Here is a 57,671-nt window from a genome sequence, read left to right on the forward strand (position 1 = left end):
GCAGTCGGTAAAATAACGTCCGAGAACAGGCAGGTGCTCGACATTCTGAAGTCGAGAGTCACCACTAAGTCAACTTTCCCTTCTGCCGCTTTATCTTGCCATTCCACTTCTTCTGGTTTGACGCCGCCTTGTTGACCTAAGTCTTTGCCTTGAATACCATTTTCAGTTCCTAATAAGTATTTCAGTAAGTATTCATGGCCTTTCCCTGCGGAACCCAATAAATTTGAACGCCAAATAAACAGATTTCGTGGGAAATTTTGAGGGTCATCAGGTTGCTCTGAAGCAAAGCGAATATTCCCTTCTTTCAACTGCTTAACAGTATAGTCAGTGGGTGACATCCCTTCACTTTGAGCATTCTTCGCAATATTTAATGGGTTGACATTTAATTGTGGTGCTGACGGCAGCCACCCCATGCGTTCTGCACGTACATTCATATCAACCAAACTGCCGCTAAAGGCTTGCTTATCGGCTAGAGGCGATAACAACTCTTCTGTTGCGACTGTTTCATAACGCCATTGGCTTGAATGGTTATAAAAGAAAGATGTGCTATTCATATGGCGAGGTGGGCGCTGCCAGTCCAAACCAAAGGCTAAAGGTAACCAACCCGTTTGTGGCCGCAATTTCTCTTGCCCAACATAATGAGACCAGCCGCCGCCGCTTTGCCCAACGCAACCACAGAAAATCAACATATTGATAATCGCACGATAGGTCATATCCATGTGATACCAGTGGTTAATCCCTGCGCCAACAATCACCATAGAACGGCCATGGGTTTTCTCTGCGGTATCGGCAAACTCACGCGCTATGCGAATAATATTTTGGCGGCTAACCCCAGTGACTTTTTCCGCCCACGCAGGTGAATACGCTTTCATATCATCGTAATCAACCGCACAGTTTTCATCACCAAAACCACGGTCAATACCGTAGTTCGCTAGCATTAAATCATAAACACTAGTAACCAATGATTCGCTACCATCAGCTAACTGAATACGTTTAGCGGGCAGTTTATGTAATAAAACATCTTTAAGTTCAACATGCTGGAAGTGCTCACTTTCTAAGCCACCAAAGTAAGGAAAACCAACATCGACAAATTCATCATGGCTGTCTGCCAAGCTGAGTTTCATTTTAATGTTATGTGCATCTTGTCCAGCACGCGGTTCTAAATTCCATTTTTGGCCGCCATCCCAACGGAATCCCATTGAACCTTGTGGAGCACATAATTCGCCTGTCTCTTCATCAATCGCAATAGTTTTCCATTCGGCATTTTTTTCTTCGCCTAATGAATTATGTAAATCAGATGCCCGTAGCATGCGGCCTGCGGCATAAGAACCATCTTCACGCTTATCTAGCATGACAAGCATCGGCATATCGGTATAAGTGCGCACATATTCACGGAAGTATTCCGCTTCACGTTTTACATGGAATTCATTGAGGATCACATGCCCCATCGCCATTGCCATGGCGCTATCCGTTCCTTGTTTCGGGTTCAACCAATGGTCACATAATTTGGCAATTTCCGCGTAGTCTGGCGTCACCGCGACCGTTTTCGTCCCTTTATAACGCACTTCTGCAAAAAAGTGTGCGTCTGGCGTACGCGTTTGCGGTACGTTAGAACCCCAAGCAATAATATAAGACGAGTTGTACCAATCCGCTGATTCAGGTACGTCAGTTTGTTCGCCCCACGTCATGGGTGACGCAGGTGGCAAGTCACAATACCAGTCATAAAAACTTAAGCATGAGCCACCAATTAACGATAAATAGCGAGCACCCGAGGCGTAGGAAACCATCGACATCGCGGGAATTGGTGAAAAGCCAACAATGCGGTCAGGACCAAATTCTTTAATCGTCGCGACGTTCGCTGCCGCAATCAGTTCATTCACCTCCTGCCAGCTTGAGCGAACAAAACCGCCACGACCACGAGCTTGTTTATAGCTTTGTGCCTTCTGTGGGTCATTGATAATAGATAGCCACGCTGCAACAGGGTCTTGCTGCTCCGCTTTTGCTTCACGCCATAGTTTAAGTAAGCGCTTACGCATCATTGGGTATTTAACACGGTTTGCGCTATATAAATACCAAGAGTAACTCGCACCACGAGGGCATCCTCTCGGCTCATGATCAGGTAAATCTGGGCGAGTTCGTGGGTAATCCGTCTGTTGAGTTTCCCAAGTCACTAACCCATTTTTGACATAAATCTTCCAGCTACAAGAGCCCGTACAATTGACACCATGGGTGGAACGCACGACTTTGTCATGCTGCCAGCGGCTACGATAACCATCTTCCCAATCACGGTTTACATTTAACTCTTGCCCGTGATCACCTGAAAAGGTTTCGCCCAACTGCTTAAAATACCGAAATCTATCTAAAAACTTGCTCATCGGATTGCCTCCAAAGAGACGGCGACCGGCGCCGTACATTGCTAAAATTGATTTTTATGACTTGTTATTATTTGTGTTTACGGCCATATACCAGCCACGTGATAAACACACAGGAAAGATAAAATATAAAAAACACTTTCATTGCATCTGCCGGTGAACCCGTCAGTGTTAATGATGTACCGAACGCTTTTGGAATAAAGAAGCCACCTATTGCACCAATAGCAGAGATAAACCCTAAAGCTGCAGCACTTTCTGTTACCGCCTCTTTTTGGGCTTCTTGCTCTGAAGCTCCTCTTAAGATGGCTTTGTCCATGGTTAATTTACGAAAAACAACAGCAATCATTTGGAAGGTTGAGCCACTGCCTAGCCCTGCCGTTAAAAACAGCACCATAAATACGCCATAAAACGCCCCGAAAGAGCCTCCTTGACCGTTTTCTGGTAACGTAAAAAACAGCAAGCCGGAGAAAACAGCCATGACCACAAAGTTCAGTAATGTGACTTTCACACCACCAAAACGGTCAGATAACATGCCACCGACTGGGCGAGCTAACGCACCGAGGAAAGGGCCAAAAAAGGCAAACTTCAAGATAATGACGTCTGGAAACTGGGTTTTCGATAACATCGCGAAACCAGCAGAAAAACCGATAAACGAGCCGAATGTCGCCAGATATAACAGGCTTAATACCCATAGATGGCCACGTTTCAAAACAGGTAATTGTGCTTTAAGAGATGCCTTATTAGCCGCTAAGTCATTCATGCCAAACCAAGCCATCACCGTAAAAAGCAGTAGAAATGGCACCCAAATCCAAGCGGCATTTTCTAACCACAACGTTAAGCCATCAGGCTGAGCCGCTCCAGTCCCACCAACGAAAGTAAATACACCAACACCAACGATAAAAGGCGCCACCAATTGCATGACACTGACCCCTAAATTTCCTAGCCCACCATTCAGGCCAAGTGCACCGCCTTGGCGAGCTTTAGGGAAAAAGAAGCTGATATTGGCCATGCTGGATGCAAAGTTAGCGCCGGCAAAACCACAAAGTAGGGAAATAATGACAAAGACTTGATAAGGCGTGGCAGGGTTTTGAATCGCATAACCTAGCCAAATACATGGGATCACTAAAAACAGCGTACTAATAGCAGTCCAACGGCGCCCACCAAAAATAGGAATAACGAATGAATAAGGGACTCTTAATAAAGCACCTGAAACGGAAGGTAATGCGGTTAATAAAAATAATTGGTCTGTCGTAAAATTAAAACCCACTTTATTTAAATTAACCGCAACTGCACTAAATAACATCCATACGCAAAATGCGAGCAATAAACATGGAATAGAAATCCATAAATTACGATTGGCAATACGCTGCCCTGTTTGCTGCCAAAACCGAGTATCTTCAGGACGCCAATCCTGTATAACACCATTATTTGACTGTGCAGCTACACTATTAACATTATCTCGTTGAGACATAAATCACCCCGATAAATACAATTTCTGCTCGCAGTGTGTGGCGAATAGACCACCGTGAAGCTGATCTAAATCAAGAGAGATTTAAATGAAATATGCGTGATTTTTCTCGTTAACCACCAGAGGAGTATTAGGAGTACAAAACAATAATTGATTGAATTAAAACAAAAAAAATCATTGCCCGGTAATTTTATTTGTTGAAATTTAAAGCGAATAATTCAATGGGATATTAAGGAGTAATACCGAAGTGGCATATTCAATTTTATATAATAGAGAAACAATATCTACGTTATCAAAAATAATAAATAAACGTATAGAGTAGAAAGGATCATTTATGTCTATTGCTTATCACCGATTTTCAATCATTAACCAAGTTATTGGTTTAATGCTATTGATTGCCGTACTCGGTATTATTGGCATGACAATTTCAAATAGTATGATTATTAGTGTGCAAGGAAATGCACATGCAATAAATAAATCAGGCTCATTGCGGATGCAAAGTTATCATTTACTTTCATTAGTACCACTCAACCAATATTCTGACGTATATATTAGTGAGCTTGAAAAAAATTTATTAAGCAATGAACTAACACAAGTTGTCGATATAGAAGATTTAAATCCGCAATTTGCTGAGCTTTATCAATATTGGGTTACAGAATTAAAACCTGCTCTTAACCATGCAGTTTCTCCTAATGATGCACGTCTCGCGGTCGTTACCTTTGTTAATAAACTCGATGCATTAGTTCGTAATATTGATGAAAAAACAGAACGAAAAATAACCTATGTAGCAATCACTCAAATGGTATTTATTGGCCTCGTTTCATTGCTACTTATTTTTGCTATCTGCCATTTTAGAAAGAAAATTTATACACCTTGGCTTAAGTTACTTCATATGGTGAACGCGATTAGTCACCAAGACTTTAGTCAGCGCTTTCCTGTAGGCAAAAAACAAGATGAGCTAAATTCACTGGGCCATACGTTAAATCAAATGTCGGATGAGCTCGCACAGAGTTACCATCAATTAGAATCTCGAGTTATCGAAAAAACCGCCGATCTGCAAAAGAAAAATAAAGTATTACTCTATTTATACCAATCTAATCGAACCCTACATGCCATTGGGCCACTATCAATCAGGTTAGAAAAAGTGTTATTTGAGCTTAAAAGCTTAATCCCACTGCAAAATATTAGATTGAGGCTATATGAAGAAAACAATGATGCCTGCTTTCATGAAATTCATTGTCCTGAAAACAAGGATCAATATCTCAATTCACCCAAGATGGCTGAACACCTTAAAGTAATATCATGGGAGATTTCTGATAATTTACAGCGTTATGGCATGATTTTAGCTGAAATGGATATAAACCAGCCATTATCTGAAGAACAAAATAATTTAGTGCTGATGCTAGTTAAACAAATCGCTGGAATGCTAGCGATGGAGCACCAATTAGAGCAACAACAGCAGTTACTGATTATGGATGAACGATCGGCGATTGCGAGAGAATTGCATGATTCCATCGCACAATCATTATCTTGCCTCAAAATGCAAATTAGTTATCTACAAATGCAACCTAAAACATTGCCAACTAAGCACCAAGAACTATTAAACGAAATGCGCAATGAAATAAATTCCGCTTATAGTCAATTACGTGAGCTTTTAACAACCTTCAGACTAAAATTAACTGAACCAGGCCTATTCCCTGCCTTAGAAAGCACAATCCAAGAATTCAGTCAGCGCCTTGGTTTTCAAATTGGATTAAATTACCAAATTCCAGCCAAAAGCCTCTCTCCACATCAATCTATTCATATTATCCAGATAATCCGAGAAGCTTTAAGCAATATTCTCAAACATGCTAATGCGAACTGGTCACAAGTCTCATTAATCGAAAATAACGGATTAATCACCATGACAATAGAAGATAATGGGGAAGGTATTCAGCCTCAGACAACAAAAAATAACCATTATGGATTGATTATTATGAGAGAAAGAGCGCTAAGCCTAAATGGGAAATATCAAATTTCGCCAAGAGTTCAGGGTGGCACTATTGTTAATGTCGTATTTCCACTGACTTTGGCTTAATTAAATTGGAGTAACTCATTAATGAAAAATGAAAATAAACTGACTGGGCAATCTACCATTTTACTGATTGATGACCACCCGATGCTACGTAATGGTGTTAAACAATTAATTAGTTTAGAACCCACATTAAAGGTAATTGGTGAAGCAGACGATGGAATAACGGGTATTAAAATTGCGGAAGAACAAGACCCAGATTTAATCCTATTAGATCTCAATATGCCTAGTATGAATGGCTTTGAAGTACTCGATAATTTACGTAACCGCGAACTTTCAGGCCGTATTATCTTATTTACGGTGTCCAATTATGGCGAAGACTTAATTAATGCGTTAAAACGAGGTGCTGATGGCTATTTACTCAAAGACATGGAGCCTGAAAAATTAATTATTGCATTAAAAGAAGCCGCAAGTGGTAAAATGGTCGTTAGCCCAACGCTCGCTTCCATTTTAGCTGAATCTTTAAGAGATAACCGAGCCCCTACAGAGCATAATCTATCAGCACTAACCCCAAGAGAAACCCATATCTTAGATTTAATCTCACAGGGGCTATCAAATAAGATGATTGCGAATAAATTACAAATCACAGAGAGCACCGTCAAAGTCCATGTCAAACACTTACTAAAGAAACTTAATTTAAAATCGCGCGTTGAAGCCGCTATTTGGGTTTTACAACAAAAGTAATGATACGGCTCCTTAACTTAATGCATCGAGCCATGGCTGTTGTTTTGGGTAACGTCGACGGTAGCCATGCATCGCAACAGATAACTGAATGAGATCCGTAAACCTTGTCGGGTCCAAACTGGTTTGCTTTTTAATTTGTTGTAACCGATAACTTAATGTATTTCTGTGAATGCCTAATTGCTGCGCGGTGCTACCTATTTCGCCATTTTGCGATAAAAACAGCTCAAGGGTTTCAAGCAAAATATCGCCCGAATCATGCAACAATATTTTATGGCAAATATCTAAAAAGAAATTAAATAGATAGCTATTTTCCAATTCATTAAAGAGGCATAAAGATGCCATTTCTTTAAATAAAAAGACTTGTTTATCGGGAACCGTTAGCCGTCCAACTTCAATAACTGAACGTGCAAAATGTACTGCATCCCTCACATGTTCTTGCGTATCTGCCTGAACACCAACACCAATATAATATTGGCTAAGTTGGCTATCTAGAATGAAATGAAGATTAGAAATAAACGATTCATTTTGATAATGCGTTGATGGGAATAGCATCAAAATTTCGCGGCTATTGAGTAATAACACATCACTTTTTTCCATAGCTGATAATTCAGTAATGATCGTATCGAGTATTTCTGGGCGGTACTGAATAGCTTCAATATTAATAATCACAGGAATAGTCGGTAAAGTGAACGCAAAACCGGAATTATGCAATTTTAGTAATGCACTGCGCCCCTGTGCTGGCGTTGTGCTTTCTATAAACTGGACAAATAGCATGTCACGCAAACGATGCTGCCAGTTAATACTACGCCGCTCAATTTCTTGTTGAATTAGCAGCTCAGCCGTCAGTATAGCGAGCTCGGCATAACGCTGGATCACAACAGGGTCACCACTCACGCCAATCACTAATTCCACTTTATCAGCCACAACAATCGGATGGTTTATCCCCGGTGCCACATTCGAATAAGCTCGTGCTTCATTTTCATTGTAGATGGTGATCCGTTTGCCGCAGCGGATCACTTCCACTGCGGCTTCATGGGTTTCACCAATACGCTTTTTTTCACCTGAAGCGATAATCACGCCCTGACTATTAATCACATTGACGTTGTGATGGATAATTCCCATTGCACGCGTGACAATATCATTGGCTAGTTTTTCAGTCAGTAGCATATTACCGCCTCACTTTAGGGTTTTATTTGCATATTCGGATTTGCGAGTACGGTACGCAGCAAATTTTCTGCTGTATCTGCCAAATAACGTTCACCATTTGTCATGGCTTGCTCAAGGGAAACTGGCCCCGGACAAAGCGACCACATTGCGGTAATGCCATGTTGGTATAGGATACGGCTATCTTCACTATACCCCCCACAAAGCGCAATGACAGGCACACCATAATGACTGGCCATACGAGCCACTCCCACAGGAGCCTTACCATTCGCACTTTGACTGTCAAGCCGCCCCTCTCCTACAATGACTAAATCCGCTTGTTGAATATAAGATTTTGCGCCAAGGAGCCCCAAAACGAGATCGATTCCTTTTTCGAGCTTTGCCGAAACAAACCAACGAAGCCCCGCACCTAATCCACCCGCTGCACCACTGCCAGCCTCCAGTGAAACATCTTTTCCCGTTATTGCTGACATTAATTTCGCATAGTGAGCCATCCCAATTTCAAGCTGGTCAAGTGTGGCTTGGTCGGCCCCCTTTTGGGGACCATAAACATAAGTCGCACCATTTTTGCCTAATAAAGGGTTTTCAACATCGCAAGAGACATTAAATTCAACCTTAGCGGCTCGCGAGTCAAATTTATCAAAATCAATCTTTGCAATATTAATGAGGTCTTTTCCGCAAATTGGCGTCTCAATAAGCTGAGAATTTTTATCGTAAAACTGAGCACCCAATGCTTGAGCAAACCCTGCACCACCATCATTAGTTGCACTTCCTCCTATCCCGATAACAATACGAGAACAACCCATATCGAGTGCATGCTTGACCATTTCACCCAAGCCATAAGTTGAGGCATTTTCAACTCGACGATGCTCACGTTGAACGAGTTCCAGCCCACAACATTGCGCCATTTCGATAAAAGCGGTTTTTCCCTCCAATACTAATAACCCTGCATCAACCTTACTACCATAAGGCCCAGTACAGCTAAAAATGTAAGGTGTTACACCAGAAAGCGCGGGGCTATTCTCTAGTGACTCCAACAAACCTTCTCCGCCATCAGATATGGGTAATAACGTCATATCTAACTCAGAGGATACACGCTTGAAACCCTCAGCAACGGCTTGGCATGCTAACCTTGCAGAACAACTTCCTTTAAAGGAATCAAGTGCGATAACAATTTTCATGCAGACTTTCCTATTGTAAATGGCGATGTTGAATTATTTGCTTTCCACTGAAGTCGATACTTGTAATGGCTCAGCTTCGCTCATACCGTTAGTATTCACTCGTGACGCAATAATCGTTCCGATAACTAGCAAACCGACACCAAACCATAATCCAGAAGTGGCTGTTCCTGTATAATCTTCAAAAAAGCCAAGAATGAACGGGCCAAGGAAGCCGCCAAACAGCCCTAAGCAGTTCAATAGTGCCAAACTTCCCGCTAACATGCTGCCACTCATATAAGTCGGAGGAAGCGAGAAAATAATCGATTGAACCACAAAAAACATAAATGCCGTTAAGCAAAAGCCAATTAAACCGACAACTGGGCCACCCAGTGCACCAATCACTAACCCTACGGCCATTACTGCATAACCTGAAATTAAAATACGTGATGAACGACGCGGTGTATTAGCTTTTCTCGCGACAAAAATGCCACCAATTGCGGCTGAAATCCATGGAATCGCTGTTAATAAGCCGATTTGAATAGGTGTTAATTTGCCATATTCACCGATAATAGTCGGTAAAAAATAACTTAAACCATAGACCGAGAACTGGTGAGTAAAATAGATAGCAACAATCATCATAAAGGCTTTATTCTTAAATGCCGCCTTGAGTGAGAATTTACTGTTACTCACACTAATACTGTTTTTGTCTTGATCATGTTTATATTTAATATAATTCCGATCATCTTCATCTAACCATTTTGCATCTTCTGGTTTATTCGGCAACACGAACCACACAACAAATGCTAGGATAACTGCTGGCAAGCCTTCAATAACAAACATCCATTGCCAACCATGGAAGCCTAATAAGCCATCCATACTCAGCAATAAACCACTCAGCGGCGCCCCAATAATATTTGCAAGACAAACCCCGAGTAAAAATAACCCTGTTGCTTTAGCCCGTTCTTCTTGGCTAAACCAATATGTCATATATAGAATAACCCCAGGATATAAGCCCGCTTCAGCCGCTCCCAGTAATAACCGCAAGATATAAAAAGAAGTCGGCCCTGTCACAAACGCCATTGCCGCAGATAATAACCCCCAAGTGATCATGATCCGCGTGATCCAAAAACGCGCGCCTACTTTCTCCATTATCAAATTACTTGGGATCTCAAGAATCGAGTAGGTTAAGAAAAAAAGCCCCGCACCAATACCAAACGCGGTTGCAGATAATCCTAAATCAATCGACATCGCATTTTTTGCCATGCCAATATTTGTTCGGTCAATAAAGCTAATAATGTACGCTAAAATCAACAACGGCATCAGGTTACGGTATATCTTTGCGTTGGTTTTTTTCCCCTGAGCCACATAATCTAACTTTGCATTTGTAGAAAACATAGATAAGATCCTCATGTTGTAGTGAAACAGGTACGGCTCTTGGCAATAAGTGACATACCTGTTGTTTTACTTCAGCAACAGCCCGACGCCCCACGTCGGGCTTTCTGCTTGCAGCTTTTCTTATTCTCTTTCGAACAACATTGATATCCCTTGACCACCACCGATACACATAGTCACTAACCCGGTAGTAACCTGACGGCGTTCCATTTCATACATTAACTTCACAGGTAAAATAGCCCCACTGGCACCCACTGGATGACCCAGAGCAATTGCCCCACCATTCACATTCACTTTAGTGCTATCAAGAGACAAATCATTCATAACTGCAATGGCTTGTGCAGCAAATGCTTCATTTAACTCAATTAAATCAATGTCTTTTACATCCATTTTGAGCTTTTCCATTAATCGACGGGTTGCTGGCGCGGGTCCAAAGCCCATAATGGCCGCTTCACAACCTGCTACAGCCCAATCGACCACTTTCATTCTTGGCTTCAGACCACGTTTTTCCGCTTCTTCACGACGCATCATCACTAATGCCGCAGCACCATCATTGATACCTGAAGAGTTTGCTGCCGTAATCACACCATCAGCTTTAAATGCAGGGCGCAATTTTGCTAATTTTTCACGTGGTGTATCACGCGGATGTTCATCGGTATCAAAAATACGTGTACCTTTACGGCCTTCAGGTATTTCTACTGGCAATATTTGGTCAGCAAAATAACCGGCTTGAATCGCTTTTAACGCTTTTTGCTGGCTATCCCATGCAAAATCATCCATTTCTTCACGGGTAATATTGAACTGCTCTGCAACATTTTCTGCCGTCATTCCGTTGTGGTAAGGGCCTTCTGGCCAAGTTAGGATGGACGTTAACCCATCTTCCAGTACATCATTTCCCATGCGGTAGCCATAGCGCGCTTTGCGTAAGTAGTACGGCAGCATTGTCATATTTTCAGTACCACACGCCACCACAACATCTGATTGGCCGGTCTGCAACAACATCATGCCATCGGCTAACGCTTGTAGCCCTGAACCACATTGGCGGTTAACAGAATAAGCGGTGGTTTCTTTTGGTAACCCTGCTCGCAGTTGGCAAATACGAGCGATAAAACCACTTTCTGCGATTTGCCCAACATTACCCACAATGACTTCATCAACATCTTCGGGAGCAATTCCAGCTCTTTTCACGGCTTCACGGATAACCGCGGCCCCGAGGTCATGTTGATGCGTATTTGCAAAACTTCCCCCCATCGTGCCAATTGCCGTTCTCACACCACTCACAATGACAATATCATTCGCTTGTTTCATTATTTCCCCCTATAACACCATTCCGCCGCCAACATTGATTACTTCGCCATTGATATAACGCGCTTTATCAGAGGCTAAAAATGCAACACATTGGCCAACATCGCGCGGATCTCCTGCAAAACCCGCAGGTATCTTGCTGATCATGATGTCCCACACTTTTTCAGGCACACCACGGGTCATATCCGTATCAATAAACCCTGGGCAAATCGCATTGACTGTGACCCCTTTACGGGCGAGTTCACGACAAGCCGTTTTAGTCAGGCCAATAACCCCAGCTTTGGATGCGGCATAGTTGGCTTGCCCAACATTCCCAAGCCAACTTGCCGAGGAAATATTGACAATTCGGCCATTTCCTTGTTCACGCATTAGCTTTGCCGCCTCTTGCATGCAGTTAAATGTCCCTTTCAGATTGATATCAATCACTTTGTCCCAATCATCTTCCGTTAATTTATGCAGCATGCCATCTCGGTTGATCCCCGCATTATTTACCAGTACATCAATCGCCCCAAAATGCGCTAATGCGTTAGAAAATAAGGCATTTACCTCTTCACGTTTGGCAATGTCACAAGGAATGAAAATGGCTTGATGGCCTTGCTCTTGTAGCTGTTTTGCACTTTCTTCACCTGATGACATGGCTAAATCAGAAATAACGACTTTTGCCCCTTCTTCCGCAAGTACCTGAGCAATCGCAAAACCAATACCTCTTGCAGAACCCGTCACAATGGCGACTTTATCTTTTACTAACATGGATAAATTCCTCTTTAATATTGAAACTACAAATACGAAACCAGTCCAAAAGGCGCTTCTTCGAATAGTGAAGAAGACATCACTTTCAAATCAGGAGAAATTTCAGGTACGAAGTCCATATGGGCAAGAATGTCACGCTCTAGGTCAATACCGGGGGCAATTTCAACCAGTACCGGGGTTTTTCCCCCTAAAGTGAACACCGCACGTTCCGTGACAAAATGCATGGTTTGGTTAATATTTCGCGCGACATCCGCATTCCATGAAATTTGCCGTACTTGGTTAACTAACTTTCTAATATCCCCTTCCCGCACAATATTTAATTGCCCATTTTCACAACGAATATCTAACCCTTTTGCTGTGAACGTTGAGCAAAACACCACGTGTCGAGCATTTTGGGTAATATCAATAAACCCACCTGCACCAGGGCAAATATTGCCTAACAACGTCGCATTGACATGGCCACTGGCATCCATTTCCCCTGCGCCCATATACGTGATATCAACGCCTGCACCGTTGTAGTACAACATTTGGTCTTGGTGACTAATCATCGCTGACAGGTTACGGCCTATGCCAAAATCAATACCGCCTGCTTGGACGCCCCCCCAAATCCCTGACTCCACGGTGATATCGACGCGCTTGGTTGCATTTTCTTCCTGAATAATTGAGCCAATAACATCGTTTGGAATACCGGTTCCTAAGTTAATCACGCAGTTTTCGTATAGATAACGACATGCAATTCGCCCAATCAATTTGCGAATATCTAAAGGTAATGGCGTAGTTCGTTGGATAGGCGTGCGAATATCACCGCATAGCGTTGGGTCAAAAAACCAGCTCGAAGACTGGCGATGGTCTTCTTCAGGGTTATCACACACGACAATATGATCAATAAAGCTCGCAGGAACAGTGACACGCTTGGGATGTAAAGTCCCTTCTTCAACGCAATATTTCACTTGTGCAATCACTTTGGCACCAAAGCGTTTAGCCGCCAGTACCGCATGCAAGACCTCTAGGGCCATGGCTTCTTCATCGGTGGTGAGGTTGCCTTTACTATCAGCGTGAGTTCCTCTGATCACCACCACATCTAAGGGAATTTCTGGGTACCATAACCATTCTTCCCCTTTGAAATTCACTTTTTCAACCAAAGGGGGAAGTACCAACGTTTTAGCGTTCATCCTACCGCCTTCAAGGTCAGGGTCGATAAATGTTCCTAACCCTACTTTGGATAAGCGCCCCGGTAAGCCTGCGGCCATTGCACCATATAAATGCACCATTTGCCCTTGAGGGAGGCAATATGCTTCAACTTGGTTATCGTTAATCATTTGCATCCATCGAGGTGCTAACCCCCAATGGGAACCAATGATCCGCTTCACCATCCCTTCATGGGCAAAGTGTTGATTCCCTCGAATACGGTTACATTGCCCAGCTGCGTGAACCAGTGTTAATTGATTTGGTGTACCCTCGGATAAAAAGCGTTGCTCAATTGCTGATAAAATAGATTCAGCAGCACTGGTTAATGTCATTCCCACAGTACAAATTGTATCGCCATTATTAATTAATTTAGCGGCATCTTGTTTAGAAATAAATTTATTATTCATGATAAAACCTACCTGAAGGCTAATATTTCATAGCCCCTTTTTGATTAATTAAAAACTAATTTATATTTTAGTTATTTAAAGAGTAATATCGTAATTTCAAATCTTTCTTGCTTATTTTCCCATTCCAAGTTCTAGGAAAGTTACGCGTAAACATAATTCTTACTGGAACTTTATACGTTGGCACCCTATCTTTTAACCACTCAATAATTTCTTTACTGGTTAAACACACTTGATTCTCAGGAATAATAAATGCAATGGGTTCTTCACCATAAATTGTGCTTTCAATTGGAATAACAGCGACCTCATTAACTCCTGGATAATTAGAAATTAAATCCTCGACTTCAATAGAATATATTTTTTCACCACCACGGTTAATCATATCTTTAATTCTATCTTGAATATAAAGAAAACCATCATTATCCATATAGCCAATATCCCCTGTGAAAAACCAACCATCATTAAATGATGTGGTATTCGCAGGACTATCCGGCCAATAACGTTGGATAACAACATCCCCCTTAACCCAAATATTACCTGTGCAGTTCGCGGGAAGATTTTCACCTTTATCATTACGTATGGTCACCTGTAACCCAGGGACTGGTGTACCAGAGCTAGACTTCTTATCGCTATAACGAATATCTTCACGAAATAAAGTTGCTGGTGAAGAGGTTTCAGTTAAACCATAAATAGAATGAATGGATGTTTTAGCAAATATATAAGAAAGCTCTTTAATCGTACCTTCATTTAAATGCCCTGCACCACAAGCAATCATTTTTAATGAATTAAATCTTTCTAGGTTAATGCTTTTATTTTCTTTTATTTTCTTAATTAACAATATAAATACTGTTGGAGAACCATGTAAAAATGTTATTTTTTCTTTTGCAATTGTTGAAATAATATCTTTTGCATTGAATTTTTTATGAAGATAAATCGTCCCACCAATATGGATAAATAACGCCAAAATAGCAGAGAGCCCCGTAATATGATAAATCGGTACTGCTAAAATTGTTTTATCGTGTTCAGATAACTTTAATGTTTCCTGATAGGCATATACTGCAGACAATATATTTTTATGCGTGATCACCGCACCTTTTGGCACCCCTGTTGTACCCGAGGTAAATATTATAACAGCAGGGTCTTCTTCATTAACTTGGTTAATAAAATTAATTTCATCAGTGAATATTACATTACGCCACTGAGAAAGACTCATCCCTTTTGCACTGAGCTGTGCTAACCATGGTTGATATGTATCATCCCAAAAAACAGCATCTGCATTAATACAAGACAAATGCTCTTTACCTTCAAACTCTTTCATTTTGGTACTCAAAGGAATTACCTGAATACCCAGACCTACCGCGGCATAAAATAATTGGCAAAACTCAATCGTATTCCCCCAGCCAAGTACAATCCGGTCACCTTTTTTCAGCTGTACTACAGTAGTTAGCCAATACATTGTTTTATTTACTTTTTCAAGTAATTGGTGATAACTCCAACTTTGCTCTTCAAATACAATCGCAACAGCGTCTGGCTGCACTTTTGCTCTCTGTAATAAGCTTTGGTAGATGTTTGAATTTGGCGCAAGCATGGACACACTCCGATACACCTGAATATGACTGATATGCTATCAATGTATAAAATACACTCCGATAAATTAGTGCCAATCTTCACAAATTATTCACACCCTTTTTTTATTTGAATTAGTGATCTGCACAATTCGTTTGTTAACAAATTTTTAACTTAAGTCTCATTTTAAGCTCTGGTTTTTATTGCAAATGAACATATTTACCTTTTGTTATTATCAAGCCATCCCAAAAAACATATAAATTCCTATGAATAGCTCGGTCATCATTGTGCGTATATACAATTACTCATAAACCCAAAAATAGTTTAGAACTAATAATTAACTCTTTCGTTTATCCCCTATGTGTTCTTGCACTCTGTGCTATTTATCCTACCCACCAAAGCAAATATGATAAAAACAGTGGAGAATTCACGACAGATTGCTACAGTGGGGGGCCTTTATAATTAAAGAATTGATGAGAAAATAATCGCCACCTTTGAAAATGGTTAAGGAGATAACTCATGGCAAACACCCCCTATATTCCCCCGAGAGTCTGGCAATGGGAGCAAGGTAATGGCGGAAAGTTCGCCAATATTAATCGCCCAATTTCTGGTGCAACTCACGAAAAATCTTTACCTATAGGTAAGCACCCACTACAGGTATATTCATTAGGAACTCCCAACGGACAAAAAGTCACTATCATGTTAGAGGAGCTATTAGCCCTTGGCATTAAAGAGGCTGAATACGACGCTTGGTTAATTAATATTGGTGAAGGCGACCAATTTAGTTCGGGTTTTGTTGAAATTAACCCTAACTCAAAAATACCTGCTTTAGTCGATAGAAGCAGTAAGGAGCCTATCCGAGTATTTGAATCGGGTTCTATTCTGACCTATTTAGCTGAAAAATTTTCTGCTTTTTTACCCACAACTCAACCAGAACGCGCTGAAACCTTATCATGGCTATTCTGGCAAATGGGTTCAGCACCTTTTGCAGGTGGCGGTTTTGGGCATTTTTATGCCTACGCCCCTGAAAAATTTGAATACCCTATTAACCGCTTTGCGATGGAAACTAAACGTCAATTAGATGTATTAGACAAGCGTTTAGCAGAACACAAATATGTCGCAGGCCAGAACTATAGTATTGCAGATATCGCTATCTGGCCATGGTATGGCGCTTTAGTGAAAGGTTGGCTTTATGATGCTGCAGAATTTTTATCTGTCCATGAATATAAAAATGTTATTCGTTGGGCTGATGAAATCTATGCACGCCCAGCGGTACAGCGCGGCCGCCGTGTTAATCGCCTACAAGGTGACCCCGCACAGCAAGTACGCGAACGCCACGATGCGAGTGATATAAGTTAAGTCATAAGTTTATTACCTTTATTAATACTGAGATTGATCGGTTTTAAGTCTCAGTATTCCCCTAAAATCAAACATCCTTGGTTAAGGTCACAACTGCTTAAATAAAATATCCCCATTAAAATTAAAATATCTAAATACAAAAGTAAAAAATCATATTTAGACCGTCTTATTTATACAATTAGCACTAATTCTATTAGTACACCACCAAAATAAACATTCCAAAATGGACAAAAATATCTTAATAAATACAAATTTCGCGACTACTTTAGTGAGAATAATCTTATATTGATATTTTATTTCAAATAAAATTATATTAACAATATGTTATAAAAATAACCATTCAATTAATAATGTTTCTTATTTTTATTTAAGATTCAAGCCATTAAACAAGTCATTATTAGAGTACTACTTATTTAGCTTGTAATTAGATACATATATTGTAATTAATCGATTTTATCGATTTAACATACTGATTATTTATATTTAGAAAATACCCCTATCAAGTGTAGCCTATACTCACAAATTAAACAGCTATCCAAAAATTGAAACTTAAATCGGTATCCTAATAAATGAAGGACTCTATTTTTACTTGCTTAACTGTTTTAGAAAACAAAAAAAACATTACAAACATAGTTGCCAAGAACATTGGTAAAAAAATTAAACTGCTAAGATCAGAATATCGCTTAAGTGGGTCTGATTTAGCCAGAATTATAGGTATATCTCAACAACAATTATCACGTTACGAAAATGGTCTTAGTGACATATCAACATCTAAAATCATGTTGATATCCGTATATTTTAAAGTAGATGTTTGTTATTTCTTTAAAAAAGATTAACTCATTATATTTTTATCTCTCATATTAAGGTAGTGCGAATGAATGATGAAGAAAATGTAAATATAAAATTAGGCTATTTAATAAAAAAATTAAGAAAGAAAAAAGGAATTAGTGGAGCTGAATTAGCAAAAAAACTAAATGTAAGTCAACAACAAGTATCAAGATATGAACGAGGAGCAACAAAACTAAGTTTTGAAAAATTAATCGAATTAACAATTTATCTTGATCTGGATTTATCTAAATTAAAATCAGAAATTGAAAAAAAAGAAGTTTATATATCAATGACTCAAGAGAATTATTTTAATCTTTAATGGCAGATAACACTGTTATTAATTAATAACAATTAACTCTGATTGTTATTAATTAATCTCACTATGAAATTAACATAATGAGATTAACAATAATCATATTTATATATTTAACCGTAAAGGAAAAGATTGATGAAAATTAAAAGTATTGCAATGGCAACTTTATTAGTTTTAGGTGGTGCTTCTGCTGCGAATGCCGCTGACCAAGGCCACGGTAAAGTCACGTTTAAAGGTGCTATTATTGAAGCACCATGTTCAATTGCACCAGAAAGTATTGACCAAACGATTGAATTAGGCCAAATCTCTAATATGGCTTTAGCCGATGGCGGAAAATCATCACCTAAAACATTTGATATCGCACTGCAAAACTGTAACGTTAGCAGCTTAACTAAAGGTGTTCAATTAACCTTTACTGGTGCATCCGCATCATTTGATGAAGATAGTAAAACCTTAGGTATCGTTGGTACAGGTAGTGGTGCTGGAGTTCAAATTACTAGTGGTAATGGCGAAATTGTTACTATTAACACAGCTACACCATTCCAACAAATTCAAGATGGTAGCAATACATTACAATTCTCTGCATATTTAAAAGGTAATGGTGGTGATGTCTCAACTATCACTGCGGGTGAATTCAGTTCTGTAGCAGATTTCACTTTATCATACGAGTAAAATTAGCAACCTTCTAATTTCAACCTAAAAACACACGGATAGGTTTTTAGGTTCATTAAATATAATAATAGAGCGAATATATGCTATATAAATTTTCATGGTTGACATTCATTCTATTATTAGAAACTAGTTTGTCATCATATTGTTCGGCTGAATCATTAATCACAATGAATGGAAGTATTATTGAAACTGCCTGTTCTATTGATATAAACAGCAAAGATCAAACCATTGAAATGGGAAGCTTATCTATATCTCAAATTACTCGAGATGGTCAAAGCAATGCAAGAACTTTTTCAATTAAATTAATTAACTGCGTACTTGAGAGACCTGAATCAAAAAAACCAAACTGGCAATATTTTACAATAACATTTGATGGAGTTCATAATGGTAGTTTGTTTACTACCAATGGGCAAGCTGAAGGGATTGGTATTGAAATTAGCAGTACTAGTGGTGAAGTAGTATATCCAGGAAAGGCAATGTCATCACAAGAATTAACTGATGGCACTCGTAATTTAAATTACAAACTACGAATAAAAAGAAATAATAAATCTTTAAAATCAGGCAATTATTTTGGTCTAATAAAATACAAATTAGATTATGAGTGATATAAAAAACAACTCTATCCACATGAACATTTTTCTAAATAGGAGATACTTTCTCTTATTATAAATGAGTTTGAATAAGGTCAAGTATTATGGCGCATCATAAAATCCATATTAAATTATCATCAGTTAGTCGATTATATATATTAGCTAGCATGATAACTATTATCTGTAATACCGGATTTGCCGCTGCTAACATAGAATTTAATACGGATATTTTAGATATAAATGATCGCGCTAATATTGATCTAAGCCGTTTCTCTAAAACTGGTTATTTCATGCCAGGGGAATACACTTTTAGCATTCATGTAAACAAAAATATATTATCTGAACAAAGTGTTTTTTATTATAACTCAGATGAAGATATTGATGACAGTAAAGTATGTTTAGATCCAAGCTTAGTTGAGAAATTTGGACTAAAGCCCAAAATAATATCATCGCTGGTCTGGTGGCATAATGACTCCTGTTTAGATTTAAACAGCTTATCTGGAGCAACTACAAAAGCCGATTTATCGACATCAACACTCTATATTAATATTCCTCAAGCCTATTTAGAATATACGGCAGATAATTGGGATCCGCCTACTCGTTGGGAAGATGGTATATCGGGTGCTCTATTTGACTACAATCTGAACGCGCAAGTAAATCAACAAATACGTAGCCACCAAAGTACGAGCTATACCACCAATGGTAACGGTGTGGTAGGAATGAATTTAGGTGCATGGAGATTCAGAGCTGATTGGCAATCACGATTTGAGAAGCACCCATCTTCCGAGTCAACCCATTCTTTTGATTGGAATCGTTTTTACATTTTTCGAGATATTAAATCATTAGGTGCCAAACTAACATTCGGTGAATCTTACTTAGCCTCCGATATTTTCGATAGCTTTAGATTCACAGGACTCAGTTTAATTACTGATATTAATATGTTACCACCCAATTTGAGGGGATATGCACCTGAAGTTACTGGGGTGGCAAATAGTAATGCAACCGTCATTATTAGTCAGCAAGGTCGTACTATTTACCAAACTCAAATCGCTGCTGGCCCTTTTCGCATTCAAGACCTTAATGATGCTTTATCGGGTGAATTAGATGTAAGGGTAGAGGAACAAAATGGTAAAACGCAAACTTTTACAGTGAACACCTCAAGTATTCCCTATCTTACTCGCCCAGGGCAAGTTCGTTATAAATTTGCAGCAGGACGGCCTAGTGATTCCAATCATCGTGTTAATGGTGATAGTTTCGCTAGTGGTGAATATTCATGGGGGATTAATAATGGTTGGTCCCTATATGGCGGTATGATTGCTTCACAAAAATATCTCTCAACGACTTTGGGAATTGGTCGCGATCTAATGCGATTTGGGGCTCTTTCATTTGATGTGACAAGAACACATGCAAAAATTAAAGAAATCACTTCAAATAATGAAACTAATTATAAAGGTAATTCTTATAGATTGAGCTATTCAAAACGTTTTGAAGATTATAATAGCCAAATTACCTTTGCTGGCTATCGTTTTTCAGAAAAAGATTTTATGAGTATGTCTGAATATCTCGATGCCAAAATAAGTGGCGTTCGACAATATAATAGCAAAGAAATGTATACCATTTCTTATAACCAGCAGTTTAGCGGCAGTGGACTAAGCACATATTTAAATTTTTACCATCAGACATATTGGAATCAACCTGACAATAATCGCTATAGTTTATCATTAGCAAAGTATTTAGATCTCGGAAAATTTAAAAACTTAAGTGTTAACTTAACCGCATTCCGTAATAACTATCGAAATATAAATGATGATGGGGTTTATATTGCGTTATCTATGCCTTGGGGTGAAACCTCTACAGTGAGCTTTAACAGTAACTGGGATAAAAGTAATACAACACAGAATGTAAATTATTATGACCGTATTAATGAGCGTAGCAACTACCAAATTAATACTGGGATCACACAGTCGGGAGCAATTCTTGGTGGGTACTATACACATCAAGGCGATATGGCTCAGTTTAATGCAAATGCAACATACCAACAGAATCGTTACCGTTCTGCCGGACTATCATTGCAAGGTGGATTGACGGCAACGCAACATGGGGTTGTACTCCATAGAAGTAACCAACTCGGCGCTTCGCGCGTTTTTGTTGATACCAATGGTGTAGCGAATATTCCTTTGCGTGGTAATGGAATTGTGACACGGTCAAATTATTTTGGTAAGGCTGTTGTTGCTGATGTTAATAGTTATTACCGTAGTAATATAAATGTGGATTTGAATCTTTTGCCTAGTAACGCAGAGGTTACCCATTCTGTAAAGCAAGGAACATTAACAGAGGGTGCTATTGGTTATCGCCAATTTGATGTTATAGCGGGTAGTAGTGCAATGGCAAATATCCGCTTATCGGATAATAATGCACCTCCATTTGGTGCCATTGTATTAAATACACGTAAACAGCAAGTTGGAATAATTAGTGATGAAGGCAGTGTTTATTTGTCAGGCTTAAATCCTAAAGAAAAATTGAGTGTTTTTTGGGATGATGAAATACAGTGCAATATAACATTGCCAGATAGCGTTTCATCAGAAATAAATCTAGCAAACACATTACTGCTACCATGTGTGAAATAACACTTTACTAATATTTTTAAAAAATTATTAATATTAATTATTTAAATCAAAAAAAATGATGAACATCATCAAGTTAAACTTAAAGAGATTATATCGTTTATGAATAAGTTAAATGTAAGTAAAAAGGATACCTATCCTACCCCAAAATTGGTTAATAGTTCTAAAATTATATTAGCAACAGTTTTTTTAATGAATATGTCAACAGCAAATGCAGCTATTTCATTAGATCGTACTCGAGCAATCATTAATGGCAATGATAAATCTATTAGCTTAAATATTAGTAATGAAAATAAAACATTACCTTATCTTGCTCAAGGCTGGATTGAAAATGTACAGGGTGAAAAAATTAATGAGCCATTCACCGTATTACCTCCGGTTCAACGTGTTGAACCTGGTGATAAAAGCCAAATAAGAATTCAACCATTAGCTAACGTAGCAAAATTACCACAAGATATTGAATCAGTATATTATTTTAATTTACGTGAGATTCCACCGAGAAGTGATAAAGCAAATACTTTACAACTTGCATTACAAACGCGAATAAAGCTTTTTTATAGACCAACATCTATCATTCCAACTAAGAATGATATCGATAATCCATGGCAAGAAAAATTAGTTTTAAAACAGCAAGGGGGTAAATATATTGCATTTAATCCAACGCCTTATTATATAACCATTATTGATGCGGCAACAAAAATTAAAGGGGATACGGTAAAAGGCTTCGAGCCGATTATGATCGCTCCTAAAAATAGCCAGCCATTAGGTGTCGATGTTGCTACATTAGGCAATACCCCAGTACTAACATATATCAATGACTATGGTGGCCGCCCTAATCTTAGTTTTAACTGCCAAGCAAATGAATGCAAGGTATCTCCAAGTAATAAATAATCTATTTATTAAATAGTAATAGAGGAAGGTATGAGTAAAAAAGTGAGTTATAGAGCTCCTTTAATAGGGATTATTTTCAGTACACTTGCCTTTCAGACATTAGCTACTGATATTGGCAAAGTTGATAATTGGGATATTGATGGTGCCAATGGTGTTTTACAGGTTAAGGGGATGCTTACCGAAAGTGCATGTAGGTTAGCCATGCAATCTGCATTCCAAACAGTAGATTTGGGCACAAATAGTTCTTCAGCATTTAAATTTCTAGGGCATAAAGGCACTCCTATTCCTTTCAATATTCAATTAGAAGATTGTTTAAGGAGTGAAAGCCGCAATCACGATCAACAAGGTAACATAACTTGGAGCTCTGACATGCCTGCCGTAAGAATTCGTTTTCTTGCTGTATCAGATAATACGGATAGCAAATTAATAATAGTAAATGGTGCTGAAGGCATTGCTCTTGAGTTAAATGATGAAAATTTTAAAAAAATTAAACCGGGTTTTTTTACGAGATCAAAACTATTATCAATGGGCAGTAATAAATTAACCTATTACATTACTCCGGTGAGAATCAATAGTCATTTTAATGCGGGTAGCTATCAAGCAAATATAAGATTCCAATTAGTCTATGACTAGGATTAAAATATGAAACCATCATATCAATACTTATTATTTAAATCGCAGGTTTTTATTAGCATTATTTCCATATTAATATGTTTTAATACAGCCAGTGCTTCAATGGCTTCTATTGGCCTAACGATTACGGTCATAGAACCCCCTAATTGTAGTTTTGTAGAAGGAAGTACATTAAATATTGATTTTGGTGATGTCCAGCAAGATTTAATCGATGGGTCATCATATAAAAAAACGAATATTAACTACAATTTACAATGCACAAATTTATCTACTAATTTATTAAAAATGAAATTGAGTTGGAATAACTTTAGAGTTAATGGTGTTGATGCAATAAAAACGAATAGAGATAACCTTGGTATCGCCATTTATCAAGATAATAATATAGTATCCAACAATTCAAATATTCATTTTATATATGGTGCCATGCCATCTATTTATGCCGTCCCCATAAAACCTAATGGTTCAATGTTGAGCGATGCAGGGAATTTCAGTGCCGAAATGATTATGAAAATTGAATATCAATAAATTAAGAGCCAATATGAAAATTAAATTTTTATATACATTACTAGTTTTTAGTACTTTTTCTTATTCCGCCTCACTAACTGTAGGGTTTAATGGGAATCTAATTTCCACACCTACTGAGTGTATTTTAAATAACAGTCAAAAGTCAATGGTTCATTTTGGCGATATTTTATTAAGCAGGATTGATGGAGTAAATTATAAGCATACATTAACTTTTGAGTTAACTTGTACTAATTTAGCCATGAATAACCTAGCGTTAAGTATTCAAGGTGATCCTAGTAACTTTAATAATGGCATTCTTAAGACCAGTAATCCAAAGCTAGGATTAAGCTTCTATATTAATGGCATAAAACAAGATATTAATAAAAAAATAAATTTTAACTATTTAGAGTTACCATCATTAGAAGTTTCTCCAGTAAAAAATACAAACTCAAGTTTTGATGATACTGATGGTGGAGATTTCACTGCACTTGCAACACTTAATGTGGATTATCAATAATGAAAAAAAACTCAACCAATAATAAAGTTCAGTATCAGATATGTTGTTTTCTTTTGATATTCTTAGCAAATATAGCTTATGCTAATTGGGGATTTGATGGTTCGTTAATTATACCGCCAAAATGCCGATTAAGTCACAGCGATCCTATCAAAGTTTCATTTGGTAAAGTCGGTGTTAATAAGGTTGATGGAATACACTATAAGAAAAAAATTCCTTATGAACTTATTTGCGATGGCGATCTAACACAACCTTGGAATATATCTTTAACATTATCTGGCGCAACCGCAGGGACAGGCTTTGATGATGCAACACTGCAAGTTAAATCTGATCAAAATGGAAATAATGTAGGCATCCAGATTCAAAAAGATGGGCAACCTATCGCTTTAAATAAAGCATTTGTAATTGATCAAGAGACATTACCCACTTTATCCGCTGTTATTGTCAAAAAAGCAGGAACTAAACTGGTTGGAGATACATTCAATGCTATTGCGACATTAACCGTTTCATTTCAATAGGAATAATAATGTTCTCGATAATAAAATTTTATATCTTGTTATTTTTAACCGTGTTTATATGTCATTCGTTACCATCGATAGCCGAAACAATTAATTTTGATGGTATCTTTGTCGAAGATGCTTGCGATTTATACCCCGGAGATGAACTAATTACATTAGACTTTGGGACAATTGCAGATAAATATCTTTATTTGAATAGCCGTACTTTAAGTGAATCATTTAGTATTCGATTAATTAATTGCGATTTATCTTTAGGTCGCGAAATTAATGCTTCATTTAATGGAAATGAAAACTCGTTTTTATCTGGTTATCTTGCATTAGACCCAGTAAGCCACGCTAATGGTATTGCAATTAGTTTAGAAACAGATACCGGAGAAAAAATCGATATAAACACAAAAGATCACACACAGAAATTGTCAGCTGGTAATAACGAAATAAGACTTAAAGCCTTTATTCAAGGAGAGCCTTCTGCATTGACAAATAAAACAATTTCATATGGAACCTTTATATCAACGTTAACATTCTTTCTAGAATACAACTGAATATATAAAATCTGCATTGAATTATAGGTATTCGAAAATGAAAATTTTAGTATTAAGTAGCAATTATAACGCCATAGTAATAAAGGTATTTTTTATTACTATATTAACCTTCATTTACAACATGAATGCATATTCTATAAGTTGGGGGTCATTTATCCAAAGAAATGGTAATGATGTCACTATTCAGTGGGGATGGCAGAATGAAGATAGCAATAGTATCATTTGTTATAATCCCTCCGGTTGTATTGTAACGGTTGGTCCCTATGATTATCGAGGTTCTAGTGCAGACTCAAAAACGTTTGGTGGTATAAATCTACCCTATGGCATGCAGCAAAAAGTCATCATCCGCAATAATGGGACAGCAATTGATGCTTTTAATGCTTGGAGGCTACAATATGGAACGGCTAATACACAAACTCTTGCTACAATGTGGGGAAATTATCCAAATACAGATTTCGCTTCAGTTTGTTATGGATTCCAAGTTTTTCAAATATCAACCTGGGGGACATCTTATGGCACTTTATTACCTAATGCAGGCTGTGGGGTAGTACCTCCATCAAACACTTCTTGTAATTTTAGCTTCCCTACTAGTATTGATCTGGGTTCCTCTGTCAGTGGCCAAAATGGCTCTTGGTCTGGAGAGGCTACAGGCGCTTTTACCTGCACTGATATTGTTGATGTAAGGGCTAGTTTACTAGCTACTCCCTATTTAAGTAATCTTCCGGTTGATATTTCAGTAAACCAAACTACTCTAGATAGTAATAATAAACTGGTTGCTCGAGGGCAAATGGCGTCACTTAATTTTAAGGCAGCCACAGCAGGTAAGTTCACATCAGCAGGCAAGTTTAACGCTAATGCAGTTATTTTGTTTTCTTTCAATTAGCAAACACATTACTAATATGAATGTTAAATAAATAAAGTACAGTAAGAATCGCTAATAATAACTTTATTAACTGATAGTTACCTATAAAAGCGGAGCAGTTCCTATACCGTAATGCCCCAATAGTGTAAGAGGGCTAGTCCCCCCTCTTACACTTGCCCTTTATACTCTTCTTGTGAAACCAAATGTACCCTTATATATCGCTGATAACGTGCTGGCTTTAATTTAGTTAAATCCACCAGCACCAAGCCGTCGATGCAATCGTTAAACGCGGGGTCTGTACCGAAATCCATAAACTGTACGCCGCCAGGTTCGCATAATTCGGTATATTGCTTATAAAGCGTTGGGATCGAGCAGCCAATGTTATTGAGTAAGCTTTTCAATTTAACCAAATCTTCATGGTAATTGTCCCCTGAAAATTGGGCTAATACCTGTGGCAAAGAAGCTGGGTACGGCTGATGTGACTGTGCAATGCTGTGTGGCGCTGAAAAATAGAGCCGATAAAAAGTAATCAGTAAATCACGTGCCGCAATCGGCATTGAGCCCGAAATAGATACAGGACCAAAAAGATAACGATAGTGTGGATATTTTGCCAAATACGCGCCAATACCTAACCATAAGTAATCTAAACCCCGTTTTCCCCAATATTTGGGCTGAATAAAACTCCGACCAAGCTCAATACCTTGCGCTAATATTGGCATCATGGCTTGGTCATAGTGAAATAAGCTAGAGCTATAAATACCCTCAAGGCCTTTGGTCTCAATTTGCTTTTTAGTCGGTATAAACCGATAAGCGCCAACAATATCAAGTTCGCTTTCATCCCATAAAACCAGATGATAATAATCGTCATCATAGCTGTCTAAATCACGGCGCTTGCCGGAACCTTCCCCTACCGCACGAAATGCAATTTCGCGTAATCGGCCAATTTCTCGTAAGATCGGTGACCTTACCTCTTGGTTTCGGTGATAAAGGTAAATCGCTTTCCCATCAGGAGAAGTTCCTAGCCGCTCACAGGCCACTAACGCTTTTTTTAATTCAATTCTATCTTCTGGTAAAGCAATTGGCGATTCACTGGTAAATAGCCCTTCCTTACCTTTACCCAACAAATAGACATGGCGGCGAAAGCGCCCTGCTAACTCATGAGCCGCCGTATGACCATCATGCCAATGAATAAATGGGATACTGCCACCAATACGAATTTTTAATCTTTTTCCTCGCTGCTTAAACATTTCCCTGACTAACATTAAAGTAGATAATGGCTTGTAAACCAACGAGGTTAAGTAAAATAAATGGCTATTACGCCCTTGAATATGGATGGGAACGATAGAGGCTCTAGCCTTTGCGGCTAAACGCAAAAAACCTGTACGCCAGTGGCCATCACGAACCCCTTTGCGACCAAATCGAGAGACTTCCCCCGCAGGAAACACAATTAATGCCCCTTGTTTATCCAAATGCTGTTGCATGGCTTCAACTTGTTGTCGACTAGTTCGGTTATTCATATTATCCACTGAAATAAATAAGCTTTTTAGTGGTTCTATATAATTGAGAAACTGATTTGCCACTATTTTTACATCAGGACGAACGGCAGCAACCACACGTAATAATGCAAGGCCATCGAGTGAACCTATCGGATGGTTAGCAACTAAGACAACAGGTCCTTGAGTCGGAATATTTTCTAAGTCACCCTCAACCATTTCACTAGAAATATCAAAGAACTCCATGATTTGTTCAATAAGATCCAAGCCCTTTAAGTGCGGATAATCTTGAGCAAATTGGTGAAATTCCTGTTCAAACAAAAGCTTTTTTAATAAGCGACGTTTCCATTTGCCTGGTGTTTGATGAGGAAAAATATCGTGCAGCAGGGTATCGACACTAAACATAATGCTATCTCCTAACTGAGTTACGACGAACTTAAGTCAGATTCATAACAACAATATGTTTATTTTATGACAAAATGGTGAAAGTACAAAAATGATGATGTAGATCATTACTTTTGATTTGCCAATATTATGGTTATCTAAAATCAATAATTTCCAGGAATGTTGCTTTCTTAAATAATTTATATTTTACTTATTTTGTAATATGCATTTAGTCCACAACAATTAAAAAGGTAAAAACTAAACTTTTCGATTAGTTTTACTTAATTTATTTTAATAATTAAGAATTATTCATTTATAAATACCCACCTATTAAATTGAACTAAAAACCTATTGCAGCAAGATTAATTTGAAACAATATCCTTTAAATTCAATCTAATAAAATTTAATCATCAGCTTATTTTTTTAACTATTATTTCATTGATAGGTAAATCTTATTTAAACAATCGCTTAAACCGATGGCCATCATTGATAAAAATCAAGAACCTCTCGGACTTATTTATCCATCATAGTCCGGCTGTAGAATTATATTAATTAAAAAATATTTAAATATATTTGACCGCAATCTTTCAAGGATAGTGTAATGAAAAAACTTACTCGCATTACGGTCGCTGTCATATTTTTGCTTTTACTCGGTTATTTTGGGTTATCTGGATATGTGTGGTATCACGATAATCAACGAAGAGAAAATAATGACATTCAGACATCTAAAATTGCAGAAAATAATCAAGTCCTCCAATTCTTTGCCGAAAAGGGATGCGATTACTGTCACACACCGTCAACTGATTTACCTGCCTATGCATCATTCCCCATTGCTAAGCAACTGATGGAATACGATATTCAGCTAGGTTATAAGTCATTCAACCTTGAGGCAGCTCGCGCTGCACTCATCGCAGGAGAACCTGTACCACAAAGTGAATTAAATAAAATTGAGTGGGTTATGCAGAACCACACCATGCCTCCAACACGTTATGTTGCACTTCATTGGGCCAGTAGTGTCAGTGATGAAGAACGTAATAACCTATTGAATTGGATAGCTAAACAGCGGGAAGAGCACTATGCCAGCCAAGATACCGCCGCTGAACATCGCAACGAACCAATTCAACCAATTCCAAAATCACTGGATGTTGATGATGCAAAAGTCGCATTAGGTTTCCGCTTGTATCATGATGCGCGCCTGTCAGGGGATAGCACGATTTCTTGTGCGCACTGCCACGCACTCAATGCAGGTGGTGTTGATGGCCGTAAAACATCAATTGGTGTTGGTGGCGCAGTAGGCCCAATCAATGCGCCAACGGTATTTAACTCTGTATTTAATGTCGAGCAATTTTGGGATGGTAGAGCACCTGATTTACAAGCCCAAGCTGGTGGTCCACCATTAAATCCTATCGAAATGGCATCAAAGTCATGGGATGAAATCATTGAAAAATTGGATAAAGACCCTGTCTTAAAACAAGATTTTAATGCGGTTTACCCAGAAGGTTTTACGGGTGACACCATCACCGATGCGATTGCAGAGTTCGAAAAAACCTTAATCACTCCAGACTCTCCGTTTGATAATTGGTTAAGAGGTGACAAAACTGCATTAACCGCACAGCAGCTCCATGGTTATCAGTTATTTAAAGAGAACAAATGTGCAACCTGCCATGGTGGCGTGATCTTAGGTGGTCGTTCCTTCGAACCTCTGGGCCTGAAAAAAGACTATGAGTTCGGTGAAATCACTGCTCAAGATATTGGTCGTATGAATGTCACCTCTGATGAGCGCGATAAGTTACGCCAAAAAGTCCCAACACTACGTAATGTCGAGCTAACCGCACCGTATTTCCACCGCGGCGATGTAGCAACCTTAGATGAAGCAGTGAAACTGATGCTGCGTTATCAAGTGGGTAAAGAACTGCCACAAAAAGATGTCGATGATATTGTTGCCTTCCTTAAGAGTTTAACAGGGGTATATACACCCTATGTGCAACAAAGTGAGTCACAACAGTAAATATCAATAGCTGATTGATATAAAAAACCAATAGCACCACCCTACTTGGGGGTGCTATTTTTATTTATAATGTATCTTTGTAAAACACCACTTTCTCTAATATAGGTAAAGTTAACTGTTGTTGATATCCATCCAATGTTTCTTTTGCCAATATTGCTAATGCACGGTAAAAATCGCTGTTAGCCGAATCTATCAATACTTCGAGAAAATGTGCCGACCAAGGTAATAGATGCCAAGCGAGTAACTCTTCTAAATCAGCTCTGCGATTTTGCTCAGCGAGCCAAGCCGCTAACATCAAGATCAGCCCAAAGTGGTCTTCTGGCTCTTTTTGTGTCGTTACGGGTTCAACACCTTTGGCTCGCATCCATTGGCGCAGCTCAACGGTTGAATCACCAAAAACAATTCTTTCTTTGTCTAGCCAGACTGAGCCCCAAGGAGGCGCGGGTAAAGCATAAGGCCCGATAAACAAGCGCTGCCATGCTTCACTGAGGGGTTTATTCTCCTGAGCACTGGGTTGCAAAAGCTGGCTAATTTTCGCTAAAGAAGGTAAGGCAAATGGCCATTCTTCATGCCAAGTCGGCTCCTGAAGAATCGTGATAATCTCTGCGTTATTTTCATTTTCTGGTGAGAAATAAAATAAGGACCCCAGAACTCGCCCTGTCACTGCGACGTGTTCAAGAAAGCGTGCTTCTTGCATATTTGATTGTCTCTGAAGTTATCAGCGCAGGGAAACCATCTCCTGCGCTGAAAGGTTTACCAATTAAGCCACAGCCATGCCGACTGTCATGTGTAAACCATAGAATAGCCCACGACCGATAAATTCACCAATCAGTACCAGCACGGTACCAAGAAGTAAACTCAATACCGAAGGCTGATTTTGTCGCACAACAGGCAAAATCCATAGCAGCAACCCGAAACTGGTCACCACTAAACGTATCACTTGTAAAACACCAAAATCAGGGACTAAATCCACTGCTTTTTGTACAGAAGTGGCAATTAGCGCAATTTCTCCGCTTTGCAGTAGTACCGACGCGATAGTCACAATATAAGCCACGATACTAATCGCCGCTAATTTACCACTATTAAACGGAAATTTAGCCACTCGTAATAGCAAAGTGCCTAAAATTGGTCCGACAACAAACAGGGTCATAAAGAAGCCGATAGTGGTATGTGGTGTGTTCCATGTTGGCACCGTGCTTATCATATAAACTCGTGTCATTGCCCAAACAAATAACAGCCCCATCAACATGGTGATGATTAACCACACTTTATCTAACCCTGTTGGCATCTTTTTCATTGCAGATAACAGCCACCATAAGCCGCCCAAAGCAAAGAAAATGGAGCCAAACAACACTTCGTTACTTAATGATGACGCAAATACTCTGTTCATCGAGTTAAATGCACGCATCGGTGAGCCCATATGCATCATCGATGCCAAAAATCCTAAGCCCATCAATACCCATAACGCAAACATTGCGTTCACAATGCGCTGTTTTTGTGGCTTATCATCTGTCGATAACCATGCAAGCCCTGTCACAATCACGCCACCTGCAATACTTTGGCCTAATACCGTAAATAAAATCAGCGGCCATTCGTGTAATCCATTGCCCATGTTATACCTCCCGAGGATTGGCTAAATGGCCTGTCGTATCATTGACAGGGCGACTATTGGCATTGGGTTTAATGACAATATTGGGCTTGGTATAGTGCGCTTCTGGTAGTGGCGCAATCTCTGCCAAATTGCCATGTTTCTCACGTAACTCATCAATAGGACCAAAGTCTAATGCACGCAGTGGACAAGACTCGGCACAAATCGGTTTTTTACCGACGGCAACACGTTCATAGCAACCATCGCACTTGGTCATATGCCCTTTTTCGCTATCAAATTGCGGCGCACCGTATGGGCAGGCCATATGGCAATAGCGGCAGCCGATACACACACTTTCATCCACAACGACAAAGCCATCTTCACGTTTATGCATCGCGCCACTTGGGCACACTTTCACACAAGCAGGGTCTTCACAGTGGTTACATGAAATCGACAAATAATAACTAAATACGTTTTGATGCCACACACCGTTATCTTCTTGCCAATCTCCCCCCGCATATTCATAAATGCGCCTAAAATTCACCGCAGGAGATAAATTTTTGTAGTCCTTACACGCTAATTCACAAGTTTTACATCCCGTGCACCGTGCAGAATCAATATAAAAACCATATTGTGTTGTCATGATTTATCCCCCTATACCCTTGCCACTTCAACCAAATTACTGTGTTGCGGATTACCTTTCGCTAACGGTGACGGGCGTTGAGTCGTCAGGACGTTTAGGCTACCACCATGGTCCACCTTGTTTTCATCAGGCGCGTACCAAGCCCCTTCCCCCATTGCAACAACCCCTGGGATGATGCGTGGAGTCACTTTGGCAGCGATCTGCACTTCCCCTCTATCGTTGTAAATACGCACTATGTCACCATCTTTAATATTGCGACGTTTTGCATCAATAGGGTTGATCCACATCTCTTGTAAACAAGCAGCCTTAAGCACATCAATGTTGCCGTAAGTGGAGTGAACGCGCGATTTATAGTGGAAGCCACTCAATTGCAGTGGATATTTTTCGGTGAGCTTATCATCATGGCTTTCAAAGCCTGGGGAATACATTGGGAGTGCTGATATCAAATCACCTTCCGCTAGCGTCCATGTTTTCGCGATATCCGCTAATTGTGATGAATAGATCTCAATCTTTCCTGACGGGGTATTTAATGGGTTCGCAATTGGGTCTTCGCGGAAAGCTTTGTGTGCCACGACATGCCCTTGTGGGTTCATTTTTTTGTAAATCCCTTGCTGCTGGAATGTCTCAAAATCAGGTAGCTCAGGTAACTTTTGTCGTGAAATTTCATACAAATGGCGTAGCCACTCTTCTTGGGTTCGCCCTTCGGTAAATTTCTCTTCAACCCCCATACGGCGTGCGATTTGTGTACACATTTCATACACCGTTTTGCTCTCAAAACGTGGTTCAATGGCTTGGCTGGCGAAAATCACATAGCCCATATTACTAGCGGCACCATCCAAGCAAAAATCCATTTGTTCAGACGCGGTACAATCTGGCAGGACTAAATCCGCATATTTCGCTGAAGCCGTCATATGGTTATCAATCACTACTATCATTTCGCATTTTTTATCATCCTGAAGAATGTCATGCGTTTTATTAATATCAGAGTGTTGATTGATTAAACTGTTGCTGGCGTAGTTCCAAATAAACTTAATCGGAACATCCAGTTTATCTTTACCTCTTACCCCATCATGAGTTGCAGTCATTTCAGGGCCGCGCTCTATCGCATCAGTCCATAAAAATACGGAAATACTTGCTTTGACTGGATTTTCTAATGTTGGCATCCGCTCAAATGGAATATCATAGTTCCCTTCACGAGCCCCCGTATTTCCCCCACTTATACCAACATTACCGGTTAAAATCGGTAACATCGCAATCGCACGTGCGGTTTGCTCGCCGTTCGAATGGCGTTGTGGCCCCCAACCTTGGCTAATATAAGCAGGTTTTGCGGAACCGATTTCACGTGCTAATTTGATGATTTTATCAGCAGGAATACCGGTGATTTGCGCAGCCCATTGTGGTGTTTTTTCTACACCGTCATCCCCTTGCCCTAAAATATATGCCTTGTAGTGGCTATTTTTCGGAACATCTGCGGGTAGCGTTTTCTCATCATAACCCACGCAATATTGGTCTAAGAAGGGTTGATCAACCATATCTTCAGTGATCAACACATGGGCGATCCCTGCCACTAATGCAGCATCTGTTCCGGGGCGGATCGGGATCCACTCATCTTCTCGTCCAGCAGCAGTATCGGTATAACGCGGGTCGATCACTATCATTCTTGCATTAGAACGCTCACGCGCTTGCTCTAATTGATAAGTGATCCCACCACCGCTCATACGGGTTTCGGCAGGATTGTTTCCGAACAGAACCACCAACTTGGAGTTTTCGATATCGGAAACACTATTACCCGCCCCGCTACCATAGGTATAAGGCATCGCACAGCTGATTTGTGCTGTACTATAGGTACCGTAATGGTTTAAATAGCCGCCCATGCAGTTCATCAAACGGGCGATAGGTGAATTCGCTGGCGGCCATGAACGTGCGACTGTGCCACCTAATGTGCCAGTTCCATAGTTCAAATACACAGCTTCATTGCCATAATCGGCAATAATCCGTTTTAGATTATCGCTGATTAAATCGTAGGCTTCATCCCAACTAATTTGTTTGAATTTACCTTCACCACGTGCCCCAACGCGCAACATCGGGTATTTCAAGCGGTCAGGGTTATAGACACGACGGCGCATTGAGCGCCCACGTAGACAGGCCTTAACTTGGTGCTTATTTCCGTAAACATCATCGCCGGTGTTGTCGGTTTCGACATATTTTATTTCACCATCAACAATATGCATACGCAGTGGGCAGCGACTCCCACAGTTAACGGTACATGCGCTCCAAACTATTTTTTCTTCAGGTATGGCTGTTTTGGGTGTGATTTCACTGGTATCAGCAATACTATTAAAAGGTAAACTTAGCGCTCCACTTGCAAGTGCGAGTCCCCCGACGGTACTGGTTTGCATTAGCTTCCTGCGGCTGATCTCCGATTGGAGTACTCCCTCAGATAATGCTTTACTCATATCTGCCTCACTTAACATTGCTTCAAAGTTTTAAAATGGCTTTTTTGAAATTTATTTTTATCTTTAATTTATTTATCGACTTCAAATTACCATTCTATAACCGAGGCACCGTGAGGTATTGTGCACGATCAATAATCCAATATAAATTGTGTGGTTTTAATGCGTTATATCGAGTCATTCAAGCCAGATTAAAATTAATATAATTATTTTTAATGTTTAATAATGAATTAAATTGAAATAAATATAATTCCATTCTTCTTTAACTTGAGTTTACTGTTTTTCATTTATTTCCGAGTCTCAATTCATAAAAATCCCCTTAAACGAAAATCGACTAAGACGTTTAAGGGGAAATATAAAATATAAATTATCGAGTGAATATTTGTTCTGCTAACAGCACTTAAAACGGGCAATTACGCCGTTAATCCACCATCTAAGACCAATGTTTGACCTGTTAGGTACTGGCTGCTATTGCCAATCAAAAATTCAACTAGCTCTGCCACTTCTTGGGGTTGCCCTAAGCGGCGTAACGGGATGTTTTGGCACATAGCTTTTAATTTAGCTTCAGGCATTGCACGGGTCATATCACTATCAATAAGCCCCGGAGCAATACAATTCACACGTAACCCAAAACGCCCGACTTCATGAGCCAATGAACGCGTCAACCCCATCATCGCTGATTTACTCGCCGCATAAGCTGTTTGGCCAATATTGCCTTTTAACCCAGTAATTGATGACATCAATACGATTGAGCCGCTCCCCGCCATCAACATTGCAGGTAATAATTTACGGTGCCAATTCATCACGGAAATGACGTTATTCTCTAGCACATCTCGCCAGATTTCAGCATCTTGATGAATATGTAAGGCGTCCCTAGTGATACCCGCATTATGAATAATAGCCGTAGGAGCCCCAAATTGTTCCAATAACGAGCTAGAAAGCGCGTCAACTTGTGCTTCATTCTTACCATCACACGGGGATCCTTTCACCCATGTATCTAAATTGGGGTTTTCAAGATTCGCTTGTGTTTCATTAACGCCATCAACGCTACGCCCAGTAAAAACCACATTCCAGTGGCGTCGCAATTCACTAACTAGTGCGAGCCCAATTCCCCGGCTTCCTCCCGTCACGAGTATCCATTGATTATTTGCCATTTTAAGATTTCGACTCCTTATCAATATGTTCACACAGCGCTTTCACCGAAATTTCTGGATGTTCTAGGAAAAATTCCGCATCTAAAGCAACATTAAAGTCACGTTTAACAAGCACCATAAGTTCAACATAATCTAAGCTATCGAACTCTAACTGGACTAAAGTCATCTCCGCATTCAACTCTTCTGCTTCTAAATCTTTTGCATCACAGATCATGTCACTAATTTTGATATAAATTTCTTGATATTGGCTCATTTGTTTTATCCTTGCATTCTTATTGAGTTATTGAATTAACTTTCAATGTTATTGAATTATTTATTATTTTTTCTCTGTAGCGGGCGGCGATACTAATACTCACTAATCGACCACTCTCACTATCCGCGATCACTAAGGCCGGCAAAATACGTAGGTAAATAGGCTCAGGAGAGGTGATAGGAGCCCATTTCGTTAGAAGTTCACGGTCAAACACCACCTCTTGGTGGGTTTGTACGATAGGATAACGGCAAAAAATATCTTTCAATGTTGAGCCGACCGGCAACCATTGTGCGATCTCTTGTTGTTCAAATAACGAGCTATCATGAATTAAGTACCAGAACAAAACTGCGTCAATAAACTGCCATTCATACATTTCGTTGGAAAACTGAGAAAATATTGACTGCAATTTCACCATCTCTGCGGTCGAAATCATTATTTCATTCGCGATTTCATGTAATACCGGTGGAGGGGTGAGTGACAATTGGCAAGTTAAGCAGTTTTGTTGCTCATCAGAAGAGAGTAAAGCCACCGATCCCGCTTTATTTCGTGCAACTAATTGATAATCTTTATCGTTCCATAGCGGATTGCGTAACCGCACGACACATTTGATAAACTCAGAGTCGATAACCTCTTGTGAAGCCAATAATGGGTGATTTAATGACTCACTCGCGAATTGTTTCACATCGAGTAGTGCACGCATGCCATGCACACTCAGTTGATCTCCGCCCTTCGCTTTGACCCATTCAAGGTCGAAATGAATCGGGTTATCATCACCAGAAAATGATGCCCACTGTTTTGCATCCTCAAGGGTATAACGTAACGTTCTCATAACGCTTTCTCTAAAATCAGCGCCGCGTTTGCCCCACCGAAGCCAAAACTCAGGTTTAGTGCACGCTTAACTTCACCAATACGGTGTTCGTTAGGAATATAATCGAGGTCACATTGCGGGTCCGGGTGATGTAAGTTAGCGGTTGCGGGCATCACGCCATGCGCCATCGCTTGCAAGCAAATAATGGTTTCAAAGCTACCAGCAGCGGCGATTAAATGTCCGGTATAGGATTTCGTACTGGATATTGGGACTTGGTAAGCTGCCGCACCTAATGCCTTTTTCAATGATTCTGTTTCATTTAAGTCATTAAGAGCTGTTGAGGTCCCATGGGCATTGATATAATCGAGAGATTCAGGAGCGGCTCCCGCTTGTTGTAAAGCCATTTCAATAGTTTTCACCCGAGCAACACAATCTTCTGCTGGTGATGTAAAATCAAAAGCATCAGAAAAATTTGCATACCCCGTAATCTCGCCCAAAATGGTGGCCCCACGAGAAATAGCGCTCTCACGCTCTTCTAAACACAACACGGCCGCACCTTCAGAAAGGACAAAACCACTACGATCTGCACTAAATGGGCAACTGGCACGAGTCGGGTCTTCCGCTTCACGTGTTAAAGCACCAAGAACATCGATATTCCATACAGCACAATCTGTCCGCAAGGACTCTCCTGCACCAGCGAGCATCATATCGGCTCGTCCATGACGAATCGCTTCAAAAGCATCACCAATCGCAATAGTGCCTGTCGCACAAGCCGCGATGGTCGTGTTTTGATATCCACGCAAGTTCCAAAACTGGCTGCAAGCCGCCGTTGTCACATTTGGCATTGCATAAAAACAGTTGAAAGGCGAGGTCATCCCTGTCGCTTCGAATTCACTGACCGACATATAACTTTCATCAAGCCCTGCCCATCCTGTTCCCATAATGACACCGCACATCAGTGGGTCATAAAAATCAGTTAATGGCGTGCCTGCGAAGGCCATATCCATGGCTTCTCGCGCTGCCCCCAAGGCTAAACGCGTATGGCGTGGTAAACGACGACGAATAGCCGCAGGAACCCCTTTTAAGCTGGGTTCATTATCAATAAGCCCTAAAAAATGGCTGTGGATATTTTGTGCAGTTTTATCAACGTAACGATAACCGAGCTTTTTATCCATAATCGCTTGCCAACATGCTGAAGCCGTATCCCCCAAAGGAGTGACAGCCCCATAACCTGTGACAACAACGCGCTTAAAGTGAGATTTTTGGTTCATAATGGGTTGTCCTCCTGTTGGGCGCTACCGCCACCTTGTGCTAACCAAAGCTGTAGCGTTGCATAAAGATAATCGTATTGATTTTGAGCTAATGAATTTTCAATAGTTAAAAGGTCATCTTGCGCATTAAGCAGTGTTTGATAATCCACGGCACCTGCTCGGTAACGGCTGCTGGTTAGCTTTAGCCGCTGCTGGCTAAGTGATAATGACTGTTGTAATTGCTGACGAATTTCATCCGCAGCAAAACGGGCTTCCATCGCATTATCGACTTCTGACAAGGCGGTATAAGCCGCACTACGAAATGCCACTGCAGCTTGTTGCACTTGTAAGTCGGATTGTTCAATGGTCAATTTCACCGTATTCCACTGAATAAATGGCAAAGAAATCGAACCCCCAACAACACGTGTCGGGTCACTAAACCATTGAGAAAACAGCTGGCTACCCGCATTAAGCGCACCTTGCAAAGACAGTGTCGGGTAGAAGCTCAATTTAGCAGCGTCAGAATCAGCAAGCGCGGAACGTAAACGTGACTCGGCAGCTTGAATATCCGGCCGCTGTGCTAATACGGCCAACGGTGTCGCGTTAAGAATTTCAATCCGTTGATTTCGATTAAGTGCGGTGAGCTCACGCACATGTTGCTCTGCAGGGCGGTTTAACAATAGCGCTAATGCATTACGGGAACTATCACGTTCTTTAATGAGCCGTCGTAATTCATTTTTTCGACTAATCACCGTTTGCTGTGATTGTAAGAAATCCAGCTGACTAACTTTTCCTGCCAAATACCATGACTTAATTTGCTGCTGACTTTTTTCTGCAATCTTTTGGCTCGCTATCAGGTTATCAATCTGTTGATTTAACAGTGCAATATTCCAATATAATTGTGCAGTCGTATTAATAACCACTAATGCTGTTGCATGATAATCCTGTTCGGTTGCTATTGCTTCCCACTCATTCTTTTCACGAATACGTGCCAGTTTTCCCCATAAATCGATTTCATAATTTAAGGTTAGATTTGAGCTATAACTCTCTTGGGGGGAGGTTCCATGACGTATAGATTTTGTATTACTTGCTGAGCCCCCAAGGGAGAAATCTGGGGTTATATTGGTATTTGCTAACCCGGCCGTACTTCGCGCCAGCTTTAATTTAATTGCCGCTGTGGCTAAATCATTATTATTTTCTAATACCTGATTGATCAGTTGGGATAGCTGAGGATCTTTAAAGTTATCCCACCAATTTTCAGTTAGGTTCAATGCCTGAGCTGATGTCATCACGTCATTTGCACCGGATTGGCGTATTTTATCATCCCACTGCTGTGGCAAAGTGAGCTCAGGGCGTTGGTATTCCGTACGCGTAAAACTGCCGCAACCATTTAGCAAAAATAAAGCAGAAATAATATAAAGTGATTTGATATTCATTCGCGTGCCAATGCCTCCGTTGGGTTGAGTTTGGCAGCCCGACGAGCAGGAAAATAACCAAAAACCAAACCAATTAGAGCGGAGAAACCGCACGCTAATAAAACGGGGAACAGGGTAAATACCATCGTAAATTCAGTGGTGAAATAAGAGAAAACCCACCCCGCTAACCATGCACCGACAATACCAATTAACCCGCCAAGCGAACAAATCATCACGGCTTCTATCAAAAATTGGTTCATAATATCTTGAGGACGCGCTCCGACGGAAAGGCGGATCCCGATTTCATGAGTTCGTTCCGTCACAGAAACCAACATGATATTCATCACCCCAACGCCCCCAACCAATAAGGAAATAGCGGCAATCGAAGTGATCAGTAATGACATTGAGTCGGATGTTTTTTGTAATGCATTTGCGAGCTGGTCATCCGACTCAATAAAAAAGTCCTTTTTACCATGTTCGCGTAATAACAAACGCTCAACCTGTAATTCAGCTTGTTGAGAAGTTAAGTTTTCAGGGAAGCGCAACGAAATAAATTCAATGGGTTTGTCCCCGACCACACGTTGCTGTAACGATGAGTAAGGTACCCACCCCATAACAAAGCCGCTCGACATTTTGGGCCCCGGTTTACGGGCAATACCAATAATTCGCCATGGTGAATGACCAATCTGCACAATTTGCCCTAACGGCTCTTCTTCTGGCTGAAAAAGTACCTCTCGGCTTCCTTCATCCAACACAATAACGGGTTCGCTGTCTGCCATATCGAGCGTACTGAAGAAACTGCCATGTAAAAGCTGAAACCCTTGTGCCGCAAAATACTCTTCTGAAACGCCATTAAGCATGATGGAGTTATCCAAGCCTTTATTAACGACCATCGTCATGCTGCTCGCGACGGGGGAAACAGACTCAATCCATGGCAACTGCTTTAGACTTTTAACATCATTTAACGATAATGCACGCTCCATATCAGGCCGCTTAGCCCCCCACCCAGTACCAGGGCGAATTTCCAGAGTCGTGCTGCCAAGCTTCCCAATTTCATCCATGATGGAGCGTCTTGCCCCTTCCCCCACGGCCATTGATGACACCACAGAAGAAATACCGATGATAATTCCCAACATCGACAAAAATGCACGCATGCGATGACCGAGTAAGGCCCGCCATGCCATACGAATAGACTCAATAATATTGCGCCACACCGATGCACGGCCATTATCTTCAACAGAAGGAAGCTGGTTCCGTTGTTTTGTGTCTGTCTGAGCTTGGTTCTGCTTATCAGAAACAATTTTTCCATCACTAATTTCAATAATTCGCTGAGTTTGCTGAGCGATATTTTTATCGTGGGTCACAATCACAACAGTGTGACCATCGAGATGAAGTTGATGTAAAATATCCATCAATGCGTGGCCACTAGCGCTATCTAATGCCCCTGTAGGTTCATCCGCAAGAATGATTTGCGCACCATTAACCAAGGCGCGGCAGACACTGACACGCTGCTGTTGCCCACCAGATAATTGATAAGGTTTGTGATCCAAGCGCGTTTGTAACCCTAACTTTTCTGCTAATAAAGCAACTCGAGCGCTCCGCTCATCTTCTGGCATCGCCGTATATAAAGCTGGGATCGCAATATTTTCTTCTGCAGTCAGGTAAGGCATTAGGTGATAACGCTGAAAAATAAACCCAAGATATTGGCTACGTAATTCTGCCAACTGATCGCTATTCACCTCATGAACCGCAATCCCATTGATCAACACTTCTCCTTGAGAAGGCTTATCTAAACAACCAATGATGTTCATCAGAGTCGATTTACCTGAACCTGATGCGCCAATGATAGCGACCATTTCCCCTTGGTTAATTGATAGCGAAATATCATTCAAAACAGGAATAGTTTGCGTACCGGCTGAAAACTCACGGTAAACATGATGAAGTTCAATCAGAGGACGGGTAAAAGATACATTTCGTGTCGTCGCCATCATTAACTCGCCACATTATCTGATTGAATAACAACTTGTTCGCCCTCGCTAATGCCCTCAAGTACTTCGACGAAATGGCGATCATTAATCCCCACTTTGATGGTGCGAGTTTCCGGTTTTTCATTGTTGATCACGGTCACTTCATATTGGTTTGCACCTACAGCTCGCCCCAGAGCACTAACGGGGAGTCGTAAAGCATCTTTCGCTTGTGCAACACGAATAAATACTTGCGCTGTCATTGATGTCTTTAATGCACGATCGGCGTTATCAACCTCGAACGTTCCGTTGTAATAAATTGCACTGTTCTGTTGCCCCCCAGAATTATTATTACTTTCATCAAGTGCTTCGGGGGGAATGGGTTGAACATATCCCATCGTACTTTCGTAGTGCGTTTCAGGGTCCGCAATCACATAGAATGTGAGGGGTTGGCCTGGGTGGATTTTTTGAATATCTGCTTCCGAGATTCGTGTCTGAACCTGCATTTTATCTAGGTTCGCCAACACTAAAATGGTCGGTGCCGTCTGTGAAGAAACGATGGTTTGCCCTTCGTTCGCCACAATACCCAGTACTTCGCCACTAATCGGCGCGATGATTCGTGTAAAATTGAGGTTAGCTTGTGCAGTTTGTACATCCATTTCTGATTGTGTGATTAACGCCTCATTGACATTAACCTGCTGTAATTGCGCCTCATATTGTGCTTGCGCTTGTTCATATTCACTGCGAATACCAGAACCATCTCGCTGCATCACTACCTGACGCCGATAGGCTTTGATGTACTGTATTAAAGTTGCTTCCGCAGCCCGTTTTTGCGCCTGAGCACTGGATAACCGGGCGGTTGCATTTTTGAGCTCAGACTGCTGGATAGTTGGGTCGATTTCTGCTAACAACTCCCCTTTAACCACTTTGTCGCCTTGTTTTACATATAATTTTCTGATTTGCCCGTTAACCTGAGCACCTACGTTAACTTGCATTGAGGGCTTTAATGTCCCCGTTACCATGACGACTTTTTCAATATCGCCACGTTCCACCGATAAAATTACGTTTTCATGCAATGCTGGGGCGGGTGATTGCCACACAAAACGACCGATCACCACGACCAGCACAAGCAATGCCACTAACCCACCTAAAGTGCGTAATCGTTGGGTCGTTAAACCCAATTTTGGTGCTACATGGCGGGAGGTCATAAGGAAGTTCCTTCCATTGCCGCTAACAAAGAAGGTTCAGATTGAGGCGTGCCTGCTGTGACACAAGGGGCTTTATTGGTGCTGTTCTCAAGACTTAATTCCCCATCCACGATTCGGTAAAGTGCATCGAAATTAGCCGCCAACTCTTCACTGTGAGTGACAACAATCAATGTTTTACCTGTTTTCTGGCAATGTGACTGAATGGTTGCCATGACTATTTTCGCCGTTTCTTCATCCAAATTGGCGGTGGGCTCATCCAATAACAAAATAGGGCGGGCACTGTACAACGAACGAGCCAATAACAAACGTTGACGTTGCCCAAGTGACAGCGCCGCATGGCTTTCTCTTATTAACGCATTAACCCCACCAGGTAATTGAGTAATCACTGCGCCGAGTGCCAATTTATCAAGCAGCACTTCGACTCTTTTTTTATCTTTTTCGCGGAAGTTAGGGTCAAATAGCGTAATGTTATCTAAGACGGTCGCATTAAATAAAATATCTTCTTGGCTTTGCAAGCAAACCAATTGCGTAAGCTGCTGCACACTGACGGCTTCACCATTGGATTCGCATACTCCTTGCTGTGGGCTGAATAAACCCGCAATGGTACGTAATAACGTGCTTTTTCCTGCCCCTGACTCCCCAACAATGGCAACCTGCGTGCCTGAAGGTAAGTCTAATGACACATTATTTAAAATCGGTTTTGCAGGGTCATAACTGAAATGGATCCCCTTGAAAGATAAGTGTGGTGCTTTTCCTTGTACTGAGGTTTGTTTTTCGTGGAATGGTGCGGTGTCCTGCTCGCTTTTCTTAGGGAATAAAGAATGGGCGCGTGTATCAATAATATGCAGTTGCGACTTATGTATAATCGCATAAAAAATACGCGTCACATAATTGGTAAAGATTTGACGCAAGAAACTATAAGCAAAGAAATCCCCCAACGAAATTAACTCATTGGCCACCATGGGTAAAACCACCAACATAAAAATGACCATCTCCAAACTACCAGTTAATTGATAGATGCCATCTTTAATTTGTTGATACACATTTCTGCGTTGTATACAGGTAAACAATTCACGGCTTAGCCATGCAAATTGCGCCTTACGCTGATTTTCTATCCCTGCTGTTTTTATGGTCAGAATGCCTTGCAGCGTCTCCATAAAAAAGTCATTTAATTCTGCCGATTTTAGCTGTAACTGCTGGGTATACCACCGATCACGAATAATCGCCCATACACTAATTAAGCCCATCACGGTAACACCCACAGCTGAAATAGCCGCTAATACGGGAGCAATCCAAAACATGGTACCTAATGCTATCGCACAAATAACCCAATCCGTTCGTAGCCCGTTATCCAGCTCAATTTTTTCGGTTAATGCCCCCTGCCAAGCGACAAAACGGCTAAAAACATCCCCGGGTGCGCGTTTTTCAAAAAATCGCAATGGATTACTCAATAAACGAGAGAAACCAACCCCACTTTTAATCAACACAAAGTGTTTTACGAATCTCTCACTCAGCATTCTCACACCAAGGGCTAATAGTGTTGCAACCACAAAGGCAACAATAAACCAGCCATAAGGGAAAATGGCATTTTTGGCGTCGGAAAAGGCTTGGTTGATTGCATTGCTCACCATGGCTGGCATTAAAAATAGCGTTAAAGAAACCAAAAAAGCGAATATCATCAACCAATAAACACCGCGAATCTCTGAGGTTTCTTTCAGGCTCATTGCATGAGGGGCTTTTTTCCCTGCCCCATCATTTTTGTCTTCCGGTGCTAATGATTCAATTTTTTCCAGCGCGGTATCCGGTTCTAAAATTAATGCATAACCGCTGATTTCCGCTTTTAATGCAGAGAAAGGTAGCCACTGCTGCCCAATTGCAGGGTTCATCACACACACGTTATTTCCCTTGCGATAAGCAAGCAGCACAAAATGGCTTGCTCCGTAATGTAAAATAGCGGGAAGTGGTAAACTATTGAGCTCTTGGTGCTCAAATAACACCGGTGTCGTCGCAATACCGTAATTGGCTAAAATGGACGAAAGGTCAATCAAAGAAGTTCCATGATCCGATGCTGGATAGACCTCTCGCAGAGTTTCAAGAGAAACGTTGAGACCTTGGGTTTGTGCTAACATCGCAATACATGCTAAGCCACATTCATTGGTTTCTTCTTGAGAAACAAAATTTGGAATAATATTTTTCATTATTATTTAATGGCTAATAAAATAAAGTGAATGGCTATGCCATAAAAGCCAATCATTGGGATAATGACGAACCGCATTTTCAATGATGGCTGGCATTTGAGTTGCAACGTCTTTTGCTGCAACAGGCGGATAAACTTTGATTTGTAAACCGTTTTGGTAGTACAGATGATAAAAAACTACCTGTGCCGAAATCGCACTAGACAAACGCACGACACCATTGTGTAGCTTTGCTGCACGGTTAAATAAATGGCACGATAATTTGCTCGACGCCCCTTCCTCTGTTTGAACCGTGTAATCAGGGGTAATATCAGGGAAAACAATCATATTTTTTTGCCCTGCCGCCGTTTCTGTCATCGCAGTCATTAATTGGCTAGCTAATACTTTATTTCCCTGATGAATAGAACAATAAGATAAATTCACCTGGCCTAACTCACGTGCCGAAGCGTTATACTTTTGCTGCTCTGCGCTCGACGAAACCACCACCGTCGCATTCCCAGGAGTCACCCCCGCCCCAACCATGGTGGCTAAAACATCAGAAACCATATGCAACGGAGCAAGTACAACGGGTTTATTTTGTTGGTGTAAGGGCGCAACGACGCTATCAAGTTCAAGTGTACAAACTCGAACTTGCGCCATGATTTTTTGGTTTTGTCCCCATGTGGCTGCCTCTTCCAAAATGAAGCGTCGAACGGCTATCCAGCCCATATTAATATGCCCTTTCGTTTCCATTAAACTACGAAAGTTTTCCGTGGCGACTTTATTCCGATTACGATATTGACGACCTAATAAACCTACACGACATAATAAATTAGAAACAAATAATACCGATGTGATATAGCCTCGGCGCAATAACAACCGTAAAAAGGCAAGTCCACTATGATTGAGTTTTTGATATCCTTTTTTAAACGGCATCAAACAGTTTTTCGCTGTAAATACCGTCCAGACAATGAAAAACCGGATCACCGTAACTCCTTATTACTTTTATCTAATAACTCAAGCATATAGGCAGTAAAGTCTGCAAAATCACGGTCTTGGTAAACAACATAGCGTTTATTGATAATAAAGGCAGGTGTTCCAGTAATTTGATAAAATTTGCTAATTTCAAGCATATTTTTTAGACGTTCTTGAACGGCTTGGCTTTCACTGGTTTTTAGGTATTGGGTTGAATCAATATTATGCCGTTTTAACCATTGGTTTAAGACATCTTTATTAGCTAAATCAAGCTTATCGTTGATAACGGCAGTATAAAGATCCTGACGTAATTGAGATTCCACCCCCATCTCTTCCAATGTCGCAAAAATAGGCGCATAGGCAGCCAGCCCCATATTATTATCCATGGCTAAATGAACGACTTTAAAGTTGACATTCTCAGGGAGTGTTTTTTCGAATTGGCTGACATTGTCATGATTTACTGCACAATAATGGCAACCATAAGAAAGGACTTCTATGATGCTATTATTTTCTTTTATTGGACTCAACAGAACTTGTTCACTATTAAATTCAATAAAAGAAGAGCCTTGTGCATCATCATTTGAGAAAGTATTAAAAACAAAAATATGATAGAACAAAACCGTCATGAGTGAAGAAGCAATAATAACAAATAGAGTATAAAGTGTGATAGTTATTGGTTTAAAACGAGTATTCATAACAGTTAATTCCATTCAGGTACGAAAAATACATGGGGATAACTCCCCATGTATCAATTAATAAAAATTAAATTTAATACTATGGAGCTGTTACATCACAGTTTGATGCACCAACAGCTTTCGCTTTGTATGTTTTGTTACCGTGCTTATCAGTACAAGTCGTTACTAATTGGCAAGATTTAACACCACCAACAGTGATGCTCTCGTAAGAATCAGTACAAACTTGTTTTGTTCCACCAACTACAGCAGCAGCTTCGATAGCATTTAACTTTTTCATGTTATTTCCTTTAATATAGATTTTAATTAATAAAACGCCCTATTTATTGATAATTAACACCAATAAATCCTTTAGATTTTTAATTAACACACGAATTACCACGTGAATAATTAAAAATTCAATCCTTCTAATTTCTCATTATTATCAAATAAAAAAATCGCTTTTCCTTTGACGCTTTTTGCTTTCTCTTTCTCACCTAATTCATTTAAAACAAGGATCCAAGAAAAATAAACATTAATATCTGGGCAAGAACGAGAATAGCTTTCTGCCCAAGACGAAAATAAATTCAAGTAATAGGGGTTCTGTGTCTCGTTATAGCGTAACAAATACCCCATGTTGAGATCCAATTTATAACGATCATTGATTAAGTAATATTTCCACTCGCTATAATCGGGCTCATTCATAGAAAGAAGAAACTGTTGCCCTGTTTTTTCGATATACGTTAAATATTGCTGCGTTTGCAAAGTAAAATACAGCAACCCCATGGATAACAAACCACCTAACGCAATAATTGTTTTCGAACAATACCCTACAATTTTATTTAAATGATACTTTTTAGTTGGAATATCGGCACAACGTATTAGTAGTATCAATACCACCCCATGAGGTATTGATAGCCACAATGGAAACTCTGTCATCATATGAAAAACAATTGGTAACGCAATAACTAAAAAAACATAATTATTATTTTTATTTTTTAATGAAGAATAAAGTAGATACCCACTACCAATAATAACTAACAATATCGCAGCAATGCCAACTACCCCACCTTCAACCATCCAACGTAATATCTCATTATGTGGATGTGATATGACCCTTTCACTGGTTCCAAGTAACCCACCACCAAAGCGCTCTAAAAATACAGATTCAAAACTACCAACACCCGTACCAAATAAAATATTTTCACTAAATAAATATAAACTATGCTGCCATAACACCCATCTAATGTGCGATGTCTGTAATTTACTTTCAGAAAAGTCAGAAATATTAAAACCAATTTTTATTCCATAGCCAATAATAAGACCGATAACAATCGACATTAAAGAATAAAAAATATATTTACGATGATACTTTGCAAAAAAATAAAAAACAATAACAATTAATAATAAATTTAAATATCCAGTTAATGATTGAGACAATGGCAATACCACGCTCATTAAAACGAGACTCACAATGATAATGGCTGACGCATACCATGTGACAGTTCTCATTAAAATAAACATACCTATTGCACTGGCAATGCCAACACAAATAAAACTAGAGAGAACATTAACTTGTTGGAATACGCCATATGGCCTATCCCCTGATATCGGAAAAAAATTAAAAATTTGTGCTATTGAAAATAGGCTCTCAACAATAGCAGAAAATAATATACTGCAAACAATTATTTTCAATACAGTTTCTGAAATATTTATTTGCAGTAAAGCTTGATAAAAAAATAACGCGCCCAATAACCAATATGCTGTCAAGTATGCATTAAACTGGTAATCTTTAGGCGCAAAAAAACACAAGCCTAATAATAAGACCAATCCAATCGTAATATAATTACTCGACTTAGAGTAATATAAGCTTGAATTTTTAATTTGTGTAATATTAACCACTACAATAAAAAAAGCAATAAAAAAACTACTAATTATATTGAATGGTAATGACAAACCTGTTCCGCCCATATTCGGCAGATAAATATGCAATATAATGCCAAAAAATATAACGACAAAACTTAAAAGAACCCATGGATAACGTTCTTTTTTATTATCTTTAATTTTGATTGCAAACATCATGTTTTCATTCGTTATTGATAATTTAATGTATAGTACGCAGTACTATAAAAATTCCCATAGGTAATCGTTTGGTTAATTCTCGCTTCAGGCTCAGCCTCGACATAAGCCTTAAATTGAATTTCCGTATTATTTGTTGCCAGATTTTGTGCTAATGATGGCGTATTCAATTCTATGGGTGTTTCATTTAAGTTTAATAACCCAATACCGATTCCGCTAGCTTCACTTTGGTCACTAATCGCAAGATGGTCAGGAAGATTCTTATTTTCAATTCCATTAAAAGTCACTGTCACCGATTTAAATATAGTCGTATTACAATTCGTTAAATGAATTGAGAAATTTAAAGGTTTCGATTTGCCTTCTTTATAAAGATCTTTGACCGAGATTTGTTGAAAATCAACAGGGACCTTCTCACTTCCAGGCGCTATCTGACATGGCGTAGCAATAACCATGCCTCTGAATGAATAGCTTCCCATATTAGTTGGGATCACACTCGCACTCATCGGCCCCGAGACTAATAAATATAAGCCAATCGACAATAAATATTTTGTACGCTTTATCTGATTATTATTTCGCATGATCGGCCTCATTGGAATTCAGCAAGGATTGTCCCGGTACTTGTAAATTCACCTTCTTCCACACTACTACCAGGCGCAGCTATTGGCGCAGCCGTTAGGTCCCAGGTACCTTGGTTATTAATAAAGTCAGGCACTTGGTATGCTTGATTTGGTTTTACCAATGTACCCGCCACATTATCAGTCACCACAATGCCAAGATTTGTGCGTTTCACGCCGTTTTTTAATGTACCGAAATAATCAGGGTTAAAATCCGCACTGCCTGACGCCCCCGGTAAGAGTGACAGCTTGATATTTAAATCACCTGTCGTAAAACTTCCACCGGTACATTTAACTGGGATCTTAAAGGGCTGAGCATAATTAATTCCATTTAACTGTTCACTCGTATTTGCTACATCAAGAAAATCAATATTAATTGGGTTACCTTCATTAATCGTACACTCATCAGCAACTGTGATAATCCCTGCTCCTAAAACAACCCGAGTTGAAGGGATTGGCGCATAAGCTGTACTGCCATTCGCTGGGCTGCCTTTTTTGGCAAAAACCTGTACCAGCTCAGCTTGGTTGATGGTAATGCCATTAATAATCGGTTTTTTCAGCCTAAACGTGATTGTTCCACTCGACCCTGTCCGTAGCTCGACACCATAATCACGGCTATTAACACTCGGTGGTGTACACTCTATTGGGTCAGATCCCCCATTCCACATATCCTTCACTGGGACAGTAACTTTCTGACCAACCCTTCCCCCTATTTGAATTTCAACTTTTACATCAAAATATTCATTAAGGTTCAGGTACCCTGGGTTTTGCATTGATGTAGGAATGGTTGACATTAAATCAAATGTCATTCCTGAATCAGGATCTGAATTTCCAGGACCTCCTGGCTTCATATAACTTTGGCAGTAAATATCGAAAAAAGGCCAGTTACCCACATCAAAATTGAATACTGTTTCAGCATCTTTCTCATTGACCAGTAGCTGATTATTCATTGTCGCTTCGAATGTGTAAGTCCCCCCATCAGGTATAGCGGAGCCGTGAGGAAAGCCTAAAGCAGATAACGGCATTAACCCTATTGTGAGTAGACCGGCCACAATAGTCATATCTTTTAGTTTTTTGTTGTTGGATACAAACATGGTTATAAATACTCCAGTTTTAGCCTAACTAATCCGCTAAAAGTTCCCGCTGAAACAGACTGTGCTGTAGATTCCAATGAGGCATTAAGTGTAATGTTGTTATCACCAGGTTTGATCACCCATGAACTTGTTGGCTGATTGACCATTAAGTTTTGATGATCTTTACTGGAAATACGTAATCCTGCGCCTCGAACATCGCCTGTAACTCGCACAAGATCAGGGTTAAAAAAATCCGTATCTCCCGCAATACTCAATGAAACTGCGCTTTCTCCCGTCAAGTAATAACGCTGAGCATTTTGAGTTGCCTCTCCAGCAGCATTCACAAATGACTTGGATGCCCCGCGTTGGCAATCTTTGAGCCGAATATTAAATGCAACAGGAGTACTTCTATCGCCAATGCGGTGAAATTCTCTGGCATTGATGTCACCTAAATCGACATACTGCTCTTGTGTTTCTAATTCAAGAACACAAGGTGATGCATAAACGCTTCCTGTCAAATGCACAGTACTATGTACGTCTAGCAATGTTTGGCGAGACAGCTTTTCATCCGCAATTTCTGCAACTGCGGAGAAACTTCCTAATCCCAATAACACGATCCCTAAGCACCTAATGTTCATATCAATACTCCTAGCGAATCTGTTGCTCTGGTGGTAACGCTTTACACGTATTTCCGCTACAACTGTATTTAAGTTCTGGATGACCACCATAATCATTCACATACATCATGGTGAAACTCTCGCCTGAACTATTGACCTTAATATCGAGATGCGATTTAGGGGCAATCATCACTCCTGGAAAATCGGTTAGTTTTTTTCCACCTTCTGCCACTGGTTTATTATTAAGGCTAATAATGGTTACAAAATAAGGTGTTGGGTTTTCAGCACGCCAGTTATTTCCCTGTTTATAAAATATGACTTGGTCTTGCCAAACCGCACTTCTAGATTTAGGAATAATGGCTGTCGGCCGATAAAATAATTTAATACGCGATTGCATCGCTAACTGTAAAACATTCGGTTTATCGGGTTTTGGCGGAACTTCGCGCACATTTAAATAAAATAGACTTTCACGATCTTGAGGTAACTTATCTATCTCGGCTGTTTTTGAAACACGAGCAACCCCTTTTTGCCCCCCATTAATGCGCTGTAATGGTGGCAATACAACTAATGGCGATGTAATTTTTTTCCCATTGGCATCTTCAACCCATGACTGAGCAAGAAAAGGAATACTTGAGCTGGTGTTTGATAAATTAGCACTCGCAGAGTTTTCATCGCCTGTAATAATCAGTCGTGTTCTATCCAGTGAAATACCTGCATAGGATTGCCCTACGCCAACCATCATAACTAGCAAACCACCTACCCATTTATTTATACGAATCGCCATTTTCTCTACCTTATAGAATACTTTTTCAAACTGTCATTACATTATTGGCAAGGCAGCAAAACTGACATGCCCGAATTTATTTTTTCAGGCAGTTGAATTTTACATTGCGCTTTTCCACCCCAAGATACTGTTAACGTTTCTTTAGGATTTACTGCCATCAAGTACGCCAACCCATTTTCCATTAACATGGCAATGTTAATGCCATCAGCGTTTGTCACATCAGCACCAAACGGAGGTACTGTATCGTTATAACGAATGGTGGCAATGAGCTTTTCACCTTGTGCAACATCAAATCGCTGATAACCGATTGCCCCTTCTGTTAATGTCGAGGTTGCGATCGCCTTATTGGTATCAACGTTATTTTTTAACTTATCGACATCAATACGTGTGTCGAAGCTGTAATAGCTGACAATATCAGGCACAACAGAAATACCAGCCCAGTTAGTTCGCGTTTTTTCATGGTTAAACGGCACGCCACCAACACCGTTGGTATCGACCATAATTCTTGCTGTATCTGTTGTACCGGTGCTGTTATGCAATGCAGCACCATGCTTAGTAGCAGTGAAGCCACCGCGCAATGTCCCGTTGATCGATGCCGTTTGTCTTTCTTGATAGCTCACATTGGTATTAACTTCAGCAAGTTGCGTCCGTTTTTGATAATATCCATCAAACCGGACTCGATCATCGCTGCTTCGGCCGGCTCTAACTCGCCATAAATTATTCGTATCCCTGTTATCACTGTAAGACAGCATATGGCTGGTCTTACTACCACTATTTTGCAAGTCGTATCCAGCCCAACGGCTATCACCAACAGGAACTGAAACCGAAAGTGAAATGCTATCGTCACGTCGACCTCGATAGTCAGAACGGTAAGCCGCAATATTGGTTGAGACACCATTGATGCCCATTAGACGAAATGTTCGCCCCACAGATAAGCCATATCTATCTTGAGATGTTTGGTCCCAAAAGGTCTGATGGGTATAAGTTAAGAATACTGTCGTTCTCCAATCAGGATCATCCGCCCAAAAAGTTTTATTCCCTGTAACGGTATACATCTCTTTTTGACGGCCAATACCCAGATATTTGTTTTCACGCTCATCTAAATATTGCGACAGCGTTCTAAACTTATCCTGCGAGAAGCGGTAACCCGCAAAAGTAATCGTACTGTTAAGTTCATCAAATGACTTTGAATAACTCAGACGATAAGAAGAACCCGTTTGTGTGTTATCACCCGGCATTCGGCTAATGGATTGTGTGATATCTGCAGAAAGTGCACCAAATATAGATAAATCGCGCCCTAACCCAGCAGATATTGCGGTGTAATCCCTACCCGCAAAAAGTAGGCCGCCAATGAGTGACCAGTTATTGCTCAGCCCCCAAGAGAAATCTCCCGTGGCAAACATTGGCCCCTCAGGCTTGTGATTAAATCGAGATGGCTTACCGACCGAAGCGTTGTAACGCACATAACCCGGGCGAGTTAAATAAGGGATATTTGCCGTATCAACTTGAAAAGTCGATACCTCGCCGTCATCACCTTCAACTTTGACATCCAAGGTTCCACGGATTGAGCTTTGCAAATCTTGAATACTGAATGGCCCCGCAGGTACCGTCGTTTCATAAACGACACGCCCAGCTTGAGTCACAACAATTTTTGAATTGCTTTTCGCGATACCATTAATCTGTGGTGCATATCCTCGTAGATTCGGCGGTAACATACGTTCATCACTGGCAAGGTTAAAACCAGTGAAACGAATCGTGTCAAAAACCTGAGAACTTAGATAAATTTCACCCAGTGTCAGCTTAGCCGCCATGTGGATCAGAGGACGATATGCATAAAACTGGTTCCAATCGAATTTTCTATCGCCACGCTCGTTATAATTAGCTTGATAATCAGCTCTAAAACGCCATGCCCCCAAGTTAAATCCCGTTTGGCCATATGCTGATAATGAGTGTTTATTTGTATGTGTCGTCAAAGAACGAGAAACTGACCCTGTCAGGTTATAATCAAATATAAGGCCTGAAACCCCTGAATCCCAACGCTCAGGCGGCACCCAACTAGGATCGGAATATTTCATCCATGCCTGTGGAATAGTGATATCCAGTTTGCCTTCATGATTATTAATTTTAACGCCTGAAATAGGTAAAATATTTGAACATTCAGGGGATATGGCTTGGATTTTTTTTAACGCATCTTCTTTGAGCGCTAACATTTCAATTTGCTTAGGGGTAAAACAAACTAATGATTTTTCACTATCGTGAGGATCGGTAATATAAGTGACCTTCTGCTGAGACAATGATTGTCCATTAATATAGAGATCTAATAAATATGTCCCAGGAAATACGAAATTATCTTTAGAGAATCGAGTTAAATCAATATTGTTACGGTCACCAACATCTAATACGTCAACATTAAACTCAACAAGATCATTTGCAGACATATTTGGTGAATAGCAAAGTACTGCAATATATATTGCAAATAGTTTTTTTATATTATTTATATTTCCATTTAAAATAATCATTTTAGTTACTCAGTATTCACTCATTAGGCTAGAGATTTAGCTCAATTCTCTTTTATATGTAATTATTATTAGCTTTAGAAATAATCCATTCTAAACCTTAGAACTCCAGCGAAATCACCTGCCTTAATATGCTTTTGATAAGCAACTAAAATTGCAGTAAAATCTAATCTATTGCGCCCTTCTAATAATGAGTAATCCGGCATTTTTCTATTAAGTTTAAGTATTTCGCCGTGAGAGTCTCTAAATTGAATTCCAAACCCTTCTGAATCGCCGCTTACTTGTAAAAGTTGATCATCATTAACAGATGTCCCCATCATGGTTATTTGCGCGCGTGATGCACTACCTTTATCATTAGAAGGCAACGTACATCCAACGAGCTTTATAGCAAAATTCTTACTCACCAGCATATTGACTTCAGGAGTGATCTCTCGGGCACTGATTTCACCAAAATTAACCCAAAGTTCTCGGCTTTCAGGATCAATCGTACATGAGGCTTCTATTAATTCACCTTGCATTACAATATCACCGGGGGTGTTATTGGCGGTCATTCCCCAACTTAATAGAGGCCATAGCAAACTAGAGCCTAGTGCTATTTTTGCAACCCGAATAGTCATGGATAATACCATTTAGTTATTGGTAGATTTTATTAATGCGGAGTATTTAACACTCCGCATCTTGGTATAAAATCAATTACAAATTATTGGTAATCAATTTTAAAATTGATGGTTGAATCAAAGCTACCTGGAGTTACTGCATTAGATGCATTATCAGATTTTAAATAAGCAACGAATGGAATTGCAGTTTTACCATCAGTTAAATTAACTGCTGTAGAAGCTTGTCCCCAAACAACATCTTTATTTCCATTGTCTCTTAAACCGATACCAGCACCACTTGCAGTACCTGAAGTGAACGCCGCTAATGTATTATCATTAGGGTTAATAGTTGATGGTGTATAAGTTACAGTTGCAGTTTGTGCAACGGTAGTATCACACCCTTGCAGAACGATATCTTTCTTGATATTACCTGCACGCTCACCATTTTTTAAATTAGAAACAGGGATCTGATAAAAGTTTACTTTTACAGGACTTGATTCTTCACTTAAACCACAAGCAGAATTCACTAATTCACCTGAAAATTCGATAGTACCGTTAGTAGGTGTACCAGTATAAGCAGCCATTGCTGCGAACGAAGCAAAGCCTGATGCAAATACAGCACCCATTACAAATTTATTCAATTTCATGATTATTTAATCCTGTATAATACTCGTATAATGTATGTTTCGCCAAATAGTTGTTAATAACAACTTTAGATAAAAATAATCATTATTTTTAATTAAATTAATGATTATTTTTAATAAAGTTATCATATATACAAGTTATATTTACTGATTACACTTTGTAAAATAGGTTAGATTTTTATTAACTGAATTAACGCCACATTTTTTTAGTGTCTTTATCTAAGATAGCAAAATAATTATTTTCATTTTTTATAATACATTGTAATCTTTCATTATCGTATCTATCTATTACATGATTAAAAAGGTCTCTCCATGACTTATTGAATATCAAAAGGATTGTGTCCATCATTTCAAATGTCAGTTTTGTTTTTCCCGTTTCATATCGAGATATCTGCTGTTGACTAATATTCAATCTTTTTGCCAACTCTTCCCCTGTTAAGTTTCGCTCTTTTCTAATTCCTCTCAGATACTGCCCTATTTCTTTATTTATCTCATTAGAAAAATAAGTCATTTAATTTAACCTTTATATTAAAAATTAATTATAGGCACCAATCTGAACCATAGATACCGTCCTAAAATTTTTGATTATTATATGTCTGATTATTTATTTTGTATAATCGATAGAGCAAATTGATTACTATTAAAAACATTTATCGCTCTATTAATATAGGAGAAATGTAACAAAAAAAAATCACACTTAAATTAATAATATAAATAACAGTATGTTATAGATTAAAAACCAAAGCTTACCACCCAAAAAATTACATTTTGATACACTTAAAAATATTAAAACATATTTTTTACTAATGAGATGTATTTTATGGTTAAATTTCAACCACGAAATACAACTTAAAAAAGTAGATTTACTCAGATTTTGTGTTTGTAAATTATATGAGATTTTTTTAAGATTTATCTTAACCTTGTTATTTACAAACACCAACAAATTAATTATAAATTACCGTAAAATTTATAATCGAAATTATATACCACAGAAATCATCACTAGCACCCAATAAATTCCAACACAATCTAAAAACCAGGGCATTTATTACACTAATAATGAGTATTAAGAGATTATATTTCACACATATAATTTTGTGCTTTGATAAAGTGAATGCCTAATACTGAGAAACTTCAGTACTGGCATTAGATAATATCAGGTAGGAATACAATTAAAAAACGTCAACCTTTATTAAGATTTTATTCGTTGTGTTTGCTGGCTCCGCATGCGATAAGTAAACGCACTTCCCACGATGGCTAAATAGATAAATGGTTCAGGTGTTAAGGTTTTTAATGACAAAGTATAGTGGCAAAGCGCCAATATGAGCGTAGGGTAAAGCAGCATATGAATTCTTTTCCACCATACGCCCAAATAAAGGCGTATACGGTTGAATGAACTGACTGCCATCAACAATAAACACAACCAAGCTATCGCGCCAATCACTAAATAGAGCCGCGAAAAAATCTCTTCGAAAAATAGCGCCAAATTATTTACGCCAATTTCAAGTAATAGATAGCTACTTAAATGCAGCACAGCCCAGAAAAAACACCATAACCCCAGTAATTTTCGCGTCTGAAACAAGGCAGTAAATCGCAATAATTTCGCAACCAGTGGGATCAGTACAATAATAACGAGCAAACGTAAAGCCGCTATTCCTGTAAAATGTTGGATATCTTTGGCAGGGTCGGCTCCAAGCCGTTGGGTATCGACTAAAAAAATCAGCCATACCAAAGGGAGCAAAGCAATAAGATGAAAGCACCCTTTGGTTAATCCAACGATGAACTTATTGTCTTGGGGCATCAATAATATCTCCGCAAATCCATTCCTTGATACAAACTTGCCACTTGTTCGCCATATCCATTAAACAACAATGTTGGCTGGCGGGTCACTTGGCCTAAGCCCCCAGCACCAATAAAACGCTCGGTGGCTTGTG

At 39.7% G+C, this 57,671-nt stretch carries 52 protein-coding genes (2 of these 52 only partly in view); 16 read left to right on the forward strand and 36 right to left on the reverse strand.

Features of this window, described 5'->3' with window-relative positions; genetic code table 11:
• Positions 1-2,375, reverse strand: partial view of a nitrate reductase subunit alpha gene (locus FVA72_RS18925; protein ID WP_137019289.1) — the 5' portion only. Its footprint begins 1,387 nt before the window's first position; the window shows 2,375 of its 3,762 coding nt (coding positions 1-2,375); the start codon lies at positions 2,373-2,375; its stop codon lies off the left edge, out of view.
• 67 nt (positions 2,376-2,442) lie between these two features.
• Positions 2,443-3,843: a NarK family nitrate/nitrite MFS transporter gene (locus FVA72_RS18930; RefSeq protein ID WP_110591133.1), complete on the reverse strand. Its 1,401-nt coding sequence runs from the start codon at positions 3,841-3,843 to the stop codon at positions 2,443-2,445.
• Between the two features lie 331 nt (positions 3,844-4,174).
• Here FVA72_RS18930 and narX point away from each other — a divergent pair, with 331 nt between their 5' ends.
• Together narX and narL are read left to right on the forward strand one after the other, a co-directional pair.
• The gene (gene narX, locus FVA72_RS18935; protein WP_110591132.1) at positions 4,175-5,917 is read left to right on the forward strand and encodes a nitrate/nitrite two-component system sensor histidine kinase NarX; all 1,743 of its coding nucleotides are present in this window, start codon (positions 4,175-4,177) and stop codon (positions 5,915-5,917) included.
• A 21-nt stretch (positions 5,918-5,938) separates the two neighbouring features.
• On the forward strand, positions 5,939-6,595 hold the full coding sequence (narL, locus tag FVA72_RS18940; RefSeq protein ID WP_004259360.1) for a two-component system response regulator NarL: 657 nt from the start codon (positions 5,939-5,941) through the stop codon (positions 6,593-6,595).
• A gap of 12 nt (positions 6,596-6,607) precedes the next feature.
• On the opposite strand, the gene FVA72_RS18945 is transcribed toward narL, so the two are convergent.
• From FVA72_RS18945 to FVA72_RS18975, 7 genes are all read right to left on the reverse strand, one after another.
• On the reverse strand, positions 6,608-7,762 hold the full coding sequence (locus FVA72_RS18945) for a CdaR family transcriptional regulator (protein WP_004259365.1): 1,155 nt from the start codon (positions 7,760-7,762) through the stop codon (positions 6,608-6,610).
• Positions 7,763-7,776: 14 nt separating this feature from the next.
• Positions 7,777-8,940, reverse strand: a complete 1,164-nt coding sequence (locus tag FVA72_RS18950; RefSeq protein WP_110591131.1) for a glycerate kinase — start codon at positions 8,938-8,940, stop codon at positions 7,777-7,779.
• A gap of 33 nt (positions 8,941-8,973) precedes the next feature.
• Complete coding sequence (locus FVA72_RS18955; protein WP_004259371.1) at positions 8,974-10,314, reverse strand: MFS transporter; 1,341 nt, start codon at positions 10,312-10,314, stop codon at positions 8,974-8,976.
• Between the two features lie 120 nt (positions 10,315-10,434).
• Positions 10,435-11,619 carry a thiolase family protein gene (locus FVA72_RS18960; RefSeq protein WP_110591130.1) on the reverse strand — a complete coding sequence of 395 codons (1,185 nt, stop codon included), beginning with the start codon at positions 11,617-11,619 and terminating at the stop codon, positions 10,435-10,437.
• Between the two features lie 9 nt (positions 11,620-11,628).
• Positions 11,629-12,366, reverse strand: a complete 738-nt coding sequence (gene fabG, locus FVA72_RS18965) for a 3-oxoacyl-ACP reductase FabG (protein ID WP_096864443.1) — start codon at positions 12,364-12,366, stop codon at positions 11,629-11,631.
• Positions 12,367-12,392: 26 nt separating this feature from the next.
• Positions 12,393-13,961: an acyl CoA:acetate/3-ketoacid CoA transferase gene (locus FVA72_RS18970; protein ID WP_110591129.1), complete on the reverse strand. Its 1,569-nt coding sequence runs from the start codon at positions 13,959-13,961 to the stop codon at positions 12,393-12,395.
• Positions 13,962-14,028: 67 nt separating this feature from the next.
• Positions 14,029-15,546, reverse strand: a complete 1,518-nt coding sequence (locus FVA72_RS18975; RefSeq protein ID WP_137019291.1) for a class I adenylate-forming enzyme family protein — start codon at positions 15,544-15,546, stop codon at positions 14,029-14,031.
• Between the two features lie 497 nt (positions 15,547-16,043).
• On the opposite strand from FVA72_RS18975, the gene yghU reads away from it, so the two are divergent.
• The 13 genes from yghU to FVA72_RS19040 all read left to right on the forward strand — a co-directional run bounded on the left by yghU (position 16,044) and on the right by FVA72_RS19040 (position 26,395).
• Positions 16,044-16,883 carry a glutathione-dependent disulfide-bond oxidoreductase gene (gene yghU, locus FVA72_RS18980; RefSeq protein WP_110591127.1) on the forward strand — a complete coding sequence of 280 codons (840 nt, stop codon included), beginning with the start codon at positions 16,044-16,046 and terminating at the stop codon, positions 16,881-16,883.
• A gap of 569 nt (positions 16,884-17,452) precedes the next feature.
• Entirely contained in the window at positions 17,453-17,719 is a 267-nt protein-coding gene (locus FVA72_RS18985; RefSeq protein ID WP_004259392.1) for a helix-turn-helix domain-containing protein, read from the forward strand.
• A gap of 38 nt (positions 17,720-17,757) precedes the next feature.
• On the forward strand, positions 17,758-18,030 hold the full coding sequence (locus tag FVA72_RS18990) for a helix-turn-helix domain-containing protein (protein WP_004259395.1): 273 nt from the start codon (positions 17,758-17,760) through the stop codon (positions 18,028-18,030).
• A 129-nt stretch (positions 18,031-18,159) separates the two neighbouring features.
• Complete coding sequence (locus tag FVA72_RS18995; RefSeq protein ID WP_004259399.1) at positions 18,160-18,696, forward strand: fimbrial protein; 537 nt, start codon at positions 18,160-18,162, stop codon at positions 18,694-18,696.
• Between the two features lie 80 nt (positions 18,697-18,776).
• Positions 18,777-19,301 carry a fimbrial protein gene (locus FVA72_RS19000; RefSeq protein WP_110591126.1) on the forward strand — a complete coding sequence of 175 codons (525 nt, stop codon included), beginning with the start codon at positions 18,777-18,779 and terminating at the stop codon, positions 19,299-19,301.
• Between the two features lie 89 nt (positions 19,302-19,390).
• Complete coding sequence (locus FVA72_RS19005; protein WP_110591125.1) at positions 19,391-21,913, forward strand: outer membrane usher protein; 2,523 nt, start codon at positions 19,391-19,393, stop codon at positions 21,911-21,913.
• A gap of 99 nt (positions 21,914-22,012) precedes the next feature.
• Positions 22,013-22,801 carry a fimbria/pilus periplasmic chaperone gene (locus tag FVA72_RS19010; protein WP_110591124.1) on the forward strand — a complete coding sequence of 263 codons (789 nt, stop codon included), beginning with the start codon at positions 22,013-22,015 and terminating at the stop codon, positions 22,799-22,801.
• A gap of 30 nt (positions 22,802-22,831) precedes the next feature.
• Complete coding sequence (locus FVA72_RS19015) at positions 22,832-23,434, forward strand: fimbrial protein (RefSeq protein ID WP_110591123.1); 603 nt, start codon at positions 22,832-22,834, stop codon at positions 23,432-23,434.
• 9 nt (positions 23,435-23,443) lie between these two features.
• Positions 23,444-23,959, forward strand: coding sequence for a fimbrial protein (locus FVA72_RS19020; RefSeq protein WP_036958069.1), 516 nt, complete (start codon positions 23,444-23,446; stop codon positions 23,957-23,959).
• A 13-nt stretch (positions 23,960-23,972) separates the two neighbouring features.
• Positions 23,973-24,455, forward strand: a complete 483-nt coding sequence (locus FVA72_RS19025; RefSeq protein ID WP_243154723.1) for a fimbrial protein — start codon at positions 23,973-23,975, stop codon at positions 24,453-24,455.
• Positions 24,455-24,970 carry a fimbrial protein gene (locus FVA72_RS19030; RefSeq protein WP_004259426.1) on the forward strand — a complete coding sequence of 172 codons (516 nt, stop codon included), beginning with the start codon at positions 24,455-24,457 and terminating at the stop codon, positions 24,968-24,970. The genes FVA72_RS19025 and FVA72_RS19030 overlap by 1 nt, the downstream gene beginning before the upstream one ends.
• An 8-nt stretch (positions 24,971-24,978) precedes the next feature.
• Complete coding sequence (locus FVA72_RS19035; protein ID WP_110591121.1) at positions 24,979-25,512, forward strand: fimbrial protein; 534 nt, start codon at positions 24,979-24,981, stop codon at positions 25,510-25,512.
• 37 nt (positions 25,513-25,549) lie between these two features.
• The gene (locus FVA72_RS19040) at positions 25,550-26,395 is read left to right on the forward strand and encodes a hypothetical protein (RefSeq protein WP_136134258.1); all 846 of its coding nucleotides are present in this window, start codon (positions 25,550-25,552) and stop codon (positions 26,393-26,395) included.
• Positions 26,396-26,541: 146 nt separating this feature from the next.
• On the opposite strand, the gene FVA72_RS19045 is transcribed toward FVA72_RS19040, so the two are convergent.
• Positions 26,542-28,272, reverse strand: a complete 1,731-nt coding sequence (locus tag FVA72_RS19045) for a lysophospholipid acyltransferase family protein (RefSeq protein ID WP_110591119.1) — start codon at positions 28,270-28,272, stop codon at positions 26,542-26,544.
• Between the two features lie 580 nt (positions 28,273-28,852).
• Here FVA72_RS19045 and FVA72_RS19050 point away from each other — a divergent pair.
• Positions 28,853-30,259 (forward strand): cytochrome-c peroxidase, encoded by a 1,407-nt coding sequence (locus tag FVA72_RS19050; protein ID WP_004259445.1) that lies wholly within the window; start codon positions 28,853-28,855, stop codon positions 30,257-30,259.
• 64 nt (positions 30,260-30,323) lie between these two features.
• Here FVA72_RS19050 and dmsD read toward each other — a convergent pair whose 3' ends face one another.
• From dmsD to msrP, 26 genes are all read right to left on the reverse strand, one after another.
• Positions 30,324-30,956: a Tat proofreading chaperone DmsD gene (gene dmsD / locus FVA72_RS19055; protein ID WP_110591118.1), complete on the reverse strand. Its 633-nt coding sequence runs from the start codon at positions 30,954-30,956 to the stop codon at positions 30,324-30,326.
• 63 nt (positions 30,957-31,019) lie between these two features.
• Positions 31,020-31,871, reverse strand: coding sequence for a DmsC/YnfH family molybdoenzyme membrane anchor subunit (locus tag FVA72_RS19060; RefSeq protein WP_110591117.1), 852 nt, complete (start codon positions 31,869-31,871; stop codon positions 31,020-31,022).
• 1 nt (position 31,872) lies between these two features.
• Positions 31,873-32,490, reverse strand: a complete 618-nt coding sequence (locus FVA72_RS19065) for a DMSO/selenate family reductase complex B subunit (RefSeq protein WP_004259506.1) — start codon at positions 32,488-32,490, stop codon at positions 31,873-31,875.
• 11 nt (positions 32,491-32,501) lie between these two features.
• Entirely contained in the window at positions 32,502-34,946 is a 2,445-nt protein-coding gene (locus FVA72_RS19070) for a DMSO/selenate family reductase complex A subunit (protein ID WP_110592557.1), read from the reverse strand.
• A gap of 410 nt (positions 34,947-35,356) precedes the next feature.
• On the reverse strand, positions 35,357-36,097 hold the full coding sequence (locus FVA72_RS19075; RefSeq protein ID WP_004259521.1) for an SDR family NAD(P)-dependent oxidoreductase: 741 nt from the start codon (positions 36,095-36,097) through the stop codon (positions 35,357-35,359).
• Position 36,098: 1 nt separating this feature from the next.
• Positions 36,099-36,350, reverse strand: coding sequence for an acyl carrier protein (locus FVA72_RS19080; protein WP_004259523.1), 252 nt, complete (start codon positions 36,348-36,350; stop codon positions 36,099-36,101).
• A 19-nt stretch (positions 36,351-36,369) separates the two neighbouring features.
• Positions 36,370-37,179: a MaoC family dehydratase gene (locus tag FVA72_RS19085; protein ID WP_094962372.1), complete on the reverse strand. Its 810-nt coding sequence runs from the start codon at positions 37,177-37,179 to the stop codon at positions 36,370-36,372.
• Positions 37,176-38,429 (reverse strand): beta-ketoacyl-[acyl-carrier-protein] synthase family protein, encoded by a 1,254-nt coding sequence (locus FVA72_RS19090; protein WP_094962371.1) that lies wholly within the window; start codon positions 38,427-38,429, stop codon positions 37,176-37,178. Before FVA72_RS19090 ends, FVA72_RS19085 begins: the two co-directional genes overlap by 4 nt.
• Entirely contained in the window at positions 38,426-39,838 is a 1,413-nt protein-coding gene (locus FVA72_RS19095) for an efflux transporter outer membrane subunit (RefSeq protein WP_110592556.1), read from the reverse strand. The genes FVA72_RS19090 and FVA72_RS19095 overlap by 4 nt, the downstream gene beginning before the upstream one ends.
• Before the next feature lie 2 nt (positions 39,839-39,840).
• On the reverse strand, positions 39,841-41,814 hold the full coding sequence (locus FVA72_RS19100) for an ABC transporter permease (RefSeq protein ID WP_094962370.1): 1,974 nt from the start codon (positions 41,812-41,814) through the stop codon (positions 39,841-39,843).
• Positions 41,814-42,995, reverse strand: a complete 1,182-nt coding sequence (locus FVA72_RS19105; RefSeq protein WP_004259542.1) for an efflux RND transporter periplasmic adaptor subunit — start codon at positions 42,993-42,995, stop codon at positions 41,814-41,816. The genes FVA72_RS19100 and FVA72_RS19105 overlap by 1 nt, the downstream gene beginning before the upstream one ends.
• A complete protein-coding gene (locus FVA72_RS19110; protein WP_110591116.1) occupies positions 42,992-45,193 on the reverse strand; it encodes a peptidase domain-containing ABC transporter in 2,202 nt (733 codons plus the stop codon). The genes FVA72_RS19105 and FVA72_RS19110 overlap by 4 nt, the downstream gene beginning before the upstream one ends.
• Before the next feature lie 6 nt (positions 45,194-45,199).
• The gene (locus FVA72_RS19115; protein WP_036958073.1) at positions 45,200-46,156 is read right to left on the reverse strand and encodes an ABC transporter; all 957 of its coding nucleotides are present in this window, start codon (positions 46,154-46,156) and stop codon (positions 45,200-45,202) included.
• The gene (locus tag FVA72_RS19120; protein ID WP_036958248.1) at positions 46,153-46,839 is read right to left on the reverse strand and encodes a thiol:disulfide interchange protein DsbA/DsbL; all 687 of its coding nucleotides are present in this window, start codon (positions 46,837-46,839) and stop codon (positions 46,153-46,155) included. Before FVA72_RS19120 ends, FVA72_RS19115 begins: the two co-directional genes overlap by 4 nt.
• Positions 46,840-46,918: 79 nt before the next feature.
• The gene (locus tag FVA72_RS19125) at positions 46,919-47,116 is read right to left on the reverse strand and encodes a DUF4762 family protein (protein ID WP_004259555.1); all 198 of its coding nucleotides are present in this window, start codon (positions 47,114-47,116) and stop codon (positions 46,919-46,921) included.
• Positions 47,117-47,226: 110 nt separating this feature from the next.
• Positions 47,227-48,897, reverse strand: a complete 1,671-nt coding sequence (locus FVA72_RS19130) for an O-antigen ligase family protein (protein WP_110591115.1) — start codon at positions 48,895-48,897, stop codon at positions 47,227-47,229.
• An 11-nt stretch (positions 48,898-48,908) separates the two neighbouring features.
• The gene (locus tag FVA72_RS19135) at positions 48,909-49,472 is read right to left on the reverse strand and encodes a fimbrial protein (protein ID WP_071585866.1); all 564 of its coding nucleotides are present in this window, start codon (positions 49,470-49,472) and stop codon (positions 48,909-48,911) included.
• Between the two features lie 8 nt (positions 49,473-49,480).
• Positions 49,481-50,602 (reverse strand): fimbrial protein, encoded by a 1,122-nt coding sequence (locus FVA72_RS19140; protein ID WP_110591114.1) that lies wholly within the window; start codon positions 50,600-50,602, stop codon positions 49,481-49,483.
• 2 nt (positions 50,603-50,604) lie between these two features.
• Complete coding sequence (locus FVA72_RS19145) at positions 50,605-51,219, reverse strand: fimbrial protein (protein WP_004259573.1); 615 nt, start codon at positions 51,217-51,219, stop codon at positions 50,605-50,607.
• A gap of 10 nt (positions 51,220-51,229) precedes the next feature.
• On the reverse strand, positions 51,230-51,982 hold the full coding sequence (locus tag FVA72_RS19150; RefSeq protein ID WP_004259578.1) for a fimbrial biogenesis chaperone: 753 nt from the start codon (positions 51,980-51,982) through the stop codon (positions 51,230-51,232).
• Positions 51,983-52,023: 41 nt separating this feature from the next.
• Positions 52,024-54,501 carry a fimbria/pilus outer membrane usher protein gene (locus tag FVA72_RS19155; protein WP_094962364.1) on the reverse strand — a complete coding sequence of 826 codons (2,478 nt, stop codon included), beginning with the start codon at positions 54,499-54,501 and terminating at the stop codon, positions 52,024-52,026.
• A 74-nt stretch (positions 54,502-54,575) separates the two neighbouring features.
• Positions 54,576-55,115 (reverse strand): fimbrial protein, encoded by a 540-nt coding sequence (locus FVA72_RS19160; protein ID WP_164456107.1) that lies wholly within the window; start codon positions 55,113-55,115, stop codon positions 54,576-54,578.
• Positions 55,116-55,198: 83 nt separating this feature from the next.
• Complete coding sequence (locus FVA72_RS19165; protein ID WP_004259591.1) at positions 55,199-55,741, reverse strand: fimbrial protein; 543 nt, start codon at positions 55,739-55,741, stop codon at positions 55,199-55,201.
• A 187-nt stretch (positions 55,742-55,928) separates the two neighbouring features.
• Positions 55,929-56,249, reverse strand: coding sequence for a helix-turn-helix domain-containing protein (locus FVA72_RS19170; RefSeq protein WP_004259596.1), 321 nt, complete (start codon positions 56,247-56,249; stop codon positions 55,929-55,931).
• 680 nt (positions 56,250-56,929) lie between these two features.
• Positions 56,930-57,538 carry a sulfite oxidase heme-binding subunit YedZ gene (locus FVA72_RS19175; RefSeq protein ID WP_096865079.1) on the reverse strand — a complete coding sequence of 203 codons (609 nt, stop codon included), beginning with the start codon at positions 57,536-57,538 and terminating at the stop codon, positions 56,930-56,932.
• Positions 57,538-57,671 carry the 3' portion of a protein-methionine-sulfoxide reductase catalytic subunit MsrP gene (gene msrP / locus FVA72_RS19180; protein WP_036958075.1) on the reverse strand. 874 nt of this gene lie beyond the right edge of the window, so 134 of the gene's 1,008 nt are visible here — the last part of the coding sequence; the start codon falls outside the window, past its right edge; the stop codon is at positions 57,538-57,540. The genes FVA72_RS19175 and msrP overlap by 1 nt, the downstream gene beginning before the upstream one ends.

It is taken from the genome of Providencia sp. PROV061 (genome assembly GCF_011045655.1).
GTDB classification, from domain to species: domain Bacteria; phylum Pseudomonadota; class Gammaproteobacteria; order Enterobacterales; family Enterobacteriaceae; genus Providencia; species Providencia hangzhouensis.

What these genes read in the sequence shown, in the direction of transcription:
- FVA72_RS18930 (WP_110591133.1), bottom strand. Translation starts at nt 3,843, where the DNA reads ATGTCTCAACGAGATAATGTTAATAGTGTAGCTGCACAGTCAAATAAT.
- narX (WP_110591132.1), top strand. Translation starts at nt 4,175, where the DNA reads ATGTCTATTGCTTATCACCGATTTTCAATCATTAACCAAGTTATTGGT.
- narL (WP_004259360.1), top strand. Translation starts at nt 5,939, where the DNA reads ATGAAAAATGAAAATAAACTGACTGGGCAATCTACCATTTTACTGATT.
- FVA72_RS18945 (WP_004259365.1), bottom strand. Translation starts at nt 7,762, where the DNA reads ATGCTACTGACTGAAAAACTAGCCAATGATATTGTCACGCGTGCAATG.
- FVA72_RS18950 (WP_110591131.1), bottom strand. Translation starts at nt 8,940, where the DNA reads ATGAAAATTGTTATCGCACTTGATTCCTTTAAAGGAAGTTGTTCTGCA.
- FVA72_RS18955 (WP_004259371.1), bottom strand. Translation starts at nt 10,314, where the DNA reads ATGTTTTCTACAAATGCAAAGTTAGATTATGTGGCTCAGGGGAAAAAA.
- FVA72_RS18960 (WP_110591130.1), bottom strand. Translation starts at nt 11,619, where the DNA reads ATGAAACAAGCGAATGATATTGTCATTGTGAGTGGTGTGAGAACGGCA.
- fabG (WP_096864443.1), bottom strand. Translation starts at nt 12,366, where the DNA reads ATGTTAGTAAAAGATAAAGTCGCCATTGTGACGGGTTCTGCAAGAGGT.
- FVA72_RS18970 (WP_110591129.1), bottom strand. Translation starts at nt 13,961, where the DNA reads ATGAATAATAAATTTATTTCTAAACAAGATGCCGCTAAATTAATTAAT.
- FVA72_RS18975 (WP_137019291.1), bottom strand. Translation starts at nt 15,546, where the DNA reads ATGCTTGCGCCAAATTCAAACATCTACCAAAGCTTATTACAGAGAGCA.
- yghU (WP_110591127.1), top strand. Translation starts at nt 16,044, where the DNA reads ATGGCAAACACCCCCTATATTCCCCCGAGAGTCTGGCAATGGGAGCAA.
- FVA72_RS18985 (WP_004259392.1), top strand. Translation starts at nt 17,453, where the DNA reads ATGAAGGACTCTATTTTTACTTGCTTAACTGTTTTAGAAAACAAAAAA.
- FVA72_RS18990 (WP_004259395.1), top strand. Translation starts at nt 17,758, where the DNA reads ATGAATGATGAAGAAAATGTAAATATAAAATTAGGCTATTTAATAAAA.
- FVA72_RS18995 (WP_004259399.1), top strand. Translation starts at nt 18,160, where the DNA reads ATGAAAATTAAAAGTATTGCAATGGCAACTTTATTAGTTTTAGGTGGT.
- FVA72_RS19000 (WP_110591126.1), top strand. Translation starts at nt 18,777, where the DNA reads ATGCTATATAAATTTTCATGGTTGACATTCATTCTATTATTAGAAACT.
- FVA72_RS19005 (WP_110591125.1), top strand. Translation starts at nt 19,391, where the DNA reads ATGGCGCATCATAAAATCCATATTAAATTATCATCAGTTAGTCGATTA.
- FVA72_RS19010 (WP_110591124.1), top strand. Translation starts at nt 22,013, where the DNA reads ATGAATAAGTTAAATGTAAGTAAAAAGGATACCTATCCTACCCCAAAA.
- FVA72_RS19015 (WP_110591123.1), top strand. Translation starts at nt 22,832, where the DNA reads ATGAGTAAAAAAGTGAGTTATAGAGCTCCTTTAATAGGGATTATTTTC.
- FVA72_RS19020 (WP_036958069.1), top strand. Translation starts at nt 23,444, where the DNA reads ATGAAACCATCATATCAATACTTATTATTTAAATCGCAGGTTTTTATT.
- FVA72_RS19025 (WP_243154723.1), top strand. Translation starts at nt 23,973, where the DNA reads ATGAAAATTAAATTTTTATATACATTACTAGTTTTTAGTACTTTTTCT.
- FVA72_RS19030 (WP_004259426.1), top strand. Translation starts at nt 24,455, where the DNA reads ATGAAAAAAAACTCAACCAATAATAAAGTTCAGTATCAGATATGTTGT.
- FVA72_RS19035 (WP_110591121.1), top strand. Translation starts at nt 24,979, where the DNA reads ATGTTCTCGATAATAAAATTTTATATCTTGTTATTTTTAACCGTGTTT.
- FVA72_RS19040 (WP_136134258.1), top strand. Translation starts at nt 25,550, where the DNA reads ATGAAAATTTTAGTATTAAGTAGCAATTATAACGCCATAGTAATAAAG.
- FVA72_RS19045 (WP_110591119.1), bottom strand. Translation starts at nt 28,272, where the DNA reads ATGTTTAGTGTCGATACCCTGCTGCACGATATTTTTCCTCATCAAACA.
- FVA72_RS19050 (WP_004259445.1), top strand. Translation starts at nt 28,853, where the DNA reads ATGAAAAAACTTACTCGCATTACGGTCGCTGTCATATTTTTGCTTTTA.
- dmsD (WP_110591118.1), bottom strand. Translation starts at nt 30,956, where the DNA reads ATGCAAGAAGCACGCTTTCTTGAACACGTCGCAGTGACAGGGCGAGTT.
- FVA72_RS19060 (WP_110591117.1), bottom strand. Translation starts at nt 31,871, where the DNA reads ATGGGCAATGGATTACACGAATGGCCGCTGATTTTATTTACGGTATTA.
- FVA72_RS19065 (WP_004259506.1), bottom strand. Translation starts at nt 32,490, where the DNA reads ATGACAACACAATATGGTTTTTATATTGATTCTGCACGGTGCACGGGA.
- FVA72_RS19070 (WP_110592557.1), bottom strand. Translation starts at nt 34,946, where the DNA reads ATGAGTAAAGCATTATCTGAGGGAGTACTCCAATCGGAGATCAGCCGC.
- FVA72_RS19075 (WP_004259521.1), bottom strand. Translation starts at nt 36,097, where the DNA reads ATGGCAAATAATCAATGGATACTCGTGACGGGAGGAAGCCGGGGAATT.
- FVA72_RS19080 (WP_004259523.1), bottom strand. Translation starts at nt 36,350, where the DNA reads ATGAGCCAATATCAAGAAATTTATATCAAAATTAGTGACATGATCTGT.
- FVA72_RS19085 (WP_094962372.1), bottom strand. Translation starts at nt 37,179, where the DNA reads ATGAGAACGTTACGTTATACCCTTGAGGATGCAAAACAGTGGGCATCA.
- FVA72_RS19090 (WP_094962371.1), bottom strand. Translation starts at nt 38,429, where the DNA reads ATGAACCAAAAATCTCACTTTAAGCGCGTTGTTGTCACAGGTTATGGG.
- FVA72_RS19100 (WP_094962370.1), bottom strand. Translation starts at nt 41,814, where the DNA reads ATGATGGCGACGACACGAAATGTATCTTTTACCCGTCCTCTGATTGAA.
- FVA72_RS19105 (WP_004259542.1), bottom strand. Translation starts at nt 42,995, where the DNA reads ATGACCTCCCGCCATGTAGCACCAAAATTGGGTTTAACGACCCAACGA.
- FVA72_RS19110 (WP_110591116.1), bottom strand. Translation starts at nt 45,193, where the DNA reads ATGAAAAATATTATTCCAAATTTTGTTTCTCAAGAAGAAACCAATGAA.
- FVA72_RS19120 (WP_036958248.1), bottom strand. Translation starts at nt 46,839, where the DNA reads ATGAATACTCGTTTTAAACCAATAACTATCACACTTTATACTCTATTT.
- FVA72_RS19125 (WP_004259555.1), bottom strand. Translation starts at nt 47,116, where the DNA reads ATGAAAAAGTTAAATGCTATCGAAGCTGCTGCTGTAGTTGGTGGAACA.
- FVA72_RS19130 (WP_110591115.1), bottom strand. Translation starts at nt 48,897, where the DNA reads ATGATGTTTGCAATCAAAATTAAAGATAATAAAAAAGAACGTTATCCA.
- FVA72_RS19135 (WP_071585866.1), bottom strand. Translation starts at nt 49,472, where the DNA reads ATGCGAAATAATAATCAGATAAAGCGTACAAAATATTTATTGTCGATT.
- FVA72_RS19140 (WP_110591114.1), bottom strand. Translation starts at nt 50,602, where the DNA reads ATGTTTGTATCCAACAACAAAAAACTAAAAGATATGACTATTGTGGCC.
- FVA72_RS19145 (WP_004259573.1), bottom strand. Translation starts at nt 51,219, where the DNA reads ATGAACATTAGGTGCTTAGGGATCGTGTTATTGGGATTAGGAAGTTTC.
- FVA72_RS19150 (WP_004259578.1), bottom strand. Translation starts at nt 51,982, where the DNA reads ATGGCGATTCGTATAAATAAATGGGTAGGTGGTTTGCTAGTTATGATG.
- FVA72_RS19155 (WP_094962364.1), bottom strand. Translation starts at nt 54,501, where the DNA reads ATGATTATTTTAAATGGAAATATAAATAATATAAAAAAACTATTTGCA.
- FVA72_RS19160 (WP_164456107.1), bottom strand. Translation starts at nt 55,115, where the DNA reads ATGACTATTCGGGTTGCAAAAATAGCACTAGGCTCTAGTTTGCTATGG.
- FVA72_RS19165 (WP_004259591.1), bottom strand. Translation starts at nt 55,741, where the DNA reads ATGAAATTGAATAAATTTGTAATGGGTGCTGTATTTGCATCAGGCTTT.
- FVA72_RS19170 (WP_004259596.1), bottom strand. Translation starts at nt 56,249, where the DNA reads ATGACTTATTTTTCTAATGAGATAAATAAAGAAATAGGGCAGTATCTG.
- FVA72_RS19175 (WP_096865079.1), bottom strand. Translation starts at nt 57,538, where the DNA reads ATGCCCCAAGACAATAAGTTCATCGTTGGATTAACCAAAGGGTGCTTT.